The 56,039-nt window shown below is 67.6% G+C and carries 56 protein-coding genes (2 of these 56 running past the window's edge); 36 read left to right on the top strand and 20 right to left on the bottom strand.

Features of this window, described 5'->3' with window-relative positions:
- The 8 genes from trxB to DBV35_RS22385 form a co-directional block, all read left to right on the top strand.
- On the top strand, positions 1-247 hold the 3' end of the coding sequence (trxB, locus tag DBV35_RS22420; RefSeq protein ID WP_108662586.1) for a thioredoxin-disulfide reductase. Its footprint begins 728 nt before the window's first position; only the last 247 of its 975 coding nucleotides appear in the window; the start codon falls outside the window, past its left edge; the stop codon is at positions 245-247.
- 53 nt (positions 248-300) lie between these two features.
- Positions 301-1,191 (top strand): LysR family transcriptional regulator, encoded by an 891-nt coding sequence (locus DBV35_RS22415; RefSeq protein ID WP_108662585.1) that lies wholly within the window; start codon positions 301-303, stop codon positions 1,189-1,191.
- Positions 1,179-1,907, top strand: coding sequence for an acetyltransferase domain-containing protein (locus DBV35_RS22410; protein WP_157961905.1), 729 nt, complete (start codon positions 1,179-1,181; stop codon positions 1,905-1,907). The genes DBV35_RS22415 and DBV35_RS22410 overlap by 13 nt, the downstream gene beginning before the upstream one ends.
- 445 nt (positions 1,908-2,352) lie before the next feature.
- Positions 2,353-5,187 carry an excinuclease ABC subunit UvrB gene (uvrB, locus tag DBV35_RS22405; RefSeq protein WP_108662583.1) on the top strand — a complete coding sequence of 945 codons (2,835 nt, stop codon included), beginning with the start codon at positions 2,353-2,355 and terminating at the stop codon, positions 5,185-5,187.
- 14 nt (positions 5,188-5,201) lie between these two features.
- Entirely contained in the window at positions 5,202-5,504 is a 303-nt protein-coding gene (locus DBV35_RS22400; protein WP_108662582.1) for an ATP-dependent Clp protease adaptor ClpS, read from the top strand.
- A 219-nt stretch (positions 5,505-5,723) separates the two neighbouring features.
- Positions 5,724-6,701 carry a sialic acid TRAP transporter substrate-binding protein SiaP gene (locus DBV35_RS22395; RefSeq protein WP_108662581.1) on the top strand — a complete coding sequence of 326 codons (978 nt, stop codon included), beginning with the start codon at positions 5,724-5,726 and terminating at the stop codon, positions 6,699-6,701.
- A gap of 90 nt (positions 6,702-6,791) precedes the next feature.
- Complete coding sequence (locus tag DBV35_RS22390; RefSeq protein ID WP_108662580.1) at positions 6,792-7,355, top strand: TRAP transporter small permease; 564 nt, start codon at positions 6,792-6,794, stop codon at positions 7,353-7,355.
- Entirely contained in the window at positions 7,356-8,636 is a 1,281-nt protein-coding gene (locus tag DBV35_RS22385; protein ID WP_108662579.1) for a TRAP transporter large permease, read from the top strand.
- 28 nt (positions 8,637-8,664) lie between these two features.
- On the opposite strand, the gene DBV35_RS22380 is transcribed toward DBV35_RS22385, so the two are convergent.
- Together DBV35_RS22380 and DBV35_RS22375 are read right to left on the bottom strand one after the other, a co-directional pair.
- Positions 8,665-9,066, bottom strand: a complete 402-nt coding sequence (locus DBV35_RS22380; RefSeq protein ID WP_108662578.1) for a DUF1398 domain-containing protein — start codon at positions 9,064-9,066, stop codon at positions 8,665-8,667.
- 28 nt (positions 9,067-9,094) lie between these two features.
- On the bottom strand, positions 9,095-9,556 hold the full coding sequence (locus tag DBV35_RS22375) for a MarR family winged helix-turn-helix transcriptional regulator (protein WP_108662577.1): 462 nt from the start codon (positions 9,554-9,556) through the stop codon (positions 9,095-9,097).
- Positions 9,557-9,724: 168 nt separating this feature from the next.
- Here DBV35_RS22375 and DBV35_RS22370 point away from each other — a divergent pair, with 168 nt between their 5' ends.
- Positions 9,725-11,542, top strand: a complete 1,818-nt coding sequence (locus DBV35_RS22370) for a hypothetical protein (RefSeq protein ID WP_108662576.1) — start codon at positions 9,725-9,727, stop codon at positions 11,540-11,542.
- A 75-nt stretch (positions 11,543-11,617) separates the two neighbouring features.
- Here DBV35_RS22370 and irrA read toward each other — a convergent pair whose 3' ends face one another.
- Positions 11,618-12,001 (bottom strand): iron response transcriptional regulator IrrA, encoded by a 384-nt coding sequence (gene irrA, locus DBV35_RS22365; RefSeq protein ID WP_108662575.1) that lies wholly within the window; start codon positions 11,999-12,001, stop codon positions 11,618-11,620.
- Positions 12,002-12,318: 317 nt separating this feature from the next.
- On the opposite strand from irrA, the gene fabA reads away from it, so the two are divergent.
- The 11 genes from fabA to DBV35_RS22310 are packed head-to-tail and all read left to right on the top strand — an operon-like array spanning position 12,319 to position 21,780.
- On the top strand, positions 12,319-12,846 hold the full coding sequence (gene fabA / locus DBV35_RS22360) for a 3-hydroxyacyl-[acyl-carrier-protein] dehydratase FabA (RefSeq protein ID WP_108662574.1): 528 nt from the start codon (positions 12,319-12,321) through the stop codon (positions 12,844-12,846).
- A gap of 48 nt (positions 12,847-12,894) precedes the next feature.
- Positions 12,895-14,115, top strand: coding sequence for a beta-ketoacyl-ACP synthase I (gene fabB, locus DBV35_RS22355; protein ID WP_108662573.1), 1,221 nt, complete (start codon positions 12,895-12,897; stop codon positions 14,113-14,115).
- Positions 14,116-14,140: 25 nt separating this feature from the next.
- Positions 14,141-14,992 carry an enoyl-ACP reductase FabI gene (gene fabI, locus DBV35_RS22350; protein WP_108662572.1) on the top strand — a complete coding sequence of 284 codons (852 nt, stop codon included), beginning with the start codon at positions 14,141-14,143 and terminating at the stop codon, positions 14,990-14,992.
- A 17-nt stretch (positions 14,993-15,009) separates the two neighbouring features.
- On the top strand, positions 15,010-15,687 hold the full coding sequence (locus DBV35_RS22345; RefSeq protein ID WP_245944030.1) for a phosphoribosylanthranilate isomerase: 678 nt from the start codon (positions 15,010-15,012) through the stop codon (positions 15,685-15,687).
- The gene (gene trpB, locus DBV35_RS22340) at positions 15,684-16,910 is read left to right on the top strand and encodes a tryptophan synthase subunit beta (protein WP_108662571.1); all 1,227 of its coding nucleotides are present in this window, start codon (positions 15,684-15,686) and stop codon (positions 16,908-16,910) included. The genes DBV35_RS22345 and trpB overlap by 4 nt, the downstream gene beginning before the upstream one ends.
- Entirely contained in the window at positions 16,907-17,728 is an 822-nt protein-coding gene (gene trpA, locus DBV35_RS22335) for a tryptophan synthase subunit alpha (RefSeq protein WP_108662805.1), read from the top strand. Before trpB ends, trpA begins: the two co-directional genes overlap by 4 nt.
- Positions 17,725-18,708, top strand: coding sequence for an acetyl-CoA carboxylase, carboxyltransferase subunit beta (gene accD / locus DBV35_RS22330; protein WP_108662570.1), 984 nt, complete (start codon positions 17,725-17,727; stop codon positions 18,706-18,708). The genes trpA and accD overlap by 4 nt, the downstream gene beginning before the upstream one ends.
- A 2-nt stretch (positions 18,709-18,710) precedes the next feature.
- A complete protein-coding gene (locus DBV35_RS22325) occupies positions 18,711-20,030 on the top strand; it encodes a bifunctional folylpolyglutamate synthase/dihydrofolate synthase (protein WP_108662569.1) in 1,320 nt (439 codons plus the stop codon).
- Positions 20,031-20,081: 51 nt separating this feature from the next.
- Positions 20,082-21,050, top strand: a complete 969-nt coding sequence (gene sppA / locus DBV35_RS22320) for a signal peptide peptidase SppA (RefSeq protein ID WP_108662568.1) — start codon at positions 20,082-20,084, stop codon at positions 21,048-21,050.
- A complete protein-coding gene (locus tag DBV35_RS22315) occupies positions 21,043-21,420 on the top strand; it encodes an integration host factor subunit beta (RefSeq protein ID WP_108662567.1) in 378 nt (125 codons plus the stop codon). The genes sppA and DBV35_RS22315 overlap by 8 nt, the downstream gene beginning before the upstream one ends.
- Positions 21,421-21,471: 51 nt before the next feature.
- Positions 21,472-21,780, top strand: coding sequence for a lipopolysaccharide assembly protein LapA domain-containing protein (locus tag DBV35_RS22310; RefSeq protein WP_205648799.1), 309 nt, complete (start codon positions 21,472-21,474; stop codon positions 21,778-21,780).
- A 66-nt stretch (positions 21,781-21,846) separates the two neighbouring features.
- Here the strand turns inward: DBV35_RS22310 and lpdA are convergent, their stop codons facing one another.
- From lpdA to DBV35_RS22275, 7 genes are all read right to left on the bottom strand, one after another.
- Positions 21,847-23,247 (bottom strand): dihydrolipoyl dehydrogenase, encoded by a 1,401-nt coding sequence (lpdA, locus tag DBV35_RS22305; RefSeq protein WP_108662565.1) that lies wholly within the window; start codon positions 23,245-23,247, stop codon positions 21,847-21,849.
- 141 nt (positions 23,248-23,388) lie between these two features.
- Positions 23,389-23,799: an MAPEG family protein gene (locus tag DBV35_RS22300; protein ID WP_108662564.1), complete on the bottom strand. Its 411-nt coding sequence runs from the start codon at positions 23,797-23,799 to the stop codon at positions 23,389-23,391.
- A 90-nt stretch (positions 23,800-23,889) separates the two neighbouring features.
- Entirely contained in the window at positions 23,890-24,513 is a 624-nt protein-coding gene (locus tag DBV35_RS22295) for a hypothetical protein (protein ID WP_108662563.1), read from the bottom strand.
- A gap of 93 nt (positions 24,514-24,606) precedes the next feature.
- Complete coding sequence (locus DBV35_RS22290; RefSeq protein ID WP_108662562.1) at positions 24,607-25,377, bottom strand: sulfotransferase family 2 domain-containing protein; 771 nt, start codon at positions 25,375-25,377, stop codon at positions 24,607-24,609.
- Positions 25,378-25,401: 24 nt separating this feature from the next.
- Positions 25,402-26,958 carry a 2-oxoglutarate dehydrogenase complex dihydrolipoyllysine-residue succinyltransferase gene (gene odhB, locus DBV35_RS22285; protein ID WP_108662561.1) on the bottom strand — a complete coding sequence of 519 codons (1,557 nt, stop codon included), beginning with the start codon at positions 26,956-26,958 and terminating at the stop codon, positions 25,402-25,404.
- A gap of 151 nt (positions 26,959-27,109) precedes the next feature.
- Complete coding sequence (locus DBV35_RS22280; protein ID WP_108662560.1) at positions 27,110-30,058, bottom strand: 2-oxoglutarate dehydrogenase E1 component; 2,949 nt, start codon at positions 30,056-30,058, stop codon at positions 27,110-27,112.
- Between the two features lie 90 nt (positions 30,059-30,148).
- Entirely contained in the window at positions 30,149-30,592 is a 444-nt protein-coding gene (locus tag DBV35_RS22275) for a DUF1810 domain-containing protein (protein WP_108662804.1), read from the bottom strand.
- A gap of 189 nt (positions 30,593-30,781) precedes the next feature.
- On the opposite strand from DBV35_RS22275, the gene DBV35_RS22270 reads away from it, so the two are divergent.
- Positions 30,782-31,384, top strand: a complete 603-nt coding sequence (locus tag DBV35_RS22270; RefSeq protein WP_157961903.1) for an exopolysaccharide biosynthesis protein — start codon at positions 30,782-30,784, stop codon at positions 31,382-31,384.
- A 118-nt stretch (positions 31,385-31,502) separates the two neighbouring features.
- Here the strand turns inward: DBV35_RS22270 and sucD are convergent, their stop codons facing one another.
- From sucD to zapE, 6 genes are all read right to left on the bottom strand, one after another.
- Positions 31,503-32,411, bottom strand: coding sequence for a succinate--CoA ligase subunit alpha (gene sucD / locus DBV35_RS22265; RefSeq protein ID WP_108662558.1), 909 nt, complete (start codon positions 32,409-32,411; stop codon positions 31,503-31,505).
- A 73-nt stretch (positions 32,412-32,484) separates the two neighbouring features.
- Positions 32,485-33,336 carry a sulfotransferase family protein gene (locus tag DBV35_RS22260; RefSeq protein ID WP_157961902.1) on the bottom strand — a complete coding sequence of 284 codons (852 nt, stop codon included), beginning with the start codon at positions 33,334-33,336 and terminating at the stop codon, positions 32,485-32,487.
- Positions 33,337-33,453: 117 nt separating this feature from the next.
- Positions 33,454-34,650, bottom strand: a complete 1,197-nt coding sequence (sucC, locus tag DBV35_RS22255) for an ADP-forming succinate--CoA ligase subunit beta (protein ID WP_108662556.1) — start codon at positions 34,648-34,650, stop codon at positions 33,454-33,456.
- Positions 34,651-34,831: 181 nt separating this feature from the next.
- Positions 34,832-35,293, bottom strand: coding sequence for an invasion associated locus B family protein (locus tag DBV35_RS22250; protein ID WP_157961901.1), 462 nt, complete (start codon positions 35,291-35,293; stop codon positions 34,832-34,834).
- Positions 35,286-36,248, bottom strand: a complete 963-nt coding sequence (gene mdh / locus DBV35_RS22245) for a malate dehydrogenase (RefSeq protein WP_108662554.1) — start codon at positions 36,246-36,248, stop codon at positions 35,286-35,288. Before mdh ends, DBV35_RS22250 begins: the two co-directional genes overlap by 8 nt.
- Positions 36,249-36,332: 84 nt before the next feature.
- Positions 36,333-37,448, bottom strand: coding sequence for a cell division protein ZapE (gene zapE, locus DBV35_RS22240; RefSeq protein WP_108662553.1), 1,116 nt, complete (start codon positions 37,446-37,448; stop codon positions 36,333-36,335).
- A 170-nt stretch (positions 37,449-37,618) separates the two neighbouring features.
- Between zapE and DBV35_RS22235 the strand changes: the two genes are divergently transcribed.
- From DBV35_RS22235 to rplT, 9 genes are all read left to right on the top strand, one after another.
- Positions 37,619-38,395, top strand: a complete 777-nt coding sequence (locus DBV35_RS22235; RefSeq protein ID WP_108662552.1) for an enoyl-CoA hydratase — start codon at positions 37,619-37,621, stop codon at positions 38,393-38,395.
- 85 nt (positions 38,396-38,480) lie between these two features.
- Entirely contained in the window at positions 38,481-38,744 is a 264-nt protein-coding gene (rpsT, locus tag DBV35_RS22230) for a 30S ribosomal protein S20 (protein WP_108662551.1), read from the top strand.
- 900 nt (positions 38,745-39,644) lie between these two features.
- Positions 39,645-40,076 (top strand): rhodanese-like domain-containing protein, encoded by a 432-nt coding sequence (locus DBV35_RS22225; RefSeq protein WP_108662550.1) that lies wholly within the window; start codon positions 39,645-39,647, stop codon positions 40,074-40,076.
- A gap of 130 nt (positions 40,077-40,206) precedes the next feature.
- Complete coding sequence (dnaA, locus tag DBV35_RS22220; RefSeq protein WP_108662549.1) at positions 40,207-41,676, top strand: chromosomal replication initiator protein DnaA; 1,470 nt, start codon at positions 40,207-40,209, stop codon at positions 41,674-41,676.
- Between the two features lie 108 nt (positions 41,677-41,784).
- Entirely contained in the window at positions 41,785-42,903 is a 1,119-nt protein-coding gene (dnaN, locus tag DBV35_RS22215; protein ID WP_108662548.1) for a DNA polymerase III subunit beta, read from the top strand.
- A 10-nt stretch (positions 42,904-42,913) separates the two neighbouring features.
- Positions 42,914-44,044 carry a DNA replication/repair protein RecF gene (gene recF, locus DBV35_RS22210; protein ID WP_108662547.1) on the top strand — a complete coding sequence of 377 codons (1,131 nt, stop codon included), beginning with the start codon at positions 42,914-42,916 and terminating at the stop codon, positions 44,042-44,044.
- A 24-nt stretch (positions 44,045-44,068) separates the two neighbouring features.
- Positions 44,069-44,362, top strand: a complete 294-nt coding sequence (locus DBV35_RS22205; protein WP_108662546.1) for a hypothetical protein — start codon at positions 44,069-44,071, stop codon at positions 44,360-44,362.
- A gap of 151 nt (positions 44,363-44,513) precedes the next feature.
- On the top strand, positions 44,514-44,711 hold the full coding sequence (gene rpmI / locus DBV35_RS22200; protein WP_108662803.1) for a 50S ribosomal protein L35: 198 nt from the start codon (positions 44,514-44,516) through the stop codon (positions 44,709-44,711).
- Positions 44,712-44,730: 19 nt separating this feature from the next.
- The gene (gene rplT, locus DBV35_RS22195) at positions 44,731-45,111 is read left to right on the top strand and encodes a 50S ribosomal protein L20 (RefSeq protein ID WP_108662545.1); all 381 of its coding nucleotides are present in this window, start codon (positions 44,731-44,733) and stop codon (positions 45,109-45,111) included.
- Between the two features lie 131 nt (positions 45,112-45,242).
- On the opposite strand, the gene DBV35_RS22190 is transcribed toward rplT, so the two are convergent.
- The gene (locus DBV35_RS22190) at positions 45,243-45,893 is read right to left on the bottom strand and encodes a sterol desaturase family protein (protein ID WP_108662544.1); all 651 of its coding nucleotides are present in this window, start codon (positions 45,891-45,893) and stop codon (positions 45,243-45,245) included.
- Positions 45,894-46,156: 263 nt separating this feature from the next.
- On the opposite strand from DBV35_RS22190, the gene pheS reads away from it, so the two are divergent.
- The 3 genes from pheS to pheT are packed head-to-tail and all read left to right on the top strand — an operon-like array spanning position 46,157 to position 50,287.
- A complete protein-coding gene (gene pheS, locus DBV35_RS22185; RefSeq protein WP_108662543.1) occupies positions 46,157-47,263 on the top strand; it encodes a phenylalanine--tRNA ligase subunit alpha in 1,107 nt (368 codons plus the stop codon).
- Positions 47,260-47,847 carry a DUF922 domain-containing protein gene (locus DBV35_RS22180; protein WP_108662542.1) on the top strand — a complete coding sequence of 196 codons (588 nt, stop codon included), beginning with the start codon at positions 47,260-47,262 and terminating at the stop codon, positions 47,845-47,847. The genes pheS and DBV35_RS22180 overlap by 4 nt, the downstream gene beginning before the upstream one ends.
- A 28-nt stretch (positions 47,848-47,875) precedes the next feature.
- Positions 47,876-50,287: a phenylalanine--tRNA ligase subunit beta gene (gene pheT / locus DBV35_RS22175; RefSeq protein WP_108662541.1), complete on the top strand. Its 2,412-nt coding sequence runs from the start codon at positions 47,876-47,878 to the stop codon at positions 50,285-50,287.
- A gap of 266 nt (positions 50,288-50,553) precedes the next feature.
- Here the strand turns inward: pheT and DBV35_RS22170 are convergent, their stop codons facing one another.
- From DBV35_RS22170 to DBV35_RS22160, 3 genes are read right to left on the bottom strand one after another with little or no spacing between them, the layout of a single operon-like run.
- On the bottom strand, positions 50,554-51,576 hold the full coding sequence (locus DBV35_RS22170) for an L-idonate 5-dehydrogenase (protein WP_108662540.1): 1,023 nt from the start codon (positions 51,574-51,576) through the stop codon (positions 50,554-50,556).
- Between the two features lie 58 nt (positions 51,577-51,634).
- The gene (locus DBV35_RS22165; protein ID WP_108662539.1) at positions 51,635-52,399 is read right to left on the bottom strand and encodes an SDR family oxidoreductase; all 765 of its coding nucleotides are present in this window, start codon (positions 52,397-52,399) and stop codon (positions 51,635-51,637) included.
- A gap of 8 nt (positions 52,400-52,407) precedes the next feature.
- A complete protein-coding gene (locus DBV35_RS22160; protein WP_170135010.1) occupies positions 52,408-53,607 on the bottom strand; it encodes a mandelate racemase/muconate lactonizing enzyme family protein in 1,200 nt (399 codons plus the stop codon).
- Between the two features lie 141 nt (positions 53,608-53,748).
- Between DBV35_RS22160 and DBV35_RS22155 the strand changes: the two genes are divergently transcribed.
- The 3 genes from DBV35_RS22155 to DBV35_RS22145 all read left to right on the top strand — a co-directional run.
- On the top strand, positions 53,749-54,528 hold the full coding sequence (locus tag DBV35_RS22155) for a GntR family transcriptional regulator (RefSeq protein WP_108662537.1): 780 nt from the start codon (positions 53,749-53,751) through the stop codon (positions 54,526-54,528).
- Between the two features lie 39 nt (positions 54,529-54,567).
- Entirely contained in the window at positions 54,568-55,590 is a 1,023-nt protein-coding gene (locus DBV35_RS22150) for a TRAP transporter substrate-binding protein (RefSeq protein ID WP_108662536.1), read from the top strand.
- A 113-nt stretch (positions 55,591-55,703) separates the two neighbouring features.
- Positions 55,704-56,039 carry the 5' portion of a TRAP transporter small permease subunit gene (locus DBV35_RS22145; RefSeq protein WP_108662535.1) on the top strand. 252 nt of this gene lie beyond the right edge of the window, so the window shows 336 of its 588 coding nt (coding positions 1-336); its start codon is at positions 55,704-55,706; its stop codon lies off the right edge, out of view.

The following is a 56,039-nucleotide window of genomic DNA, read 5'->3' as shown; positions in this document are numbered from 1 at the left end:
CGGCCACCAGCCCTCGACCGAACTCGTGAAGGACCAGCTCCGGCTGCGCCCGTCCGGCTATGTCTGGACCGAGGCCGATTCGACGGCGACCAGCGTGCCGGGCGTCTTCGCCGCGGGCGATGTCAGCGACGAAGTGTTCCGCCAGGCCGTCACCGCGGCCGGCATGGGCTGCATGGCCGCGCTCGAAGCCGAGCGCTTCCTCGCCGCCAACCCCGTGTCCGCCAGCAAGGAGACGTTGGCGGCATGAGGCAGGACGATCCGAGATTTTCGCGACCCCCCATGGGTTGATGGAGGCGGCCCATGGATTGGGACAAGCTGAGAGTTTTCCACGCGGCGGCGCAGAAGGGCAGCTTCACCCATGCGGGTGAGGATCTGAACATCAGCCAGTCCGCGGTGAGCCGCCAGGTCCACGCGCTGGAGATGCAGATCGGCGTCCCGCTGTTCCATCGCCACGCGCGCGGCCTGCTCCTGACCGAGCAGGGCGAGCGGCTCTATCGCACGACGAGCGAGATCGCCCGCGAGCTTCAGCTCGTGGAAGGCGCGCTCCTCGATTCGCGCGACCACCCCCGCGGCATCCTGCGCGTGACGACGACGATCGCGCTCGGCTCCTCTTGGCTGTGCGCGCGCATCGGCGATTTCGTGGAGCTCTATCCCGACGTCCAGCTCTCGCTGATCTTCGACGACAACGAGCTCGATATCGGGATGCGCGAGGCGGACATCGCGATCCGCTGGCGTCAACCGGTCCAGCCGGACCTCGTCCAGCGCCGCCTCTTCACCGTGCACTTCCACGTCTACGCGTCGCAGAGCTATATCGACACGTACGGCACGCCGCGCACGCTGGAGGATCTCGACCAGCACCGCATCTGCGCCTTCGGCCCCAACCCGCCCGCCTATCTGCGCGAGTTGAACTGGCTGGAGACGGCGGGCCGCCCGACCGACAATCCGCGCAACGCGACGGTGCGGATCAACAACATCCTGGCGCTGCGCTACGCGGTCGCCGGCGGGGCCGGGCTCGGCGTCCTGCCGGATTTCGTGCTCGAGACCGAGGGCGATCTCGTGCAGATCGATCTCGGCGCCGAAGCGCCGTCCTACGAACTCTATTTCGTCTACGCGGAGGAGCTTCGGAATTCCGCCCGCGTCCAGGCGTTCCGCGACTTCCTGCTCGCGAAGGCGGAGGCGTGGCGATATTGACCCGGCGCGCGGGCCCCCGGCGCCCGCGCATCCTCTGGCTCGACGCGGCGCGCGGCCTCGCGATCATCGCCATGGTGATCTACCACGGCGCGTTCGACCTTCTCTTCTTCGGCTACGTCGACTGGCCGGTCTCCTACGGGACCGGCTGGCGCACGTTCGCCGCGAGCATCGCGAGCACCTTCCTGTTCCTCGTCGGGGTCAGCCTCGTCGTGGCGCACGGGGCGGGGATCCGCTGGCGTTCCTTCCTGATCCGCTTCCTCGTGATCGCGGGCGCGGCGGCGCTCGTGACCATCGGCACCGCCTTCGCGATGCCCGTGCCGATCTATTTCGGCATCCTCCACGCGATCGCGACCTTCAGCGTGCTCGCCCTCCCCTTCCTGCGCCTGCCGGCCTGGATCACGCTGGCGGTGGCGGCCTTTGTCCTCGTCCTGCCGAACCTCTATTCGAGCCCGATCTTCGACGGGCCGTTCTTCTACGCGCTCGGCCTCGCCGAGACGGGGCCCTTCGCCTTCGACTACGAGCCGATCTTCCCCTGGTTCTCCGCGACGCTGTTCGGCGTCGCCTTCGCAAGGCTCGTCCCGCAGACGGCCCGCATCGCCGATCCGGGGGCGTTCTGGAACGCGATAATGGCACTCGGCCGCAATAGTCTTTTGATTTATTTGATCCACCAGCCGATATTATTTGGCATCTTCATGCTCATCGCGCAGTTGAACTAATTTTCAATTTTAATTTCTGTAGCCGAGCGCATCATGATCGGCCACTCTCCCTCCGGTGATGGAGGGAATATTGATCGGTCGCCTGCTTTATCTATTCCTGTTCGTCGCCTGCATGGCGGCATGGGTCGCACCGGCGGAAGCCGGGTGCCGGGTCGGCGAGATCGTCTGCCGCGGGTCGACCTCGGCCGGCGGGTGGCGCGAGGCGTGCCGGGTGACCACCGTCTGCCGGCCGCGCGTGCCGCGATTCGAGTTCACGCGCGGCGAGGAGGTGCGCTATTGCCGGACGCAGCGGCGCACGTGCGGAACGCACTTTCCGCCAGGATCCCCGCCGTTCGCGCGCTGCCTGATCCGCAGAGGTTGCTAATTTGTTCGTTCCGGCTCACAAAGACCGTGAGCGCCCGAACCCACCGTTGTAGGGCGCACCCCAGCGCGCCATATCGAGACCATGACCGAACACGATGATCAGGACGGGTTCGCCGAGGCTCCGCGGCCAGATGTCAGTGAGAGCAAGCATCGATCGATAGAATCCTGGGCCGAAGAGATCGAAGGGGACGACGGGTCGGACGCCCGCGCGGCACATGAGCGTGCGCGCGCGGATGCGGACGGCGGCAAGCCTCCCGCCAAGCGCAAGCCGGCGAAGGCCGCGGCGGCCGAGAAGCCGAAGGCCAAGCGCGGCAAGAAAGAAGGCGCGGCGCGGACCGCGCGCGGCACCTCCATGGGCGGCAAGGCGAGCGCGCGCGAGCGCGCGGGCGCCGGCCTCAACCCCATCCCCGGCCTCGACATCACGCTGGAGGACGCCGAGGCGCTCCCGACCTCCGGCGCCACGGCGACCGTCGCCGCGCTCGAGGATCTCATCCAGAACGGCCGCCCGGAATTTCGCGCCGGCGAGTGGCAGCCGCACCGCCCGGCCCGGCCGGAGAAGAGCGAAGGCGGCATCACGATCGAGCTCGTCTCGGAGTATGAGCCGCGAGGCGACCAGCCGCAGGCGATCACCGAGCTCGTGGAAGGGCTCGGCTCCGAAGACAAGACGCAGGTCCTCCTCGGCGTCACCGGCTCGGGCAAGACCTACACCATGGCGCAGGTCATCCAACGCATGCAGCGCCCCGCGCTGATCCTCGCCCCGAACAAGACGCTGGCGGCCCAGCTCTACGGCGAGTTCAAGTCGTTCTTCCCGAACAACGCGGTCGAGTATTTCGTCTCCTACTACGACTACTACCAGCCGGAGGCGTACGTCCCGCGCACGGACACGTATATCGAGAAGGAATCGTCGATCAACGAGCAGATCGACCGGATGCGCCACGCCGCGACGCGTGCGCTTCTGGAGCGGGACGACGTGATCATCGTCGCGTCCGTGTCGTGCATCTACGGTATCGGCTCGGTCGAGACCTACACGGCGATGACCTTCTCGATCCAGGTCGGCGAGCAGCTCGACCAGCGCCAGCTCCTCGCCGACCTCGTCGCGCTCCAATACAAGCGGTCCGACGCCAACTTCGTGCGCGGCACCTTCCGCGTGCGCGGCGACACGGTCGAGATCTTCCCGGCCCACTATGAGGACCGGGCCTGGCGCGTCTCCCTCTTCGGCGACGAGGTGGAATCCATCACCGAGTTCGATCCCCTCACCGGCCACAAGCAGGAGGAGATGGAGCTCGTCAAAGTCTACGCGAACTCGCACTATGTGACGCCGCGCCCGACGCTCCAGCAGGCGATGAAGGCGATCAAGGAAGAGCTGCGCCACCGCCTCGTCGAACTGAACAATGCCGGCCGCCTCCTCGAGGCGCAGCGGCTGGAGCAGCGCACCCGCTACGATCTCGAGATGATGGAGGCGACCGGGGCCTGCAACGGCATCGAGAATTATTCGCGCTACCTCACCGGCCGCCAGCCCGGCGAGCCGCCGCCGACCCTCTTCGAATATCTGCCCGACAACGCGATCGTCTTCCTCGACGAGAGCCACGTGACCGTGCCGCAGGTCGGCGCGATGTATCGCGGCGACTTTCGACGCAAGGCGACGCTCGCCGAATACGGCTTCCGCCTCCCCTCCTGCATGGACAACCGCCCGCTCCGCTTCGAGGAGTGGGACATCATGCGCCCGCAGACGATCTGCGTGTCGGCGACGCCGGGCGGGTGGGAAATGGACGAGTCGGGCGGCGTCTTCGTCGAGCAGGTCATCCGGCCGACCGGCCTCATCGACCCCCCGGTGGAGATCCGTCCCGCCAAGCATCAGGTCGACGACGTGCTCGGCGAGATCCGCGCCGTCGCCGACAAGGGCTACCGCACGCTCATCACCACGCTGACGAAGCGGATGTCGGAGGACCTCACCGAGTATCTCCACGATAACGGCGTGCGCGTGCGCTACATGCACTCCGACATCGACACGATCGAGCGGATCGAGATCATCCGCGACCTGCGCCTCGGCACGTTCGACGTGCTCGTCGGCATCAACCTCCTGCGCGAGGGGCTCGACATTCCGGAGTGCGGCCTCGTCGCGATCCTCGACGCGGACAAGGAAGGGTTCCTGCGCTCGGAGACCTCGCTGGTGCAGACGATCGGCCGCGCGGCGCGAAACGTCGACGGGCGCGTGATCCTTTATGCCGACCACATCACCGGCTCGATGGAGCGCGCGATGGCCGAGACCTCGCGCCGCCGCGAGAAGCAGCTCGCCTACAACGAGGAGCACGGCATCACGCCGGAGTCGGTGAAGCGCTCCATCGGCGACATTCTCGATTCGATGTACGAGCGCGACCATGTCCGCGTCGACAAGGGGATGGCCGAGGCGGCGCCCGGCATCGGGCACAATTTCGCGGTCACCGTCGCCGACCTCGAGCAGCGGATGCGCGAAGCGGCGGCCAATCTCGAGTTCGAGGAGGCGGCGCGCCTGCGCGACGAGATCCAGCGCATGCAGAAGACCGAGCTCGCGATCTCCGACGATCCGATGTCGCGCCAGCGCGATGTGGAGCAGGCGGCCGGCCGCTATTCGGGCGAGCGCGGCTACAACAGCGCCGCCAACCTCAAGACGCGGGCCGCCAAGCCCTCGCTCGACGATATGGGCCCCGGCACCGACCGCCCGAAGGTGCGGCGCGACGAGGAGCCGGCGACGCGTGCGCGCAAGAACACGCTCGACGAGATGACCGTGAAGCGGACCGAAAAGCCGCTGCGCAAGGATGAGGATGCGGCCGGCCTCATCCTGCGCCACAAGGTCGGCGTCGGCAGCCACGAGGATCCGGCCGACGTGAAGCGCAAGAGCGGACGGCGCAAGCGCAAGACCGGGCGTCCGGGGAGCTGACGGAGCGGAACGCGATGACAACGGATGTCCAGCGCAAGACATCGGTCAAGCCTCAGCTCGACCGGCCGAAGCGCCACAAGGTGATCCTCCTGAACGACGACTACACCCCGCGCGACTTCGTCGTGCAGGTGCTGAAGGCCGTGTTCCGGATCGGCGGGGAGACCGCGTACAAGATCATGTACGTCGCGCACACGCGCGGCGCCTGCGTGGTGTCCGTCTACCCACGCGACGTCGCCGAGACCAAGGCGAGCGAGGCGAACGACCTCGCCAAGGACGCCGGTCACCCGCTCCAGTTCACCACCGAGCCGGAAGAATAGCGACATCCCCGTGTCGCGGGCCGCGCGCGGTACGGCGTTCCGCGTTGGTAGCGCTACCAACTACGGCGTGTGCGTCGGTTTTCGGCGCAATAGTGTGCACACCGAACAAATCGCGGAATTTCTAGGCCATCCTCACGCTTGAGCCGCAATGCAGGTTCCACTACGGTCGCGCCAACGACGACCTTAAGTGTCGCGACCAAAACGGGAGGATATCGCCACATGAAAGCCTGCACCCTCATTGCGTTCGCGGCGGCCGCCGCGACGGCCCTGTCGCCCATGGCTGCCTCGGCCGCGCCGAAGATGCTGAAGTTCGCGCACGTCTATGAGTCGAGCGAGCCCTATCACACGTGCGCCGTCGCATCCGATCCGAAGGTGCAGGCGGCGACCGAGGGCCGCTTCGGCATCGAGGTCTTCCCGGCGTCCTCGCTCGGCAAGGAAGTCGACATCAACGAAGGCCTCGGCCTCGGCACGGTCGACATCATCTATACTGGCCAGCTCTTCGCCGGCCGCGCCTACGGGCCGATCGCGATCGGCGGCTCGCCCTTCATGTTCCGCGACTACGATCACTGGGACAAGTATCGCAACTCCGACCTCTTGAAGGAGCTTGCGGAGGGCTACACGAAGGCGACCGGCAACCACATCGTCGCGATGACCTATTATGGCAACCGCCACGCGACCTCGAACAAGCCGCTGATGAAGCCCGAGGACATGAAGGGCCTCAAGATCCGCGTGCCGAACGCGCCGCTCTACATGATGTTCCCGATCGCCGTCGGCGCGAACCCGACCCCGATCGCGTTCGCCGAGGTCTATCTCGCGCTCCAGCAGGGCACGGTCGACGCGCAGGAGAACCCGCTGCCGACGATCATGGCGAAGAAGTTCTACGAGGTGCAGTCGGACATCAACCTGACCGGCCACATCACCGACGCGCTTCTGACCATCATCGGCGGGCCGACCTGGGGCCAGATGTCCGAGGCCGACCAGCAGGCGATCAGCCAGATCATGAAAGAGACGGCCGACTGCGCGACCGAGCAGATCATCAAGCAGGAGCAGGAGCTCGTGCAGTGGTTCCGTGACCAGGGCGTCAACGTGAACGAGGTCGATCGCGGCCCGTTCCGCGAGGCGACCATGAAGCTCCACAATGGCGACATGGCGACCTGGGACCAGGACGTCTACGACCGCCTCCAGGCGCTCCAATAAGCGCCAGCCTCGTTTGAGGCGACAGGACCCGGCCTGCGCCCCGCGCGCGGCCGGGTCTCCCATATCCACCCGAGCGAGTGTGACCGCCGCATGACCCCCGAGCCGGCCGAGACCGTTTCGCCAACGACCATCACCATCCCGGACGACGAGATCGACCTGTCCGATCTCCAGTGGGACGACGCGCCCGTCCTCATCGTCTTCTGGGGCCTCGCCTTCGTCGTCTTCCTCCAATTCTTCACCCGCTACGTGCTGAACAATTCGCTCGGGTGGACGGAGGAGATCGCCCGCTTCCTCTTGATCGCGGTCACCTTCATCGGCTCGATCATGGCGGTGCGGAAGGGCAGCCACATCGCGGTCGAGATTCTCTATCGGTGGATGCCGCGCTTCCTGCGCCGCTTCATGCAGACCATCGTCGACCTGACGGCGGTCGCCTTCTACGGCGCCCTCACCTGGTTCACGGTCCAGCTCGCCGGGAAGACCTACCAGATGATGGTGTCGATCGACGTGCCGAAATCCTGGGTCTACTGGGGCGTCGCAGTCTGCTTCGCGGCGATGACGGTCTACGCGATCATCAACACCGTGCGCCACCTCGTCACTGGCACCAGCCAGCTTATCGACCCCGAGCGGCATGCCGCGTCAGCCTCGATAGATTGAATGGAACTCCTCGTCCTGTTCGCGCTCCTCTTCGGAGCCATCGCCCTCGGCTTCCCCGTCGCGATCGCGCTCGCCGGATCGTCGGCCGTCTTCATCCTCATCACCGGGCAGGTGCCCGAGATGGTCGTCGCCCACCGCATGATCAACGGGGTCGACTCCTTCCCCCTCCTCGCCGTCCCTTTCTTCATCCTCGCCGGCAACCTCATGAACACGGCCGGCATCACGGAGCGGATCTTCGAGTTCGCGAAGGCGCTCGTCGGCTGGATGCGGGGCGGGCTCGGCCACGTGAATGTCGGCGCCTCGGTGATCTTCGCAGGCATGTCGGGCGCGGCGGTGGCCGACGCCGGCGGCCTCGGTGCGATCGAGATCAAGGCGATGCGCGACGCGGGCTACGACCCCGGCTTCTCCGTCGGCGTCACCGCCGCCTCATCGACCATCGGGCCGATCATCCCGCCCTCGCTGCCGATGGTGATCTACGGCGTCGTCGCCGGCGCCTCGATCGGCCAGCTCTTCGCGGCGGGTTTCATCCCCGGCCTCATCATGGCCGTCGCGCTGATGATCATGGTCGCCTACTACTCGCGCGTGCGCGGCTATCCGCGCGACCAGTCCTTCTCCATCGTGCGCCTCGGCGCCTCCTTCCGCCGCGCCTTCCTGTCGCTGATGACGCCGGTCATCATCGTCGGCGGCATCCTCACCGGCGCGTTCACGCCGACAGAGGCCGCGATCGCGGCGTGCGCCTGGGCGCTGATCCTCGGCCTCGTCGTCTACCGCACGCTGACCTGGCGGCGCTTCCTGCGCGTCTCCTTCGACACGATCGAGACGACCGCCGTCGTGCTCTTCATCGTGGCGGCGGCCTCGATCTTCGCCTGGATCCTGACCTCGAACCGCGTGCCGGAGCATTTCGCGGCGCTGCTGCTGTCGGCGTCCGACAACCCGATCGTGATCCTCCTCCTCATCAACCTGATCCTCCTGATCGTCGGCTGCTTCATGGAGACGGTGGCGGCGATCACGATCCTCGTGCCGGTGCTCCTGCCGATCGCGGTGGGGGTCGGCGTCGATCCGGTCCATTTCGGGGTGATCATGGTGCTGAACCTCATGATCGGCCTCCTCACCCCGCCGATCGGGATGGTGCTCTACGTCCTGTCGCGCGTCGCGAACGTGCCGTTCGAGCGGTGCGTGGTGGCAACGGCGCCCTTCCTCATCCCGCTCGGGCTGGTGCTCCTGCTGATCACCTTCATCCCGGCCCTCACGCTGTGGCTGCCGACGCTCATCTATCGCTGAGCCCGGCCCCCGGCCGGAGCATCTCGCCTCATTGCGGGAAGTGCTCCACATGGGTCTCGGCGGTGCGGCCGAAATAGAGCGCGCGGCGGCCCGCAAACGAGACCATGTAGCCGGCGCACCCGGCCGCCACGACCGTCTTGCAGAAGCCGCGATAGGTGTAGCCCGGCGCAAGCGCCTGCGCCTCGCGGATCGCGGCCGCGATGGCGCCGGCGTCGAAGGCGGCGGCCACCGGCGCGCCGACCGCGTGCGTCGCGAGGACCACGCTGTCCCCGTCCGGCAGGTAGTAGGTCGCGGCGGCGCGGCGGAAGTCGATGGCGTAGGCCTCGAATCCCGCCGCCATCAGCGCGCCGACGATCTGCGGAAAGTTCATCGTGCCGCCCTCCGCCCCATCGAGGCATGTCCGGGCGATCTCGGTCTTTCGTGCGTCCATGGCGGTCATCCAGGTTGGTCGGACGGGGTCACTCGACAGGCACGTTCCGCATCCCGTGCCGCGCGACGAGATCGGAGAGGATCCGCTCCAGATGCGCGCGGTCGGCCGGCGGGAGCGGGTCGAAGAAGGCGGTGTCGTTCTCGTCTGCAAGCGTCGCGAGGACCGGCACCAGCCGCGCCCCCGCCTCGGTGAGGGCGAGGGTTTGCGCGCGACCGTCATCGGGGCTCGCCGCGCGGACGACCAGCGACTTCGCGACGAGGCGGTTCGCGAGCTTGGTGATCGCCCCGCGCGTCATCCCCATCGCGTCGGCAAGGCGGCTCGGCGCCATCGGCTCCTGCCCGTAGAGCGCGCGCAGCATCACCCATTCGGCGACCGTCACCCCCCTCTCCTCCACCTTGGCGGCGAAGGCGTGGGAGACGTGGTTCGACACGAAGCGCAGCCAGAAACCCAGATGATCGGAGAGCGCCGAGACCGGCGGCGGGCGGGTCATCGCGGAAACCCCATTGATTGACTAGGAAACTAACACATTTGGTTTCCTAGTCAACCACCGACAAATGATGGACCCGGACTCGTCCCGCCGCAAAAGGGTGCTAGGTTCACCATTGTTGCAATTGGCGCGCCTCGCCGCCGCAGTGGGCCGCCCAAGCGCGAGGACGCCATGCCCCTCTTCGGACCGAGGCCCCCCTACAGCGTCCTCTACGCCGCCGGTGACAGCCTCACCGACTACAACAACTACATCCCCCTCATCACCCCACCCGGCATGGACGAGACGCTGCGCGAGCAGCTCCTCTATTCGCTCTCGATCACCAACCTCCAGGGCGACCTCGACGGCGACGGGGAGGATGACGGCGTCTCCTACCCGCAGACCGCGGTGTGGAATCTGGGCCTCGCGGACGAGATCGTGAACGTCGCCGTCGCGACCTCCCGCGCGATCGGCTCGCGCACGGTCGAGCAGTCGCTGAAGGGCGGCACCGACCCCGACGGCAATCTCAGCCTCTTCGACTTCGCCGGATCGAGCCTCACGCCCGAGCAGCTCAATTTCGACATCAACCTCACGGCCCAGGTCGACCGCATCATCGCCGATTTCGAGGAGAAGGGCGCGCCGGAGAACGCCGCCGTCACCCTCCTCGTCGGCGCGAACGACCTCGCCAATGTCGTCGCCTACAACGCCGACCTTCTCGACGGGACGCCGTCGCTGGAGGCGATCCTCCAGCTGATCCCGGACCTCGCGAGCACCATGGCGGGGATCGCGCGCGCGGCGCGGGACGCCGCGATCCGCCTCGAGGAGGCGGGGGTGGACACGATCGTCTTCCTCACGAGCCCGATCGCGAACGTCCCCCTCGTGACGGGCGAGAGCGAGACGATCCAGCAGGTCGCCGACATTCTCGTCGCGGTGGAGAACGCCCTCGTCGGCGCGGCGCTCAACTCGCTCGCGCTGCGGCCCGGCTTCGACGCCACGATCGAGACGGTGGACCTTGCCGGCCTCGTCGAGGCGGTGAGCAACGACCCGGGGAACTTCAACGTCCAGTCCTTCCTCGAACCCTATTATGACGCGACGAACCCCTATCCCGTCGACAATGGCGGCACGCTGGAGCTGTTCGAGCCGGTCAATCCGGACTTCCCGTTTCCGGCGCCGGACGACCGGACCTTCTTCTTCGACCTCCTCCACCCGAACGCCAATTCGCACGACCTGATCGCCGCCTTCCTCAACGCCTCGCTGCGCGGCGAGGCGACGATCCTCGGCGACACGGCGGACATTGTGACCTCAGGGATCCTGCCGCGCCTCGACGTCGTCCTCTCCAATGGCGGCGACGACACGATCGAGACCGGGCGCGGCAACGATGTCGTCTTCGCCGGGCTCGGCAATGACACCGTGGAGGGCGGCGCGGGCCGGGACATCCTCTCCGGCGGCAGTGGCGACGACAGCCTTCACGGCGACCAGCAGTCCGGCGGTCTCTTCGGCCGCGCCCTCTTCGGCAGCAGCGACGTCCTCAACGGCAATGACGGCGACGACGTGCTCGACGGCGGGGCGGGACCCGACGCGCTCTTCGACGGGCTCGGCAGCGACCAGGTCATCGGCGGCGCCGGCGCGGACCTCCTCGTCCATGTGGACGAGGTGCTTCTCGGCGACGGACCGGGCGATCTCGATCATTTCGACGGCGGCGGCGGGGAGGATCTCCTCCTCCTCATCCTGCCCGACGCGGACGAGCGGGCGCTCGTGATCGCGGCGGTGGAGGGATCGCGCGGGTTCGGCGGCGCGATCGGTGACTTCGCGGTCCCGGAAATCGGCCTCACCGTCACCGACATCGAGCACGTCATGATCTTCGAGACGCGGGGGATGCCCTCGGGCTTGCCGATCGCACCGGTCCTCGCCGATCAGCTCGCTCTGGCGGACCTGTGGTCGGCCGCGCTGCCCGCACTGGAGGGCTACAGCGTCGCCGACGTCATATACGATTCAGGGCTGCCGATGGTCTGAACGCGAAAAAGCCGCCCCGGTCGGGAGGCGGCTTGTTGTCGCGTCTATAAAAAAAATTATTTGCGTGAGGCCGGATCAGGCCTTCGGACGGATCCGGACGACCACGTCCACGCGGGAGATTTCCATGCCTTCCGGCGGCTCCGGCACGCGGGTGAGCGACAGGCTGCGCGAGGGAATGTCCGTCACCGCGCCGGTCGATTCGTCGAAGAAATGGTGGTGATCGTCGGTGTTCGTGTCGAAATAGGTCTTCGTGCCGTCGACCGCGATTTCGCGCAGGAGGCCGACCTCGGTGAACTGGTGGAGCGTGTTGTAGACGGTCGCGAGGGAGACCGGAACGCGGGCGGAAACCGCCTCTTCGTGCAGGCCTTCCGCCGAAACGTGACGGTGGCCGCGGCCGAACAGGATGTTGCCGAGTGCGACACGCTGTCTGGTCGGGCGCAGGCCAGACCCTTTCAGCATTTCCCGCACGTGAACGCCAACCGGCTGCACGTCCTTCGCGCCGTCCGTCGTTTCGCGTGAGAAAAAGACTGCCATGATCTGCCCTAAACTGCTTAAAAAGCGCGGCAATTGCCACGCACACTCTCAGGGATATAACCGGCCGTCCCTGGGAGATCAATGACAAGTGCAACACCTGCGCTTGCCACGGGTCACCATTCGGCCATAACGAACGACAAGCACAACCGCGCAAGTGACAATCGCGTCGCTTGCGCCAGAGGAACCGTGAACCCACTCTCGTAGGGATGCTCGGGGATGAGAGCTGAACTTTACCGATGGCAATGACGAACACCACACAGCGGTCGCAGTACGAGTACGAAGATCTTTTGGCGTGCGGACGCGGAGAGCTGTTCGGCCCGGGCAACGCGCAACTCCCGCTCCCGCCGATGCTCATGTTTGACCGCATCACCCACATCTCGGAAACCGGCGGGCTGCACGGCAAGGGCCAGATCCGCGCCGAACTCGACGTGCGCGAGGACCTCTGGTTCTTCGCCTGTCACTTCAAGGGCGACCCGGTGATGCCGGGCTGCCTCGGCCTCGACGCCATGTGGCAGATGCTCGGCTTCTTCCTGGGCTGGCTCGGCGGCGAAGGTCGCGGGCGCGCCCTCTCGGTCGGCGCGATCAAGTTCACCGGCCAGGTGCTCCCCAAGGTCAAGCTCGTGGAGTACGGCATCGACCTGAAGCGCGTCATGCGCTCGAAGTTGACGCTGGGCATCGCCGACGGCTGGTTGAAGGCCGATGGGGAAGCCATCTACAAGGCCGAAGACCTTCGGGTGGGACTGTTCAAGGACGCGGCTCAGCCGTCCTAGGCGCGACGACGCTCTGGACGGGCTGACCGGTCGGAATTTGGAGTTTTCATGAAACGGGTGGTTGTCACCGGCATGGGCATCGTCTCGCCGCTCGGCGGGTCGACGCAAGAGGTGACCGCGTCGCTCCAGGAGGGGCGCTCCGGCATCGTCCGTGCGGATTCGTACGTCGAGCACGGCTTCCGAAGCCAGGTGCACGGTGCCCCGACGCTCGACGCCTCGGAAAGCGTCGACCGGCGCGCGATGCGCTTCCACGGCGGCGGCACGGCGTGGAACCACGTCGCGATGGAGCAGGCGATCCGCGACTCGGGTCTCGAGCAGAACGAGATCTCGAACGTGCGCACCGGCATCATCATGGGGTCCGGCGGACCGTCGACGCGCACGATCGTCGAGGCCGCGGACATCGCGCGCGAGAAGGGCCCGAAGCGCATCGGCCCGTTCGCCGTGCCGAAGGCGATGAGCTCCACCGCCTCGGCAACGCTCGCGACGCACTTCAAGATCAAGGGCCTCAACTATTCGATGTCCGCCGCCTGCGCGACGACGAACATCTGCATCGGCCACGCGACCGAGCAGATCATGCTCGGCAAGCAGGACATCGTCTTCGCCGGCGGCTGCGAGGAGCTCGACTGGACCCTCTCCGTCCTCTTCGACGCGATGGGCGCGATGTCGAGCCGCTTCAACGACACCCCGGCCGTCGCCTCCCGCCCGTTCGACAAGAACCGCGACGGCTTCGTGATCGCCGGCGGCGCGGGCGTCCTCGTCCTCGAGGAGCTGGAGCACGCCAAGGCGCGCGGCGCGAACATCATTGCCGAGATCGTCGGCTACGCGGCGACCTCGGACGGCAACGACATGGTGGCCCCGTCGGGCGAAGGCAGCGTGCGGTGCATGCGCGATGCCATCGCCCATGCGGGCAACCGGCGGATCGACTACATCAATCCGCACGCCACCTCGACGCCGATTGGTGACCTCAAGGAAATGGAGGCCGTGCGCGAGGTGTTCGGCAAAAACATCCCCCCGATCTCCGCGACGAAGTCGCTCTCCGGCCATGCCCAGGGCGCGGCCGGCGTCCATGAGGCGATCTATTCGCTCCTCATGATGCGCTCCGGCTTCATCGCCGCATCGGCGCATATCGACGAACTCGACCCCGCGTTCGACGGCATGCCTATCGTCCGCGAACGGCAGGACAACGTGCCGATCGAAACCGTGCTGTCGAATGGCTTCGGCTTCGGCGGCACCAACGCTTCTATTGTCTTGGCGCGCTATGATGGCTGATGGAGAACTGAAAGCCGGTGGTCTGATGGCCGGCAAACGCGGTGTGGTGATGGGCGTGGCGAACAACCACTCCATCGCCTGGGGCATTGCGCGGCAGCTGCACGCGGAAGGGGCCGAGATCGGCCTCACCTTCCAGAACGACCAGTTCGGTCGTCGCGTGCGCCCGCTCGCCGACCAGCTCGATGCCGCATTCCTGGAGCGCTGCGATGTCGAGGACCTCGACAGCGTGAACAATCTGTTCGACGTCGCCGCCAAGCACTGGGGCTCGATCGACTTCTTCGTCCACGCCGTGGCGTTCTCGGACAAGAACGAGCTGAAGGGTCGCTTCGCCGACACGACGCGCGAGAACTTCACGCGCACCATGCTGATCTCGTGCTTCTCGTTCACGGAATCGGCGCGGCGCGCGGCGGAGCTGATGACGAATGGCGGCTCCATGCTGACGCTGACCTATGGCGGCTCGGTCAAGGTCATGCCGAACTACAACGTCATGGGCGTCGCGAAGGCGGCTCTGGAATCCTCCGTGCGTTATCTCGCGGCGGACTTCGGCGCCGCCGGCGTGCGCGTCAACGCGATCTCGGCCGGCCCGGTGCGCACCCTCGCGGGCGCCGGCGTCACCGATGCGCGGCTGATGTTCAACTATCAGCGCAAGCACTCCCCGCTGGAGCGCACTGTGGCGATCGAGGAGATCGGCCGGTCGGCCGCCTACCTCCTGTCCGACTATTCGTCGGGCGTCACCGGCGAGGTCCACTACGTGGATTCGGGCTTCAACGTGATGTCCATGCCGAAGCTCGACGAGCTGCGTGCCGAAGAGCGGCGCGAGATCATCGAGGAGCGCGTGGAGGCCCAGCGGCCGGACATCCTGGCCGAAGGGTCGTGAACGCGATGGCGGGTCCTGTGAAACGCTGGCCCGTCGCCGGCGAGGGCCCGCTGATCAAGATCTGCGGGATCACGACGCCGGCGCTGGCGGAAGCGGCCGTCGCGGCCGGCGCCGACATGATCGGCGTCGTCCACTTCAAGCCGAGCCCGCGCCACCTGACGGTCGACGCCGCGGCCGAGATCGCGCAAACGGTCCGCGGCCGCGCCTTCGTCGTCGCCCTCACCGTCGACGCCGACGACGCGACCATCGACGCCCTCCTCGCGCACGTGCGCCCCGACGCGCTGCAGCTCCACGGCAAGGAGACGCCGGAGCGCGTCGCAGCGCTCGCCGCCCGCTCCGGCCTCCCCGTCGCGAAGGCGATCGGCGTCGCGGCCGCGGGCGATCTCGCCCTTGCCGACCGCTATGATGCGCTTCTCGTCATCGACGCGAAGCCGCCGAAGGGGGCGGACCGGCCGGGCGGGCACGGACAGCCCTTCGACTGGACGCTTCTCGACGCGCTTGACCCCTCGCGACCCTTCATGCTTTCAGGCGGTCTCGACCCTGCGAGCGTGGGTCGCGCGGTGCGCCTCGTGCGCCCCTATGCGGTGGACGTCTCGTCCGGCGTCGAAAGCGGCGGCGTGAAGGATCCGGCGAAGATGGCGGCCTTCGTCAGCGCCGTGCATTCCGCAGCTGCTGCCGAGGGGATCACAGCGTGAGCGAACGGCCGAATTCCTATCGCACGGGGCCCGACGAGCGCGGCCGGTTCGGCATTTTTGGCGGCCGCTTCGTCGCCGAGACGCTGATGCCGCTCATCCTCGAGCTCGAGAAGGCATATGACGCGGCGGTGGCCGATCCGGCCTACGCGGCCGAGATCACCTCGCTCGGCACCCACTATGTCGGGCGTCCCTCCCCGCTCTATTTCGCGGAGCGGCTGACCGAGGAGCTCGGCGGCGCCAAGATCTACCTGAAGCGCGACGAGCTGAACCACACCGGCAGCCACAAGATCAACAACTGCATCGGGCAGATCCTGCTCGCCCAGCGCATGGGCAAGACGCGGATCATCGCCGAGACGGGCGCGGGCCAGCACGGCGTCGCGACCGCCACGGTGTGCGCGCGCTTCGGCCTGCCCTGCGTCGTCTACATGGGCGCAAAGGACGTGGAGCGGCAGGCGCCGAACGTCTTCCGGATGAAGCTCCTGGGCGCCGAAGTCATCCCCGTCGAGGCGGGCGCCGGCACGCTGAAGGACGCCATGAACGAGGCGCTGCGCGACTGGGTCGCCAACGTCGCCGACACCTACTACCTCATCGGCACCGCCGCCGGCCCCCACCCCTATCCGCGCATGGTGCGCGACTTCCAGGCCATCATCGGCCGCGAGGCGCGCGAGCAGATCCTCGCCGCCGAGGGCAAGCTGCCCGACCTCGTGGTCGCGGCGGTCGGGGGCGGGTCGAACGCGATCGGCCTCTTCCACCCCTTCCTCGACGACCAGGACGTCGCGATCACCGGCGTCGAGGCCGGTGGCGAGGGGCTCGACGGGGACAAGCACTGCGCCTCGCTCACCGCCGGCGCGCCGGGCGTCCTCCACGGCAACCGCACCTATCTCCTGCAGGACGATGACGGCCAGATCCTCGAAGGCCACTCGATCTCGGCCGGGCTCGACTATCCGGGCATCGGGCCGGAGCATTCGTGGCTGAAGGAGACCGGCCGCGTCTCGTACGTGCCGATCGGCGACCAGGAGGCCCTCTCGGCCTTCCAGCTTCTCGCGCGCACCGAGGGGATCCTCCCCGCGCTGGAGCCGGCCCACGCGCTCGCGCACGTCGCGAAGGTCGCGCCGGGCATGTCGAAGGATTCGATCATCGTCATGAATCTGTGCGGCCGTGGCGACAAGGACGTCCACACGGTCGCCGCCGCGCTCGATGCGCTGCAGCCGAGGGCCAACTGATGAGCCGCATCGAGACCCGCTTCAAGGCGCTCGCCGCCGAGGGCCGCGCCGGGCTCGTCACCTTCGTGACCGCCGGCGACCCGGATCTTGCGACCTCCGCCGCCATCCTGGAGGCTCTGCCCGCCGCCGGGGCCGACGTGATCGAGATCGGCATGCCCTTCACCGATCCGATGGCGGACGGGCCGGCGATCCAGGCCTCCTCCCGCCGCGCGCTGGAATCCGGCACCACCCTCGCGGCGACCCTGGCGCTGGTGCGCAATTTCCGCCGCAAGGACGACACCACGCCGATCGTCCTCATGGGCTACTACAACCCGATCTACCATCGCGGGGTCGCCGACTTCCTGAAGGCGGCCGTCGATGCTGGCGTCGACGGGCTCATCGTCGTCGACCTGCCGCCGGAGGAGGACGACGAGCTGTGCCTCCCCGCGCGCGAGGCCGGTCTCGACTTCATCCGCCTCGCGACGCCGACGACGGACGCTGCCCGCCTTCCGGCGGTGCTCGCCAACACGTCCGGCTTCCTCTATTACGTGGCGATCGCCGGAATCACCGGGACGAGGAGCGCGGCCGCGGCGGACGTCGGCCAAGCCGTCGCCCGGTTGAAGGCGGCGACGCCGCTGCCGGTCGCGGTCGGCTTCGGCGTGAGGACGCCCGAGCAGGCGGCCGACATCGCGCGCGTCGCGGACGCGGTGGTGGTCGGCTCGGCGATCGTCGATATCATCGCCAAGTCGGACGCCGCTGCGGCGCCGGCGGCGACAAGTGATTTTGTAAAGTCCCTCGCGAGCGGTGTCCGCCAAGCCCGCGCTGAGGTTGCCGTATGAACTGGATCAGCTCCGTCGTCCGTCCGAAGATCTCCTCCTTCTGGACCAAGCGCGACACGCCGAAGAATCTCTGGATCAAGTGCCCGGAAACGGGCGAGATGGTCTTCCATCGCGATCTGGAACAGAACCAATGGGTGGTCCCCGGATCCGGCTTCCACATGCGGATGCCGGTGCCGAACCGCCTCGCGACGCTGTTCGACGGCGGCACCTATGACACGCTCGCCTCGCCGACCGTCCCGCTCGACCCGCTGAAATTCCGCGACGAGCGCCGCTACCAGGACCGCCTGCGCGACGCGCGCGCGAAGACCGGGCGCGACGACGCGGTGACGATCGCCAAGGGCACCATCGAGACGCTGCCCGTCACCGTCGCCATCCAGGACTTCGCCTTCATGGGTGGCTCGCTCGGCATGGCCGCCGGCGAGGCGATCGTGCTCGGCGCCCAGGCGGCCGTGCGCGACCGCACCCCCTACGTCCTCTTCGCCGCGTCCGGCGGCGCGCGCATGCAGGAGGGCATCCTCTCCCTCATGCAGATGCCGCGCACCACGGCGGCCGTGATCGCGCTGCGCGAGGCGGGGCTTCCCTACATCGTTGTCCTCACCAACCCGACCACGGGCGGCGTGACGGCCTCCTACGCGATGCTGGGCGACGTCCACATCGCCGAGCCCGGCGCCCTCATCGGCTTCGCCGGCCCGCGCGTCATCGAGCAGACGATCCGCCAGAAGCTCCCCGAGGGCTTCCAGCGCGCCGAATATCTCCACGAGCACGGCATGGTGGACCTCGTCGTCCACCGTCACGAGATGCGCGCGACGCTCGCCCGCCTGCTGCGCGTCATGATGCACCAGCTCCCACCGCCGCCCGAGGCGATCGCCCTCCCCGCCCCCGCATCGATCGACGACGCGGCCCAGTCCGCGCAGTCGGCGAACGAGGGACCGGACGGAGCCCCCAAGGCCGAGCAGGAGCCGGCGTCGGTCTCGAGCTGACGATGGACGCCACAAGCCCGATCCTGGAACGGATCTCGGCGCTGCACCCGAAGCGGATCGACCTGTCGCTCGGCCGCCTCGAGCGCCTCCTCGCGGCGCTCGACCATCCCGAGCGCCGCCTCCCGCCCGTCCTCCACGTCGCCGGCACCAACGGCAAGGGCAGCGTCGTCGCCATGCTGCGCGCGATGCTGGAGGCCGACGGCAAGCGCACCCACGTCTACACCTCGCCCCACCTCGTCCGTTTCAACGAGCGGATCCGGCTCGGCGCGGAGGGCGGCGGCCAGCTCGTCACCGACGAGGTGCTGACCGAGGCCCTGTCGCGCGCCGAGGAGGCCAACGCCGGCGAGCCGATCACCTTCTTCGAGATCACGACCGCCGCCGCCTTCCTGCTCTTCGCCGAGCATCCGGCCGACGCGCTCGTCCTCGAGACGGGCCTCGGCGGGCGACTCGATGCGACGAATGTCGTGGAGCGTCCCCTCGTCTCCATCATCACCTCGATCGGCATCGACCATGTCGGCTTCCTCGGCCCGACGATCGGCGAGATCGCGGCGGAGAAGGCCGGGATCATCAAGCGGGGCGTGCCCGTGGTCTCCGCCCCGCAGCGGCCCGAGGCGAGCGCCGTGATCGAGCGCGCGGCCGCCCGCGCCTCCGCCCCCCTCCACCTCGGCAACGCGGACTGGACCGTCGTGCAGGAGCACGGACGCCTCGTCTTCCAGGACAATGACGGCCTCGTCGATCTCCCCGTCCCGCGCCTCGCCGGCCGGCACCAGACGCTGAACGCGGGCGTCGCGATCGCCGCGGCCCGCGCCGCGAAGATCCTCGACGATCCGGCGAGCCTCGAGGCGGGCATGACCCGCGTCGAGTGGCCGGGCCGCCTCCAGCGCCTCACCAAGGGCCGCATCGTCGATTCCGGGCCTCGCGACGCGGAGATCTGGCTCGATGGCGGGCACAATGCCGACGCGGGCGAGGTCGTCGCCGCGGCGATGGCCGATCTCGAGGATCGCGTCTCGCGCCCGCTCTTCCTGATTGCCGGGATGCTCTCCACGAAGGACCCGACCGCCTACTTCCAGCCCTTCGCCGGTCTGGTGCGTCACGTCTTCACGGTGCGCGTGCCGGGGAGCGAGGCGGCGATCGAGGCGGGCCCCCTCGCGGACGCCGCCGAGGCGGCGCAACTCTCCGCCGAGCCTGCCGGTTCGGTCCGCACCGCGCTGCGCCTCCTGTCGGAGAATTGGCGCTTCGAGCCACCGCCGCGAATCCTCATCGCGGGGTCGCTCTATCTCGTCGGCGACGTGCTGGCGCAAAACGGCACCCCACCGACCTAAGCCTCTGTGCTACAAGAGGGTCGCAACGGGAAATCACCCGGAGATTGACCCATGTCGCTCGACGTCGACGCCCTCATCGACCGGCGCCGCCTGACCCGCCGCCTCGCCTTCTGGCGCGGCCTCGTCATCCTTCTCGTGGTGGCCGCGATCGGTGCCGGCGTCTATCTGACCGTCGACTTCCGGCCGATGCACATCGCCCGGATCCCGATCCAGGGCGCCATCGTGTCGAGCCGTCCGCTCATCCAGATGATCGAGGACATGAAGGACAATGACCGGATCGCCGGTGTCGTCCTTTCGATCGACTCCCCCGGCGGCACTTCCGTCGGCGGCGAGCGGCTCTACGAGGCGCTGCGCGCGCTTGACGCGAAGAAGCCGGTCGTCGCCCACATCAACACGATCGGCGCCTCGGCCGCCTACATGACCGCGCTCGCGAGCGACCACATCGTCGCCCATCGCTCCAGCCTCACCGGCTCGATCGGCGTCCTCATCCAGTACGGCCAGATCAACGAGCTCCTGAAGAATTGGGGCGTCGAGATCGCGAAGGTGGAGTCCGGCCCGCTGAAGGCCGAGCCGAACCCGTTCGAGCCGGCCCAGCCGGAAGCCGTCGCCGTCCTCCAGTCCGTCGTCGACGACACCTTCGCCTGGTTCGTCGGCCTCGTGGAGGAGCGCCGCGCCCTCACCCGCGCCGACGCGCTCCGCCTCGCCGACGGGCGCATCTACACCGGTCACCAGGCGCTGGAAGAAGGTTTGATCGACGAAATCGGCGGCGAGGATGTCGCGGTCGCCTGGCTCGAATCCGAACGTGATGTGCCCACGGATTTGCCATTGCGCACGTACAAACCCAGCGATGAGCGGGACTTTTCCTTGCGCACGCACATGGCGGAGTACGCCGTCGACCGCTTTTTCAGCGCCGTCGGCGTCAACCTGCCGACATTTCGACCAGCTGCATCGGTTGACGGTCTCTGGTCCGTTTGGCACGGTTCAGCACCTTCGGACGCAAAGGTGGCTAACAATGATTAAGTCCGAGTTGGTAACCCGCTTAGCTCTTCGGAACCCGCATCTCTACCAGCGCGACGTGGAAGCAGTCGTGAACACGTTGCTCGGAGAGATCACGGAGGCCTTGCGTGAGCGTAACCGTGTCGAACTACGGGGTTTCGGCGCGTTTTCGGTCCGCTTGCGAGGGCCTCGCACAGGTCGCAACCCACGCACCGGCGCGCCGGTCGAGGTTGCCGAGAAGGCCGCTCCCTTCTTTCGCACCGGAAAGGAGATGCGCGACCGCATCAACGATTCCGGCCGCAAGGAGCGTCCTTCAAAGACGGCGCGCAACGCCCGCGCGTCCCGCCGCGGCAGCGACGAGGACGACGACATGCTGAGGGACGCCGCCGAATAAAGGCCCCCCACGTTCCGCAGCACCATGTGGCGCGCAACGAGTACAGCGTTGATGGTATTGGCGGCGGCCGCGATCGTGATCCTGGCCGCCGCCAACCGCCAGCCTGTCTCACTCTCCTTCGACCCGTTCGGGGCGACGGGAGGCGTCAGCCTCTCGCTGCCGCTCTATGCCGTGGTATTCGCCGCGGTCGCGGCCGGTGTGCTGATCGGCGGGATCGGAGGCTGGCTCGGCGGCCGGCGCAAGCGCGCCGCGGCGCGGATGGACCGTCGTGAGCTGACGCGCCTGCGCGCCGAGCTCGACGGGCTGAGAGGACACGCCATCACATCGCACGTCCCGCTTCCGCCGCCCTCGCGGCGCTGAACGCGGCTGATTTTTCCTCCCCGACGAGGGGAGAGCGCCGCCCCGCACGCAGGGCGGCGCCGTCGATCACATGTGGATCGCGCGGCCGTCGACGGCGAGCGCCGCTTCCTTGATCGCCTCGGACAGGGTCGGGTGCGCGTGGCAGGTGCGGGCGATGTCCTCCGCCGCCGCGCCGAACTCCACGCCGAGCGTCACTTCGCCGATCATGGTGCCGACGTCCGGACCGATCATGTGGACGCCGAGGACACGGTCGGTCTTGGCGTCGGCGAGGATCTTCACGAAGCCGTCCGTGGTCCGGTTCACCTTCGCGCGGCCGTTCGCGGTGAAGGGGAACTTGCCGACCTTGTAGGCGATGCCGTCCGCCTTCAGCGCCTCTTCCGTGCGGCCGACGGAGGCGACCTCGGGATAGGTGTAGACGACGCTCGGGATCGCCCCGTAATTCACGTGGCCAGACTGGCCCGCGATGATCTCGGCCGCGGCGACGCCCTCGTCCTCCGCCTTGTGGGCGAGCATCGGCCCGGCGATCACGTCGCCGATCGCGTAGATGCCTTCCACGCTGGTGCGGAAATGGTCGTCGGTCTTGATGCGGCCGCGCTCGTCCATCGCGACGCCCGCTTCCTCGAGTCCGAGCCCCTCGGTGTAGGGGCGGCGGCCGATCGCGACGAGTACCACGTCCGCATCGAGCACCTCGGAGGCACCGCCGGCGGCCGGCTCGATCGTGACCTTCAGCGTGTCGCCGGAGGTGTCGACGCCCGTGACCTTGGACTTCAGCTTGAAGCTCATCCCCTGCTTCTTGAGGATGCGCTCGAACTGGCGGGAGACTTCGCCATCCTCGGGCGGGAGGATGCGGTCGAGGAACTCGACCACCGTGACCTCGGCACCGAGGCGGCGCCACACCGAGCCGAGTTCCAGGCCGATGACCCCACCGCCGACGACGATGAGCCGCTTCGGCACCTCCGGCAGCGTCAGCGCGCCGGTGGAGGAGATCACGCGCTTCTCGTCGATCTCGATGTTGGGCAGGCGCACGATGTCGGAGCCGGTCGCGATGATGATCGACTTCGCCTCGATCTCCTGCGCCTCGCCCTCGTCCGGCGTGACCTTCACCTTGCCCTTGCCGGCAATCGAGCCGACGCCGCGATAGGTGTCGATCTTGTTCTTCTTGAAGAGGAAGTCGACGCCCTTCACGTTGCCGGAGACGCCGTCGTCCTTGAAGGCGAGCATCTTGCCGAGGTCGAGCTTCGGCTCGACGGCGATGCCCATGTCGGCGAAGCCGTGGTTCGCTTCCTCATAAAGCTCGGAGGCGTGCAGGAGGGCCTTCGACGGGATGCAGCCGATATTGAGGCAAGTGCCGCCGAAGGTCGGCCACTTCTCGACCACCGCCGTCTTGAGGCCGAGCTGCGCGGCACGGATCGCGGCCACGTATCCGCCAGGTCCGGTGCCGATCACCACCACATCATAGGCCGCCATAGTCTTCGTCCCCAATTGCGCTTTGTCACCCGTCACGTGACGGCTGGCACCTTCGCGGTCAAGCCTTGCCTGTGAGTGGGTGCGCTGCGCGAGGCGCAGAGGCGCCCGATTCGGGCGCGCTTGGCATCCCGATCACACCGCTCAGAGCACGCCCGCGACGAGGGGGGCGGCGAGGATGAAGATGCCGAGGAGCGCCATCCCCCAGAGGCCCGACCGCACGAACTGGATATGGAAGACATAGGCCGGCACGTAGGCAATCCGGGCGACGAGGTAGAGGATCGCGCCGGTGCGCGTCCAGTCGGAGGAGACGCCCGCGACGACCACCGCGATCGCGAAGCCGACGAAGACCGGGAAGGTCTCGAGCATGTTGCGCAGCGCCCGTTCGGCGCGCGCGGCGGCGGGCGGCAGCGGGGCCGGCACCGTGTCGCGCGGCCCGGCGGCCCAGGTGAGACCATTCGCCATCATCCGCGCGCCCGAGGGCAGCAGGATCTGCACGATCACCAGAAGGCCTGCGAGGCCCACACAGACGAGCTCGGTCGGCACGGCAGTCATTCTTGGCCCTCCCCTTCATCGGCGCCCACGGCGCGCGGAGCGACGTCCTCGGCCGCATCGGAGGAGATTTGCAGGAGAAAGGGGCGGTGCCTACCCCCCGCTCACCGTGTCGAGTGTGCCGCCGGCGGTCTCGATCGCGTCGACGAGCCTGCGGTCCTCGGCCGAGATCGCGTCGATCAGCGCGCGCAGGTCCGGATGCTCGTGCCGCGCGACGTAGCCGGCCTCGCCGCTGTTGATGGTCGGCAGGCGCGGCGCCGGGCGGTCGAGCACGTCCGACACCTTGGCGAGGAAGTCGTCGCAGCGCGACAGGGTCCCGACGATGGCGGGCCGGGTGCGCAGGGTGTGGAGCGCCGCCCGCGCGACAGGCCGCCCGCCCAGCATGCGGCACTGCATGTTGGTCGAGAATTTGGTGAACTTGCCGCTGGCGGTGAGTTCGTCGAACAGCGAACCCTCGGTGAAGAGCACGTTCTGCGGCCGCTGCGACACGTACTCGAAATGGGAGACGATCTGGTCGTAGGGGTCGCGCGTCATCGCGAGGATGATGCGCGGCGTCGCGAGCTTGTGCATCACCCCGAAGGGGAGATGGCCGCCGATGAGCGTGTAGCGCTCGAACGCCGCCGGCCCCTGCGTCTCCAGAACCGAGATGAAGTTACCGTCTATGCCGTGCCAGAAAACGTTTTCCCGGCCGAACAGGTCAAAGAGGACCGTCCGCATGGACGTCCCCCCGGTTTTTTGGATGTGATGGTAGGCAAAACGGGGCTCGACCACGCCCGTGGCTCACTTTCTGTCCGACTTTAGTTATCGGCTCTAGTTGGGATAAGGGCACCTAAGCGAATGCCTTAGCACAAGCGCCCTGTCGTAGAAAGGCCGGTCGAGATACGTCGCACGGTTGAGGAGATCCCACACCTCGTCGGTGTGCTCCTCGCGCTCGATGACTTCGCGATGGTCGGTGTTCTCGATCTCGCCGAAGCGGTTCAGCACCGGAACATCCTCAACGGGCTTGAGGCCGAGCATCGACAGGAGAAGCGGCACGTCCTCCTTCAGCGTGTGCGCGAAGGAGACGAAGTTGAAGCGCTTGAGGTTCAGGAGCGCGGTGTCGACCGCGAAGTCGCGATCGCTGAGCCGGTAGCCGAGGCTGTGCCCGATGCGCAGCGGCCCGAGCAGCGAGCGCACGAGGTGGTTGTTGATGTTGGACAGCACTTCGGGCCGGTCGCTCTTCAGGAACTCCACGAGGGAGAGCTCCCGCGCCGTGCGCGGGCCGGCGAGATTGTGCTTCTCGATAAAGTCCGGCCGGTGGGAGCGCCAGAAATAGTAGAGCGAGAGGACGCGCTCGCGCGGGTCGCGCAGCACCGTGATCACCCGCTTCGGCCCCGGCACCGCGTCGACCCCGGCCTTGCTGAAATGGCCGGAGAAGAAGCGGTAGGGCCGCAGCGTCTCCGCGTCGACGCTCGGCAGCGTGTCGCCCCGGTGGGGGCAGATCAGCTTCGGCTTGAACTGGGCGGCGAGGATCCGGTGCAACGATGTTCCCGCACATTTGGGAATGTGCAGGAACACCAGCCGTTCGTCAGGGGCGAGCATCCGCGAGCGCGACGGGACGGATGATCAGAGATCCAGGAGCAGACGCTGCGGATCCTCGATCGCCTCCTTGACGCGCACGAGGAAGGTCACCGCCTCTTTGCCGTCCACGATGCGGTGATCGTAGGAGAGGGCGAGGTACATCATCGGGCGGATCACCACCTGGCCGTTGATGGCGACCGGACGCTGCTCGATGCGGTGCATCCCGAGGATGCCCGACTGCGGAGCGTTGAGGATCGGCGTCGACATCAGCGAGCCGTAGATGCCGCCATTGGTGATGGTGAACGTGCCGCCCTGCATCTCTTCGAGCTTGAGCTGACCGTCACGCGCGCGCTTGCCGAAGCCCGCGATGGTCTTCTCGATGTCGGCGAAGGAGAGCTGGTCGGCGTCGCGCACCACCGGGACGACGAGGCCCTTGTCGGTGCCGACGGCGATGCCGAGGTGGTAGTAGTTCTTGTAGACGAGGTCGTCGCCGTCGATCTCGGCGTTGACGGCCGGGATCTCCTTCAGCGCCTGGACACAGGCCTTGGAGAAGAAGGCCATGAAGCCGAGCTTCACACCGTGCTTCTTCTCGAAGACGTCCTTGTATTCCTTCCGCAGATCCATCACGGCCGACATGTCGACGTCGTTGAACGTCGTGAGCATGGCGGCGGTGTTCTGCGCGTCCTTCAGGCGGCGCGCGATCGTGCGGCGCAGGCGCGTCATCGTCACGCGCTCTTCGCGCGAGGCGTCGTCGCCGGAGGACGGCGCGCGCGGCGGGGCCTTCGGAGCCTCGGCCTTCGCGGCAACGCCCGCTTCCAGCGCCTGGATCACGTCGCCCTTCAGCACCTGGCCGCGGCGGCCCGTGCCCTCGACCTGATCGGCGGAGAGGCCGGCCTCGGCCATCGCCTTGCGGGCGGACGGGGCGGGCGGCATGTCGCCGGACGCGGCCGGGGCGGACGCGGCGGCGGCTTTCGGGGCCTCGGCCTTCGGCGCGGCGGCGGCACCACCGGCACCGGCGGAGACGGTCGCGAGGAGCGCGCCGACCTCGACCGTGTCGCCGACCTTCACGGCAAGGCTCGCGAGCGTGCCACCCACCGGGGACGGGACCTCGACGCTCACCTTGTCGGTTTCGAGTTCGATGAAGGCTTCGTCGGCGCCGATCGCGTCGCCTTCCTTCTTCAGGATCTGCGAGACGGTCGCCTCGGTCACCGATTCGCCGAGGGTCGGGACGTGGACCTCGGTCGCGGCGCCGTTGCCGGCGGGGGCCGGCGCGGCGGCGGCGGCCGGGGCGGCGCTCGCGGCGGGGGCGGCCTCGGCCTTGGCGGCGGCGGGCTTCGCTTCGGCCGGCTTCGCCGCGGCAGCGCCCGCGCCATCGGCGATCTGGCCGAGGAGCGCGCCGACCTCGACGGTCTCGCCGCTCTTCGCCGTGATTTCGCTCAGGGTGCCCGAGGCGGGCGCCGGCACTTCGACGGTGACCTTGTCGGTCTCCAGCTCGAGCAGCGGTTCATCTGCGGCCACCGCGTCGCCCTGTGCCTTGTACCACTGGGAGATGGTGGCTTCCGTCACGGACTCGCCGAGGTTGGGGACTCGAATGTCGGTCATGGCGCTCTATCGGACATGGGTTTTTTGGCGGCTCAAATGAAAAGACCGGTGCGGTGGCCGCCATCTCGACCGCGCCGGTCGCCTTGTGCACCCGATGCCTTGCCCCTGGCAAGTCGCCAGGGGCAAGGATCGGACGCTTGTCGGCGTGCGACTAACCCAAAGCCTGCTCGAGGAAGGCTTCCATCTGCTGCACGTGGCGCGCCCCGAGACCGGTCGCGGGCGAGGCCGCCGCCGGACGGCCCGCATAGCGCGGCCGGGTGTTGGCCATCTTCGTCTGCTGGAGGCTCCAGTCGAGATAGGGCTGCACGAACGTCCAGGACCCCATGTTCGCCGGCTCTTCCTGGCACCAGACGAGCTCGGCGTTCGGGAAGCGCTTCAGCTCGTGGGTCAGCGCCTTCGCCGGGAACGGGTAGAGCTGCTCGACGCGCAGGAGATAGACATCGTCGACCCCCTTCTGCTCGCGCGCCTCGAGGAGGTCGTAATAGACCTTGCCCGAGCACGCGACGACGCGGCGGATATTCTCGTCCTTCTGGAGCTTGAAGTCGCCCGTGAGGCCGAGGTCCGCGTCGTCCCACAGGATGCGGTGGAAGGTCGAATCCGGCCCCATCTCCTCCAGCGTCGACACGCAGCGCTTATGCCGCAGCAGCGACTTCGGCGTCATGAGAATCAACGGCTTGCGCAGGTCGCGCTTCAGCTGGCGCCGCAGGATGTGGAAGTAGTTCGCCGGGGTCGAGCAGTTGGCGACCTGCATGTTGTCCTCGGCGCAGAGCTGGAGGAAGCGCTCCAGACGCGCGGAGGAGTGCTCCGGCCCCTGCCCCTCATAGCCGTGCGGCAGGAGGCAGACGAGGCCGGTCATGCGCAGCCACTTGCGCTCGCCCGACGAGATGAACTGGTCGAACACCACCTGCGCGCCGTTCGCGAAGTCGCCGAACTGGGCTTCCCAGGCGACGAGCGCGTTCGGCTCGGCGAGGGAGTAGCCGTACTCGAAGCCGAGCACCGCCTCTTCCGAGAGCATCGAGTTGATGACCTCGTAGCGCTTCTGGTTCTCGTCGATGTTGTTGAGCGGGATGTAGCGCTCCTCGGACTCCTGGTCGTAGAGCACCGAGTGGCGCTGCGAGAAGGTGCCGCGCTCCACGTCCTGGCCGGAGAGGCGGACCGGGTAGCCTTCACGCAGGAGTGATCCGAAGGCGAGCGCCTCGGCCATCGCCCAGTCGAAGCCCTTGCCCGTCTCCATCATCTTGCGGCGGTTGTCGAGGAAGCGCTGGATCGTGCGGTGGACGTGGAAGCCCTCCGGCACCTCGGTCAGCTTCGCGCCGATCGTCTCGAGCTCGTCGAACGCAACACCGGTCGAACCGCGGCGCGGCTCGTCCACGTCGTCGGACGGCTTGATCGCCTTCCAGCGGCCGTCGAGCCAGTCGGCCTTGTTCGGCAGGTACGACTGGCCGGCCTCGAACTCGTCCTCGAGATGCTGGCGCCACTCGGACTTGCGCGTCTCGATGTCCTCGGCCGTCATCGCGCCCTCGTCGATCAGGCGCTGGGAGTAGATCTCCAGCGTCGTCGGGTGCGAGCGGATGATGTTGTACATCTTGGGCTGCGTGAACGCCGGCTCGTCGCCCTCGTTGTGGCCGAAGCGGCGGTAGCAGAACATGTCGATGACCACGGGCTTGTGGAACATCTGGCGGAACTCGGTCGCGATCTTCGCGGCGTAGACCACCGCTTCCGGATCGTCGCCGTTCACGTGGAAGATCGGCGCCTCGATCATCTTGGCGACGTCGGACGGGTACGGCGAGGAGCGGGAGAAGCCCGGGTTCGTCGTGAAGCCGATCTGGTTGTTGATGATGACGTGGATCGAGCCGCCGGTGCGGTGCCCCTTGAGGCCCGACAGGCCGAAGCATTCCGCCACCACGCCCTGCCCCGCGAACGCGGCATCGCCGTGGAGGAGGAGCGCCATCACCTGCGAACGTTCCGTGTCGTGCAGCTGGTCCTGCTTGGCGCGCACCTTCCCGAGCACGACGGGATCGACGATCTCGAGGTGGGAGGGGTTTGCGGTCAGCGACAGGTGGACCTGGTTGCCGTCAAACTCACGGTCGGAGGAGGCGCCGAGGTGATACTTCACGTCGCCGGAGCCTTCGACCTCGTCCGGCTTGAAGGAGCCGCCTTTGAACTCGTGGAAGATCGCGCGCAGCGGCTTGCCCATGACCTGGGCGAGCACGTTGAGGCGGCCGCGGTGGGCCATGCCGACCGCGATGTCCTTCACGCCGAGATTGCCGCCGCGCTTGATGATCTGCTCGAGCGCGGGGATCACCGCCTCGCCGCCATCGAGGCCGAAGCGCTTCGTGCCGGTGTACTTGACGCCGAGGAACTTCTCGAAGCCTTCCGACTCGACGAGCTTGTTGAGGATCGCCCGGCGGCCCTCCGGCGTGAACGCCACGCCCTTGTCCGGCCCCTCGATGCGCTCCTGGATCCAGGCCTTCTCGTGCCCGTCGGAGATGTGCATGAACTCGACGCCCATCGTCGAGCAGTAGGTCCGCGTCAGGATCTCGACCATCTGCCGCACGGTCGCGAATTCGAGGCCGAGCACGTTGTCGATGAAGATCGGGCGGTCGAGGTCGGCGCCGGTGAAGCCGTAGGAGGCCGGCGACAGCTCCTCGTCGTTCATCCCGGAGATGCCGAGCGGGTCGAGCTTGGCGTGGTAGTGGCCGCGCATGCGGTAGGCGCGGATCATCATGATCGCGCGGACCGAATCACGGGCGGCGCGCTGCAATTCGGCCTCGGAGAGCGGGGCGCTCGTCTTCTGGGCCTTCTCGGCGACCTTCTCGGTCACGCGCTTCTCGATCGGGCGCCAGTCGGAGTCCATCGCGGACACGAGTTCGCCGTTCAGCGGGACCGGCCAGTCCGTGCGTTGCCAGCGCGGGCCGCGCGCCTCGGCCATCACCGAGGCCCGATCGTCCTTCAATTGGGCAAAGAAAGCCTGCCAGCCGGCGTCAACGCTCGTTGGGTCGACCTGATACTGGGCATACAGCTGCTCCAGATACTCGGCGTTGCCGCCGTACAGGAATGAGGAGTTGAGAAACGCGGCGTTCGCGTCCTGGCGGGCCATGGCAGGTGTCCGTTACGTTGGGCGTTCCCCTACAGTGTAGGGGTTTCGCGCGGATTTCTGAACCGCATACGTTGAGCAGGGCTGCCACGGTCAAGCATTTTCATTGCGTGGCTGCCCCAACATATCGAGGGTGGCTGCATCATTCATGCCGGCATAGAAGCGGTCGATTGCCTCGCGGAAGATCCCGATCTCGGGATCGGCCACCGAAAAGAGCGTCATCGACGAGCGGAACTTCATGTCGTCGGGGCTGCCGAATAGGCGGTTTGGGTCGGTTTCGCCACTCCCCAGTGCCGCCTTTGTTGCGACCTCCAGCCGCGGTCCGAGGGTTGGATGGTCGAGATAGGCGCGCGCTTCGGCGAGAGACGCGATCCCGTACCGCTCCGCCATGCTGCTGCGACCGAGGCCACGCAGCTGCGGAAATATGTACCAGATCCAGTGGGTCTCCTTCCGCCCCTCGGAAAGCTCCGCGCAAGCACGCTCGAAATCATGTGCCTGGGCGTCGACGAAACGTTGAAGATCGTACGGATCCTTCATCATCGTCCTCCCAAAATTCGGACCACTTTCTGGCGAGCGGTTCCAGCGGGTGTCGCGCAACCACGCGCCCCTCTCATGCGTTCCATATGGGTGCACACGAACGATGCTGCGAGCGTCAGTCCGACGCGCCGCGACGGGCAGCATTGCACACCGCACATAGGTGCAACGGCGCACGGGAGAACCATCGACATGAGCGAGATCCGGACTTCGCTGAGCGAGGACACATCCCTCGGCGACGTGATGGATCGGCTGCGACAGGCGGGGAGCGGCGAGAAGGTCACCCTCAACGACATCCTCAAGACGTTTCAGGACCGCTCGCTCGGGGTGATGATCACGGTCCTCGGCCTCATCGCGGCGCTGCCGGCGATCGGCGCCGTCCCCGGCATGTCGATGCTGGTGGCGGTCATGATCCTCTTCGTCATGGCCAACGGGATCATCTCGTCGCGACCGCTGCGCGTGCCGGGCCGGCTCGGTCGCGTCGGCGTCGCGCGCGACCGGTTCGAGGACGGGCTGAAACGCGCGAAGCGGTTCACGAGCCCGGTCGACCGCCTCCTGTCCCGCCGGCTGACCTTCATGACAGAGGGCCGCATCCAGCGCGCCCTCCTCTTCGCGATGACGGGCGTGCTCGCCCTCATCATGTTCCCGCTGGAGCTCGTGCCGTGGGGCTCGACCTTCCCCTCGATCGGGATCGTCTCCTTCGGCCTCGCGATCATCGCGAAGGACGGCGTGTTCGCGATCGTCGGTTACATCATGATGGCGCTGACCTTCGGGCTCGTCCTCGCCATCATCTGACGGCCAATCCCCGCGCGCCGGGCACGAAAAAAGGGCGCCGGCCTCAGGCCGCGCGCCCCTTCATCGCGTGATCGCCGGGTGCCCGCGCCGGCCGAGCCGGCGCCGGGCGCGTTCCGGATCAGCCCTTCAGCACCTTCGAGAGCGTCTTGCCGAGCTGCGCGGGGGACGGGGAGACGGTGATGCCCGCCGCTTCCATCGCCGCGATCTTGTCCTCGGCGCCGCCCTTGCCCCCGGAGATGACCGCGCCCGCGTGGCCCATCGTGCGGCCCGGAGGCGCCGTGCGGCCGGCGATGAAGCCGACCATCGGCTTCTTGCGGCCCTTCTTCGCCTCGTCGGCGATGAACTGGGCGGCGTCCTCTTCGGCCGAGCCGCCGATCTCGCCGATCATGATGATCGACTGCGTCTCGTCGTCGGCGAGGAACATCTCCAGCATGTCGATGAACTCGGTGCCCTTCACCGGGTCGCCGCCGATGCCGACCGCGGTCGACTGGCCGAGGCCCTCGGCGGAGGTCTGGAACACCGCCTCATAGGTCAGCGTGCCGGAGCGCGACACGATGCCGACCGAGCCGTCGCGGAAGATCGAGCCCGGCATGATGCCGATCTTGCACTCGTTCGGGGTGAGCACGCCCGGGCAGTTCGGGCCGAGGAGCCGGCTGGACGACTTTTCGAGACGCGCCTTCACGTCGACCATGTCCATCACCGGGATGCCCTCGGTGATGCAGACGATCAGCGGGATCTCCGCCTCGATCGCCTCGATGATCGCGGCGGCCGCGCCCGCGGGCGGCACGTAGACGACGCTGGCGTTCGCGCCGGTGGCGTCCTTCGCCTCGCCGACGGTCTTGTAGATCGGCAGCGGCTTGGCGTTGCCGTTCGCGCCGGTCCACGTCTCGCCGCCCTTCTTCGGGTGGACGCCGGCGACCATCTGCGTGCCGTGATAGGCGAGCGCCTGCTCGGTGTGGAAGGTGCCGGTGCGGCCCGTCAGCCCCTGCACAATGACTTTGGTGTTGCGGTCGACGAGGATGGACATGGAAGGCTCCAGTTGGCGGCGGCGGCCGGTCAGCGAGACGGGCCGGTCGGACGGAACAGGGGACCGACCTCACTCATGCGAGGGCCCGTCTGGCGTAGGGCCAGAGGTCGGCGGTTTCAGGAAAGCGGTCGGCGCAGAATGCGTAGACAGGGCGATAGACGCGCATCGCCGCCTCGACCATCGCCTCGGTCAAGGGCGAGCCGTCGCGACTGACATTGACCCTCTTGCCGTAGTGCATCGGCAGGTGCTTCAGGCCAAGGAAGTCGCGCAGGCGGCGCGTGAAGGCGTCGTTGAAGAGGTCCTCGTAGAACCCGTAGAGGATCTCCTCGGGCGCGAAGACCTGCTCCAGGCGCCCGATGATCTCGTCATAGGCGCCATTGGCGCGGTGGAAGGGCCGCTCCAGCGAAGGCTCGAACCGGTCGAACGCCTTGTCGGTCGCCTCGGTGGTGTCGAGCATGCGGAGCGCGGAATAGTAGCGGCTGATCGGGTCGCGCATCAGGAAGATGACGCGGCAGTCGAACCCGTCCTCCTCCACGATCGCGCGCATCCGGGCCATCCCCTCGACCGGCAGGAGGCCGTAGAGCGTCGAGAAGTCGCCGGTGAAGGCGTACTTGCCGAGCCGCTTCGGGGAGAAGATCCGCAGATAATCCTCGTCATAGACGAAGGCGCGGATGATGAGGGCGATCTCCTCGTCCACCTCTTCGAGGCGCCGCGCTCCGGGGGCCCTGTCGACCATGTCCGGCTTCAGGAGGGCGAGGACCCGCCTGTCGAGGAACTGGCCGCAAAGCTCCCGGCAATAGCGCACGTTGAAGACGTGCAACTCCTTGTGCGCGGGGAAGGCGAAGCGCGGATGGCGGCGAAGCTGGTCGTGCAGCCAGGTCGTCCCGGCCTTCTGCGCACCGACGCAATAGATGAAGGTCTTCATCGCGCCGCCCCCGCCGGACGTGCCACGGTCACCGGCGCGCACGCGCACGCGAACGCACCGCGCCCGAAGGCGCGGCCCGTCATCGCGTCGATGGCGCCGGTGAGCCGCACGCGGGTCCTACTTGCCGGAGACCGCGGCGACGATCTTCTGCGCCGCGTCGTCGAGATCGTCGGCGGAGGTGATGTCGAGGCCCGACTGGTTCAGCAGCGCCTTGCCCTGCTCCACGTTCGTGCCCTCGAGGCGCACCACCAGCGGCACCTGGAGGCCGACTTCCTTCACCGCGGCGATCACGCCCTCGGCGATGACGTCGCAGCGCATGATGCCGCCGAAGATGTTGACGAGGATGCCCTTCACGTTCGGGTCGGCGGTGATGATCTTGAACGCCGCCGTCACCTTCTCCTTGGACGCGCCGCCGCCGACATCGAGGAAGTTGGCGGGCTCGGCGCCGTAGAGCTTGATGATGTCCATCGTCGCCATGGCGAGGCCGGCGCCGTTGACCATGCAGCCAATATTGCCGTCGAGGGCGACATAGGCGAGGTCGTATTTGGACGCCTCGATCTCCTTCGCGTCCTCTTCGGTGAGGTCACGCAGGGCGACGATGTCCTCGTGGCGGAAGAGTGCGTTGCCGTCGAACGAGACCTTCGCGTCGAGCACGCGCAGGTGGCCGTTCTCCATCACGATCAGCGGGTTCACCTCGAGGAGGCTCATGTCCTTCTCGGTGAAGGCCTTGTAGAGCTGGCGGGCGAGCGGGCCCATCTCGCCCTTGGCCGGCTCGTCGAGCGCGAGCGCCTCGACGAGCTTGGCGACGTCCGCATCGGTCACGCCGGCGATCGGGTCGATGGCGACCGTCACGATCTTCTCCGGCGTCTCCTCGGCGACGGCCTCGATGTCCATGCCGCCCTCGGTGGAGACGACAAAGGCCACCTCACCGACGGTGCGGTCGATCAGCAGCGAGAGGTAGAGCTCGCGCGCGATGTCGGCGCCGTCCTCGATATAGAGCTGGTTCACGACCTTGCCGACCGGGCCCGTCTGCTTGGTGACGAGCGTGTTGCCGAGCATCTCCTTGGCGAAGGCCGCGGCCTCCTCGGGGCTCTTGGCAAGGCGCACGCCGCCCTTCGCGTCCGGGCCGAGCTCCTTGAACTTGCCCTTGCCGCGGCCGCCGGCGTGGATCTGGCTCTTCACCACGTAGAGCGGGCCGGGAAGCGACTTCGCCGCCGCGGCCGCGTCGTCCGCGGACGTGATCGCGACCCCATCGGCGACGGGCGCACCAAAGCTCTTCAGGATCGCCTTGGCTTGGTACTCGTGGATGTTCATCTTTGCCCCTTCAGAGTGTCGTCGCTGTATCCGCCTGAAACCAGAGAGATAGACCGCGAACGCTGTGCAATAGCGATGCCGGCGGCACCGCCGCGCGGCCGCGAAATGTGGGTGCCCGCGCGGACCGGCCGGCGCCCCGAGACCGGCGCCCGATGGGTGAGCGATGCCGGCCCCGTCATGATCAGCAATCCTCGAGCGCCTGGTCGATCACCTCGGCCGAGCCGGAAAGGCTCACCGTGAAGGCGTCACCGTCGCGCTGGCGGGGATCGAAATCGTAGGTCACCTCGGTGCCGCGCCGCAGCGCGTCGACGAGCGGATCGTCGCGCGAGACGACGGCGTAGGCCTGCCACGCCGCGTCCGCCTTGGAGAAGGCGAACTCGGCCTCGCGCTCATACGCGGCCTCGTCGACCGTGAAGCGGATCTTCGGCGCAGGCTCCACGGCTTCCATCGCGTAAAGCGCGGGCCGCATCGCGACGCGGCCCGGACCGTTGCAAGACACCACGAACCCGACGGCGTCGGAGTTCGGAATTCCCCATTTTGCCCCGGATGCGGGGTCTTTCTCGTCGGCGAACCAGAGCGGTGAGGCGGCGAACGAAGCCGTCGCCATCATCGCGAGCACGCCGACGAACGCAGCCTTAAGCAAGGCTCGGGTCGATGTTGCGGCAGGCCTCGAGCAGGCCACGCACCGCATTCACCGACGTGTCGAAATTGTCCTTCTCGGTGCCCTGGAGCTCGACCTCGACGATCCGCTCCACGCCACCCGCACCGATCACCACCGGCACGCCGACATAAAGGTCGTCGATGCCGAACTGGCCGGAGAGGTGGACGGCGGCCGGGAGGACGCGCTTCTTGTCGCGCAGATAGGCTTCGGCCATCTGGATCGCGGCCGCGGCCGGCGCGTAGAAGGCGGAGCCGGTCTTCAGAAGGCCGACGATCTCGGCGCCGCCATCGCGGGTGCGCTGGACGATGCTGTCGAGACGCTCCTGCGTGGTCCAGCCCATCTTCACGAGGTCGGGCAGCGGGATGCCGGCGACCGTGGAGTAGCGGGTGAGCGGCACCATCGTGTCGCCGTGGCCGCCGAGCACGAAGGCGGTCACGTCCTCGACCGAGACGTTGAATTCGGTCGCGAGGAAGGTGCGGAAGCGGGCCGAGTCGAGCACGCCGGCCATGCCGACGACCATGTTCTCCGGCAGGCCGGAGAATTTCTGCAGGGCCCAGACCATCGCGTCGAGCGGGTTGGTGATGCAGATGACGAACGCGTTCGGCGCGTGCGTCTTGAGGCCCTCGCCGACCTGGCTCATCACCTTGAGGTTAATGCCGAGCAGGTCATCGCGGCTCATGCCGGGCTTGCGCGGCACGCCGGCGGTCACGATGACCACGTCGGCCCCGGCGATCCCCTCATAGGAGTTCGTGCCGGAGAGGGCGGAGTCGAACCCGTCGATCGGGGACGACTGCATGATGTCGAGCGCCTTGCCTTGCGGCGTACCCTCGGCAATGTCGAACAGCACCACATCGCCCAGTTCCTTGAGGCCAGCGAGATGGGCAAGCGTGCCCCCGATCTGGCCCGATCCGATAAGGGCGATCTTTGAGCGTGACATGAGCATTCCAAAAGCAAGTTGTGTGCGGCGAATGCGGCCTAGCGCGTTCGAACCCGCCGTTCAAGCCGCATTCGCAAGGCAGGCTCAAGTCAGCGGGGTCGTCTCCGCGTCGTGGAGATAGCTCGCCGAGCGCATTTCATAGAGACGGGACGCCGTGCGCGCGAAGGCGAAGGCCTCCTCCCGCGCGCCGCCCTCCCCCGCATCGAACAGCGCGTCCGGCTCGGCCCCGGCGGTCACGACGAGGCGGACCTTCTGATCATAAAGCACGTCGATGAGGACGATGAAGCGCCGCGCCGTCTCGCGCCGGGCGGGGGTGAGGACGGGGCAGCCCTCCAGGAAGATCGTATGGAAGCGCTTGGCGAGCGCGATGAAGTCGATCGCGGCGAGCGGCGCCTCGCACAGCTCCGCGAAGGTGAAGCGCGCCATGCCGCCGGCCGCCCGCTTCACCTCGATCCTGCGCGAGCCGACCGGCACCTCTGTGCGCGCCGCCTCGCGATCACCGAGAAGCCCGCGCCACAGCCGCTCGAAGCCGACATCGCCAGGCTGGAACCAGACCCGGTGGTCTTCCAGCCGGTCGAGCCGGTAGTCGAGCGGGGTGTCGAGGCGCACGACCTCCACATGCTGGTCGAGGAGGCGGATGAAGGGAATGAAGAGCTGGCGGTTCAGCCCCTCGCGATAGAGGTCGTTCGGCGCGACGTTCGAGGTCGCGACCAGCGTCACGCCGCGCTCGAAGATGCGGGTGAAGAGGCGCGACAGGATCATCGCGTCGGCGATGTCGGTCACCGCGAACTCGTCGAAGCAGAGGACGCGCGCGGCGTCGGCGATCTCGTCGGCCGCGGAGGCGACCGCATCGTCCGCCTTCTCATTGCGCAGGCGCGCGATGCGGGCGTGGACGTCGCCCATGAAGTCATTGAAGTGAACGCGACGCTTTGCCTCGACGGGCGCAGACTCGAAGAAGAGGTCCATCAGCATCGTCTTGCCGCGCCCGACCGATCCCCAGAGATAGAGACCGCGGACCGCCTTCGCCTTGCGCCGCCGCAGGAAGCGGGAGAGGCGGCCGGAGGCCTCCTCGCGCAGGTCGTCGACGACGGAGTCGAGCCGGTGGGCGACGGCGACCTGCGCCGCGTCGCGCTTCACCTCGTCGTGGCGGACGAGCTGCTCGTAGCGCGCGATGACGCTGATGGGCGCCGGATCAGCCATTCAGTCCACCCGTTCGCGTCGGCCGGCCCGAGCGGAGCGGGGGCAGGTTGCAGATTTCATCGCTTCTCTTCACGGCCCGACGCGATAGCGTCCGGGGATGGTGTTGTCACGTCGGCTTGTCAGCATGACGCCCTCGCACTACCAGATCGTTCGCACATCCGGAGAAGGCCATGGCCGACTACGAGACCATCCTGATCGAGCGCGACGGCGCGGTGGGCATCGTCACGCTGAACCGCCCCAAGGCGCTGAACGCGCTGAATGGCCAGCTCGTCGACGAGACGGTGGAGGCGCTGCGCGCGTTCGACGCCGACCCGGCGATCGGCTGCATGATCCTCACCGGCTCCGAGCGGGCCTTCGCCGCGGGCGCGGATATTAAGGAGATGGCGTCCCTCTCCTTCACCGAGGCCTATCTCGGCGACTTCATCTCGAGCTGGGACCGCATCGGCACGATGCGCAAGCCGGTGATCGCGGCGGTGGCGGGCTTCGCGCTCGGCGGCGGCTGCGAGGTGGCGATGATGTGCGACTTCATCATCGCGGCCGACTCCGCGAAGTTCGGCCAGCCCGAGATCAATCTCGGCGTCATGCCGGGCGCCGGGGGGACGCAGCGCCTCACCCGCGCCGTCGGCAAGGCGAAGGCGATGGACCTCATCCTCACCGGCCGCATGATGGACGCGGATGAGGCGGAGCGCTCCGGCCTCGTCGCCCGCGTCGTCCCGGCCGCCGATCTCCTCGCCGAGGCGAAAAAGGCGGCCGCCGCGATCGCCTCGAAGTCACTCCCCTCTTTGATGGCGGCGAAGGAGAGCGTAAACCACGCCTTCGAAGGGTCCCTCTCCGACGGGGTGCGTTTCGAGCGGCGTCTGTTCCACGCCCTCTTCGCCACCGAGGACCAGAAAGAGGGCATGTCGGCGTTCGCAGAAAAGCGGAAACCGGACTTTAAGAACCGCTAAGGCTTGACCATCTGTCCGAGACAAGCTAGGCGCGCGGGTCAATCAATTGGTCGGATCGAAAGCCGGCCGCCCAATGGAAGAGTAAATGGCTAATACAAAGTCCGCCCAGAAGATGGTTCGCAAGCTGAAGAAGCGGACCGAGATCAACGGCGCCCGCCGTTCGCGCATGCGCACCTTCGTCCGCAAGGTCGAGGAAGCGATCGCGTCCGGCGACAAGGACGCCGCGCAGGCCGCGCTGCAGGCTGCTCAGCCGGAAATCATGCGCGCCGCGACCAAGGGCATCGTTCACAAGAACACCGCGTCGCGGAAGGTGTCCCGCCTCGCGAGCCGCGTGAAGGCGATCGCCTGACGCCTCGCCGTCGGCCGGGCGCCGGCGGCATCGAGTGACGCGCGGGGCGGGATGCGGTCATGATCGCAACCCCCGCGCGACGGCGAGACTGGATCCGCCGCACTCAACCGGGTCTCAACCATCGACATTGTTGGAAGAGCGCGACGGATGACGTCGGACCCTTGCCGCGCCGGCCAGGCGGGCGAGGACCGATGTCCGTCCATCGGGTTTTCCGAACTGTCACAAAGGCCGTTTCGGACGGCTGCACCAACCGAATTGGGATTGAAACCCACTGATTCGGTTTTCCACGATCTCCTTAGGTTAGGCGATTCTGTGGAATACAACCCTAACGGGAAGATCCGAATAGTCGATTTTTCCTGCCGAATCGCAGGAAAAAAGCAAACATTATCAATGCCTTACCTAAGGTTGAATTAATTAGCCGGGTATTCTAAACTTCCGACGGAAGTCAAGTGAATTATTTCTTTCACCCCGCCGCAGATTCTTTGAACCTTACCGGAACCTAAACGAAGCTCCTGCGTTGCAAGGGGTTTTCAACGGCGCTTACCACAAAAACCCGCAGAAACGGCCGCCTTTTTATTGATCTCTCGTTAATGTCAAGCCGTTTCAGGCCCTCTTTGGGACTTGCTCCCAACCGGTCTCGTGTGTTTCATACAGTCCATCGAGGGGGACACGAACCTCCCTTGGGAATATATGGCCCGCCCCCGATGCAGGTGCGGGTGTGGATGTTGAAGAGGTTTTACCATGGCGACGAATGCACGCGCTGATTGCACATTTCAGACATGCATCTCGACCATGACCTCGTCATAGCGTTCTCGAGCCAAGCAGCTTAAGACCCCAGTCACTTCTCCGCCCAGGGTTTATGACGGACAATGAATTTGTCCGAACGAGGAAGCTTTGTCGATGTCCCAGTCAGTGGACTCCCCAGTTGCCGATATCAGCCCTGAAGAGGCGTACGAGACCCTGACGTCCGACCCGAATGCCCGGCTCGTCGATGTCAGGACCCGTGCCGAATGGAATTATGTGGGCCTGCCCGATCTCGCCGACGCCGACGTCGAGCCGATCCTGATCGAATGGCAGACCTTTCCGACGATGCAGGTTCAAACGAATTTTGGTGACGCGTTGGAGCAGGCCTGCCCAAACAGGTCCGCTCCCCTCTACTTCCTTTGTCGCAGCGGCGTGCGCAGTCTTGCCGCAGCAAGGCTTGCAAAATCATTGGGTTATACGAACAGCTTCAACATCAAGGACGGCTTCGAAGGGCCGCCCGACGAGATGGGGCACCGTGGACTGAGGGCGGGATGGAAGGCCTCTGGCCTCCCATGGCGCCAATCCTAACGGACTAACCGTGACAGACAGAATGGCGATCTCCAGCGGCGCGCCCGGGCGCCGCACGGGAGAGGTGTATTCGCGTGGCCGGGGCGTAATTGAGCTCTACCCTCAGAACATAGAAAGGAGAATGCGAGGAATGACCGCCTTTGAGCCTTCGACCATCAGCGAAGACGAGGCCGATACCGGTTCTGCCATCTGGCAGCGTATCAAGGCCGACCTGCGTGCTGCCCACGGCGAAGACATCTACACGTCGTGGTTTGAGCGGATCGAGTTCGAGGGCATCGCGGGCACCGTCGTGGTGCTGTCGACCCCCACGCCGTTCATCCGCCATTGGACGCAAAACAATTACGGCCCGGAGATCCTGCAGCGCTACCGGATCCTCGACCCGAGCATGACCGAGGTCCGTTTCAAGGTCCGCGGCGCGCTTCGGCCGAAGACCACCACGCAGCCCGGCGCCGCGGCCCCCAACCGCGCCGGCCCGGTCGCCCAGGCGACTCCGGCCCCGCACCGGCAGATCGACGCGCCTGCCGCCGCGCCCGCCAAGCTCGCCGGCGGCCTCGAGGGCTCGCCCCTCGAAACGCGCTACACCTTCGCGAGCCTCGTGGAGGGCCCGTCCAACGCGCTCGCCGTGGCGGCGGCGAAGAAGGTCGCGACCGCGAATCCCGGCGATCGCATTCCCTATAATCCGCTCTTCATCTCGGCGGCCGTCGGCCTCGGCAAGACGCACCTCCTGCAGGCGATCGCGAACGAGGTCCGCATCGCGAACCCGCAGCGGCGCGTCCTCTACCTCACCGCCGAATATTTCATGTACCGGTTCGTGCACGCGATCCGGAGCAAGAACACCCTCTCCTTCAAGGACATCCTGCGCGACATCGACGTCCTCATCATCGACGACCTCCAGTTCCTCAACGGGACGAAGGTGCATGAGGAGTTCGGCCACACCCTCACGACGCTGGTCGACTCGCAGCGCCAGGTGGTGATCGCGGCCGATCGCGCGCCGAACGATCTCGACGGCCTCGAGCCGCGCGTTCGCTCGCGCCTCGGCGGCGGCCTCCTCGTCGAGCTCGACGTGCCGGACTACGGGATGCGCCGCGCGATCCTCGAGCACCGCATCGCGGCGCAGCGGGAGATCTTCGACCAGCTCGTCTTCCCCGAGGACGTGGTCGATTTCGTCGCCCGCTCGGTGACCACCAACGGTCGTGACCTCGACGGCGCGGTGAACCGCCTCGTCGCCCACAACCAGCTCACCTCGACGCCGATCGACCTGAAGATGGCGGAGACGGCGCTGCGTGATCTCCTCAAGGCGCGCGAGACCCGCCGCCCCAAGATCGAGGACATCCAGCGCGTCACCTCGCAGCATTTCGGCGTGTCGCGTCAGGACCTGATCTCGGCCCGCCGGACCCGCGTGATCGTCCGTCCGCGTCAGATCGCGATGTATCTGTCGAAGACGCTGACGCCGCGCTCGCTGCCCGAAATCGGCCGCCGTTTCGGCAACAGAGACCACACCACCGTGCTCCATGCGGTGCGTAAGGTCGAAGAAATGATCGACCGCGATCCCCAGGTTGCGGAGGATATCGAGACGCTGAAGCGCCTGCTCGACCAATAGGCCGATAAAGCGTCCCAAGGATAAGGGCCGGGCTTGCAACCCCGGCCCTTTCTTGTTCAACGTAAGCGCCCTGCGGAGAGTCTCCGCGCCTTTTCCGACGGAATTGTCATGCGTGCGACCCTTGAACGGGCTCATCTGTTGAAGCCGCTTAGCCACGTCCAGCGTGTCGTCGAGCGGCGCAACACGATCCCGATCCTCTCCAACGTGCTGATCGATGCCGATGGCGCGAAACTGACGCTGAAGGCGACCGATCTCGACCTCGAAATCGTGGAGACGGTCGAGGCCGCCGTGGACCAGCCGGGCACGGTGACGGTGCCCGCGCACATCCTGCACGACATCGTCCGCAAGATTCCCGAAGGCGCGCGCATCGCGCTCGACACCAATGCGGATGGCTCGACCCTCACCCTGTCGGCCGGCCGCTCGCGCTTCGCGCTCCAGATGCTGCCGGAATCCGACTATCCAGACATCACCGCCGGCGAGTTCTCGCACAGCTTCAAGCTGCCCGCGGGTGACCTCAAGTGGCTGATCGATCGCACGCAGTTCGCGATCTCCACCGAGGAGACGCGCTATTATCTGAACGGCATCTACTTCCACACGATCGTCGTCGACGGGACGACCATGCTGCGCGCGGTCGCGACCGACGGGCACCGCCTCGCCCAGGCCCAGCTCCCCGCCCCGAACGGCGCGGCCGGGATGCCGGGCATCATCGTCCCGCGCAAGACCGTCGGCGAGCTGCAGCGCCTGCTCGATGATCCGGACGGCGAGCTCACGCTCGAGCTGTCGGACACCAAGATCCGCGTCACCTTCGGCGGCCTGATCCTCACCTCGAAGCTGATCGACGGCACCTTCCCGGACTACGACCGGGTGATCCCGAAGAACAACACCAAGATCATGATGGTGGACCGGGTGGATTTCGCCTCCGCGGTCGACCGCGTCTCCACCGTCTCGTCCGAGCGCGGGCGCGCGGTGAAGCTCTCCCTCGTCGACGGGACGCTCACCCTCTCCGTGGTGAACCCAGACTCGGGCTCCGCGACCGACGAGCTCGTCGTCGACTTCGACGCCGAGCCGATCGATATCGGCTTCAACTCCAAATATCTCCTCGACATCACCGGTCAGCTCACCGCCGAGAACGCGACCTTCGCGCTCGCCGATCCCGGCTCCCCGACGCTGATCCACGACGGCGACGCCACCAAGACGCTCTACGTCCTGATGCCGATGCGCGTGTGATGCCGCGCCCGTGGCCGATGCGGCACCCCGCGTCGTCCGCCTCACGCGGCTGGCGCTGACGAACTTTCGCAACTACTCGGCCGCCCGGTTCGACGCGGAGGCGAGTCACATCGTGTTCGCCGGCCCCAACGGCGCCGGCAAGACCAACCTCCTCGAGGCGATCTCCCTCCTCTCCCCCGGCCGGGGCCTGCGCCGCGCGACCTACGCGCAGATGGCCCGGCAGGATGCCGGCCCCGAGACCGGCTGGACGATCCACGCCCGCGTCACGAAGGACGGCGAGGAGAGCGCGATCGGCACCGGCTTCACCCCCTTCACCACGAGCCGCACCGTGCGCATCGACGGCGAGGACGCGCGGCCGGACGACCTGTCCGAACGCATGCGCATCCTGTGGCTGACGCCGGCGATGGACGGCCTCTTCACCGGCGCGGCGGCGGACCGGCGGCGCTTCATCGACCGCCTCGCCCTCGCCCTCTTCCCCGCCCACGGGCGGCGCGCGAACGCCTATGACCGCGCGATGCGCCAGCGCAACCGCATGTTCGAGGACGGCGTCTTCGACGCCAAATGGTTCGCCGCCGTGGAGCGCGAGATGGCCGAGCACGCCGCCGCCATCAGCCAGGCCCGGTTCGAGCTGATCGCCAAGCTGAACGCCGCCCAGGCCGTGCGCGCGGCCGCGAGCCGGGACTTCCCCCAGGCGGTCGTCTCGGTCGTCGGCGATGTCGGCGAGGCGCACGAGCGGCGCTTCGCCGACTTCCTCGAGAAGGTGCGCGAGCGCGACCGCGCCGCCGGCCGCGCCATCACCGGCCCCCACCGCGCCGACCTCGAGGTGATCCACGTCGAGAAGAACATGCCCGCCGCCCTCGCCTCGACCGGCGAGCAGAAGGCGCTCCTCATCGGCATCATCCTCGGCCACGCCGCGCTCGTGACGCGCATGGTGGGCGAGACCCCGGTCCTCCTCCTCGACGAGGTCGCCGCCCATCTCGACCCCGGCCGCCGCGCCGCCCTCTACGACACGCTCGACGCCCTCGGCGCGCAGACCTTCATGACCGGCACCGACCAGAGCCTTTTCACCGCGCTCGGCGACCGGGCCGACCGCTTCCACGTCGAAGGCGGCAAGGTCGCGCCGGTCACGGGGCTCGGCTAGGATCGGGGCCGATCGGAGGGCGAGATGTCGGCGGTGAAATGGCTTCTCCTGCCCCACCTCGTCGCGCTCGCCGCCTTCGCGGGCGCGTTCGCGGTGATGACGGCGACGCGCACCAACCGCACCGATCCCGACTTCTGGCTCGGCCTCACCGGCTTCGTCACCGGTCTCGGCGCGCTGGTCGCGAGCTTCGCCGCCGTCATCCTCGTGACCATCGCGCGGCAAAGGCGGGGCGAGTGGCCCTGGCTCCTCGTCCATCTCGTGATGGCGGCGCTGGTGTCGGCCGCGGCCTCCTCCTGGCTCGGCGCCCATATCGCGTGAGCGCGGGCCGGGATGCACCGCCTGCGGTTGCCAAGCGGCGCTTTAACGTCTATATCGCGCGCTCTCACTGAAAGGTCGCCCGGCCAATTCCGGCTCTATGCCGGATCGCACGGGCATGCCGCGGCGGCCGCATGACGAACCGGAGATCAAAATGCCCAAGTTGAAGACGAAATCGGGCGCCAAAAAGCGCTTCAAGATCACCGCCAAGGGCAAGGTGAAGGTCGCTCAGGCCGGCAAGCGGCATGGGATGATCAAGCGGTCCACGAAGTTTATCCGCAACGCGCGGGGTACGACGACCTTGTCCGATCAGGACGCACGGATCGTCAAGTCCTTCATGCCGTACGCCTGAGCCTGAGGAGATCTGAAGCATGTCACGCGTGAAACGGGGCGTTACCGCCCACGCCAAGCACAAGAAGGTCTTGAAGGCAGCCAAGGGTTATTATGGCCGCCGCAAGAGCACCATCCGCGTCGCCAAGCAGGCGGTCGAGCGTGCGAACCAGTACGCCTACCGCGACCGCAAGGTTCGCAAGCGGAACTTCCGTGCCCTCTGGATCCAGCGCATCAACGCCGGCGTCCGTCCGCTCGGCCTCACCTATGCCCGCCTCATCGACGGTCTGAACAAGGCCGGCATCGAGGTTGACCGCAAGGTGCTCGCCGACCTCGCCATCCACGAGCCTGCGGCCTTCGCCGCGATCGTGGAGCAGGCCCGCGCCGCCCTCCCGGCGGAGCTGCAGGGCACCCCGGCCTGACGATCGACGAGGCGGGTGCGCGTCACCCGCCCTCTCATTTCGCTAAAAACGCAAAAGGCGGGCTCCGGGCCCGCCTTTTTCATGTCCGGTCCACCGCCGGCCGCCGTCCCGCGTGACGCGCGGCGCGGCCCTCAGGCCGCCTTCGCCGCCCGCTCGGGCTTCCAGGTGGTGCGGAAGACGCTGTCCCAGATCGTGGTCGTGACGCCGAAATTCACCGTCTCGTCGCGGTGGTGGTGGATCGCGTGGTGGCGCTTCAGCGTCGCCGCCCAGGCGTTGCGCATCGGCAGATGGTGGCAGGCGACGTGGACATATTCATACGCCTGGTAGCCGAGAAGCACGCCCGCGTTCAGCGCCAGCGTCACCGGCAGCGGCACGCCGATCAGCCACATGAAGACCGTGTAGACGAGCGACAGGTACACCGTGATCTTCAGCTGGAGCATGATGTTCATGCGCTCCTTCATCGGATCGTTGTGGTGCGAGCGATGCGAGGGGAAGCACTTGCGGATCATCTTGTGGTGCTTCTTCTCCGGCTCCCAGTGCAGCATCCAGCGATGGAGGATGTACTCCAGGAACGTCCAGTAGAAGAGGCCGAGGAGGACGACCCCGCCGACCATCAGCGGGTTGCCGCTCCACACGACCGCGACCAGCGCATAGAGAACCGCCAGGGAGGTCGACACGATGATGATCGAGCGCAGACCAGACATGCCGATGATGGTGATCGGGTTCGGACGTCGGGCGGGCGTGGCCGCGACGTCGGGGGTGGCGCCAACATCGATCGTCATCAAGCACTCCGTCGACGGAACTCAGTCCTCGCTGGGAGGTCATCATAGAGGCCCGGCGGTCGCACGAGAGGGCCTTCGGCGCGTGCATCCGGGCAAGCAGTTATTGTAGAAACCGCACAAAAACTCAACATACCCCTTTCGCCCCTGTAGCGCGCCGGCCACGCCGCCGCGACAAACATCGCCACAAGCCGGTGGCGAACGCACCGTATCTTCTCTAGGAAGCACGGTTTGATAGAGTCTCACCGAAGTTAGGACCGAGTGACATGGACGTGGCGCCGACGGAGCTGCCGAGCGATTTGGCTCAACTCGAGGCGGAAATCTCCGCCGCTGTCGAGAGCGCGGCCGACGAGGCGGCGCTGGAGAGCGTGCGCATCGCGGCGCTCGGCAAGAAGGGGTCCGTCTCGGAGCGGATGAAGACGCTCGGCGCGATGAGCCCGGACGAGCGGCGCACCATGGGTCCGGCGCTGAACGGGCTGAAGACCCGCGTCACCGACGCGATCGCCGCCCGCCGCGAGACGCTCTCGGCCGAGGCCCTCACCCGCCAGCTCGCCCGCGAGAGCGTCGACGTCACGCTCGAGCCGCAGCCGGCCGACATCGTCGCCGGCCGCGTCCACCCGATCAGCCAGGTGATGGACGAGCTCGTCGCGATCTTCGCCGATCTCGGCTTCACGATCGCCGAAGGGCCGGACATCGAGACCGACGATCTCAACTTCACCAAGCTGAACTTCCCTGAGGGGCACCCCGCGCGGGACATGCACGACACGTTCTTCCTGCCCGAGCGGGCGGACGGGACGCGTCGCCTCCTGCGCACGCACACCTCGCCGGTGCAGATCCGCACCATGCTGAAGCAGAAGCCGCCGATCCGCATCATCGCGCCCGGCCGCACCTATCGCTGCGATTCCGACCAGACGCACACCCCGATGTTCCACCAGGTGGAGGGCCTCGTCATCGACGAGAGCGCGCACATCGGCCACCTCAAGTGGGTGCTGACGGAGTTCTGCAAGGCCTTCTTCGAGGTGGAGGACGCGTCGATGCGCTTCCGCCCCTCCTACTTCCCGTTCACCGAGCCCTCCTACGAGGTCGACATCCGCTGCAAACGGTCCGCCGACGGGATCGAGCTCGGCACCGGGGACGACTGGCTGGAAATCCTCGGCTCGGGGATGGTCCACCCGAACGTCCTGCGCAATTGCGGCATCGACCCGGACAAGTATCAGGGCTTTGCCTGGGGCATGGGCATCGATCGCATCGCCATGCTGAAATACGGAATGCCCGATCTCCGGGCCTTCTTCGAAGCGGACGTGCGCTGGCTGACGCACTACGGCTTTCAGCCGCTCGACCGACCATCGCTCGCAGGGGGTCTCAGTAGGTGATCACACGCCTCGTCGCGGCTATCCTTCTTCTCGCCCTCTCGGGCTGCATGTCGACGCCGCCGACGGATGTCAGCGTGCGCACCTACAAGGTCAGCGGCACGTCGCTGTCCACGCTGGAGCGCTCGCTGTCGATCCACGGGCCGGCGGTGCCTGGCCTCCACGGCCGGGCCTTTGCCGCGGTGGAGACCACCTTCCTGCACAATTTCGAGCCCACCAAGTACGGCACGCAGTGCCGCTACTCACGCAACGGCCGCGTTGGCCTCCGTTCCGAGGTGATCCTGCCCGAGTGGCGCCAGCGCGACGCGGCCTCGCCCGAGCTGAAGGCGAAGTGGGACATCATCAGCCAGTACGCCGTGATCCACGAGGCCGGTCACATCAAGATCAGCCAGAAATATGCGCGCCAGCTCGAGGCCGCTTACAAACGGGCTTCCGCTCCCACATGTGAGGAGCTGGATGCTCAAATGACCAAACTCATCGAGCCGATCGCCGCGGCCCATGTGGCCGAGCAGACGGAATTTGACGCGACGGACGCGCCGCGCTTTCAACGCTATCTGCGCCAGTACGGCTACTCGATCGGCAGCTGAAGAACATTCGGAAGTCTAAAGTCTCGTCATGAAGTTCACACTGTCCTGGCTGAAGGACCACCTCGCGACCGACGCGTCGCTCGAGGCGATCGTCGATCGCCTCACCGCCATCGGCCTCGAGGTCGAAGGGGTGGAGAACCCCGCGGCCGCGCTCGCGCCGTTCCGCATCGCCCGCGTCACGTCGGCCGTGCAGCACCCGAACGCCGACCGGCTGCGGGTCCTGACGGTCGATCCCGGCGACGGCTCGGCCCTCCAGGTCGTCTGCGGCGCGCCGAACGCGCGCGAGGGGCTCGTCGGCGTCTTCGCGGCCCCCGGCAGCCACATCCCCGGCACCGGCATCGACCTCGCGGTCGGCTCGATCCGCGGCGTCGAGAGCCACGGCATGATGCTGTCGGAGCGCGAGATGGGCCTCTCCGAGGACCATGACGGCATCGTCGACCTGCCCGCCGACGCCCCCGTCGGCACGCCCTACGTCGAGTGGGCCGAAATCAACGATCCGGTGATCGAGATCGGCCTCACCCCGAACCGGGCCGACTGTCTCGGCGTGCGCGGCATCGCGCGCGACCTCGCCGCGGCCGGGCTCGGCACGCTGAAGCCGGCCCCCGCGATCGCGATCGCCGCGGCGCCCGAGGTCGCGACCCCCGAAGTCACGCTCGACCTTCCCGACCCGGCGCTCTGCCCCGCCTTCGCCCTCTGCCTCATCGAGGGGGTCGAGAACGGCCCCTCGCCGGAGTGGCTGAAGAAGCGGCTGAACGCGATCGGGCTCCGCCCCATCAACCGCCTCGTCGACGTCACCAACTACCTCACCTACGACGTCGACCGCCCGCTCCACGTCTTCGACGCCGACAGCGTGAAGGGCCGCCTCACCGTGCGCGCCGCAAAGGCGGGCGAGACCGTCGAGGCGCTCGACGGGCGCACCTACACGCTCGACCCGTCTGTGGTGGTCATCGCCGACGATAACGGCGTCGAGTCGCTCGCCGGCGTGATGGGCGGCGAGGCCTCCGGCTCCAGCGAGACGACGACGCGCGTCCTCGTGGAATCGGCGCTCTGGGACCCCTACAACATCGCGCGCACCGGCCGCGCGCTCGGCCTCAATTCCGACGCCCGCCACCGCTTCGAGCGCGGTGTCGACCCGGCCTTCACCGTGCCGGGCCTGGAAGCGGCGGTCGCGATGATCCTCGAATTGTGCGGCGGCAAGGCCGGGCCGATCACCCTCGCCGGGGCGATCCCGGACGGCACGCGCACGATCGAATTCCCCCCGTCCGAGATCAAGCGCCTCTCCGGCCTCGACGTCGCGCCGGATAAGGCCGCGGAAGTGCTCGAGACGCTCGGCTTCACCGTCGATGCCGGCACCGCCCCCTGGTCGGTGACGACGCCGACCTGGCGCGCCGATGTCGAGGGCAAGGCCGACCTCGTGGAAGAGGTCGTGCGCATCGTCGGCATCGACGATGTCGCGCCGACGCCGATGCCCCGCCTCGAGGCGGTCGCCCCGCGCGTTCTCACGACCCTCCAGAGCCGCGTGTCGACGACGCGCCGGGCCCTTGCCTCTCGCGGTATGGTGGAGGCCGTCACCTGGTCCTTTGTCGGCCATGACGACGCCACGGCCTTCGGCGGCGGCGGCGAGGCGCTGCGTCTTGCGAACCCCATCGCCGAGGCGCTGTCCGACATGCGGCCGAGCCTCCTGCCGGGCCTCGTGCGCGCCGTCACGCGCAACGTCAATCGCGGCCACCCGGACCTCGCCCTCTTCGAGGTCGGCCAGGTCTTCGCCGGCGACGAGCCCGGCGACCAGACGACGTCGGCCGCGGGTGTGCGCCAGGGCCGCGCCCGTCCGGGCGAGACCGGTCGCCACTGGTCGCACGGCGGCGAGGCGGCTGGCGTGTTCGACGCCAAGGCCGACATCCTCGCGGCGCTGGCCGCGATCGGCGGCCCCGCCGACAAGGCCGACATCACCCGCGACGCCCCGGCCCACTATCACCCCGGCCGCTCCGGCACGCTGCGGCTCGGCCCGAAGGTGCTCGGCCATTTCGGCGAGCTCCACCCGGCCCTCCTCGCCGCGATGGACGCGCCCGAGCGCCTCGTCGCCTTCGAGCTGACGCTGGAGGCCGTGCCCGAGCCGCGCCGCAAGGCGACGAAGAAGCCCGCCTTCACCGCGTCCGACCTGATGCCGGTGCGCCGCGACTTCGCCTTCCTCGTCGCCGACGAGATTGACGCGCGCGCGATCACCCGCGCCGCCAAGGGCGCGCGCAAGGACCTCGTGACCGACGCCACCGTCTTCGACGTCTATCGCGGCCAGGGCGTGCCTGAGGGTCAGAAGTCAGTCGCGGTCGAGATCACGCTCCAGCCGATGGAGCGCACGCTGACCGACGAGGAGATCGACGCCGTCTCCGCCGCCGTCGTCGCCGCCGTCACGAAAGCGACCGGCGCCACCCTGCGCGGCTGACAAAAAAGCGGCCCGCGCCCAACGCGCGAGCCGCCGAACCTCCCAGCCCCGCCGCCGGCACCCTCTTCCTTCCCCCCTTCCTTTGGAGAGACGAAGGCCCGACCTTCCTCCGGAGCCGACTGTTTCCGCGCGCGCCCGGCAAGGTTCGAGGGTCAACCCCGAAGAGCGAAGCGTGGGTTGAGGCTCGAACCTTGCCGGGCGATGCTGGTGCGTCGGCGGGAGCGGCCCGGCACGGCCCCATCGGGCCGCGCCGCCCGCACACCCCGTCAGGCCGCGAGGTCGAGCTGCACCTTCATCGACCGTGCCTTGTCGCTCGCGAGGTCGAAGGCGGCGACCGCGTCGGCGAGCGGCCGCGTCGCGGTGACGAGCGGGGTGAGGTCCACGCGCTTGCCGGAGAGGAGCCCGGCCGCGAGGGCGAACTCGCCGTCGAAGCGGAAGGAGCCCCGCACCTCGATCTCGCGCGCGACGACGCGGCTCGTCGGCATCGACGGGTTGCCGCCATTGCCGACCACGATGATGATCCCGCCCGGGCCCACGAGGTCGAAGGCGGTCTCCATCGCCGGGGCCGCGCCCGAGCAGTCGAACGCGATGTCGAAGGAATCGCGCAGCGCCGCGATCGCGTCCGCGTCCTTGGCGTCGACCGTGATGTCGGCGCCGATGGTGCGCGCGATGGCGAGCGGCGGCTCCGCGATGTCGGTCATCGTGATCTCGCGCGCCCCGGCGAGCTTCGCCGCGATCGCGACGAGGCAGCCGATCGGCCCCGCCCCCGAGATCAGCACCTTCGCGCCGAGAAGCGAGGGCGCGCGGTTCACCGCGTGGAGGGCGACGGAGAAGGGCTCGATCATCGCCGCCTGGGCGAGGTCGCACGCGACGGGCACGGCGAGCGCGGCCGGCACGACGACCTCTTCGCGGAAGAGGCCCTGGACGTGGGGGAAGCGCATCGCGCTGCCGTTGAAGATCACCTCCGGGCAGAGGTTGGCACGCCCGCTCGTGCAATAGCGGCAGCGCCGGCAGGGGCGCGAGGGGTTCACCGCGACCGGCTGCCCGATCTCGAGCCCCTTGACCCCGTCCCCGAGGGCGGCGATCTCGCCGGAGACCTCATGGCCGAGGATCATCGGCTCCTTGATCCGCACGGTGCCGAAGCCGCCATGAAGGTAGTAGTGGAGGTCGGAGCCGCAGATGCCGCCGACCTTCAGGCGGACGGCGACCTCGCCGGGGCCGGGCGCGGCGGGCGCGTCGATATCGGCGATCCGGAGATCCTTTGCGGCGTGGGCGATGATGGCACGCATGGTTCGTTTCCTTTCGGCGCCGGCCGAGAGCGGCCGGCGCGACGCGACGGGTGCCCGCTCAGAGCACCGAGATCATACCGCCGTCGACGTAGATGATCTGACCGTTCACATAATCCGATGCGGGGGCGGCGAGGAAGACGGCCGCGCCCACGAGCTCTTCCGGGCGGCCCCAGCGGCGCTGCGGCGTGCGGCCCTTCACCCAGGCGTCGAAGGTGGGGTTGGCGATCAGCGCCTCGTTCATGTCGGTGATCATGTAGCCCGGCCCGATGGCATTCGCCTGGATGCCGAGCTCGCCCCACTCGGCGGCCATGCCCTTCGTCAGCATCTTGATGCCGCCCTTGGCGACCGTATAGGGCGTCACCGTCGCGCGGGCGAGCTCGGAGGTGAGCGAGCCGATATTGATCACCTTGCCCGACCCGCGCGCGATCATGCGCCTGGCCGCCTCGCGCCCGATCACGAACGCGCTCGTGAGGTTGGTCTCGATCACGCGGCGCCAGTTCTCGGTCGAAAGCTCGACCATCGGCTGGCGGTGCTGGATGCCGGCATTGTTGACGAGGATGTCGACGTCGACCCCGGTCGCGTCGAGCGTCTCGAAGGCCGCGACCACCGCCGCCTCGTCGCACACGTCGAAGGGCGCGGTGTGGACGGTGAAGCCGCGCGCCTTGAGATCGGCCGCCGCATCCGCGAGGCGCGCCTCGTTGACCCCGTTCAGCACCAGCGCGGCCCCCGCCTCGGCAAGGCCGACGGCGATCGCATGGCCGAGCCCGCGCGAGGAGCCGGTGACGAGGGCGGTCTTGCCCGTCAGGTCGAAAAGCTTGCTCATTCTCTCCCTCAAGCTTCTGATTTTCGCACGATGAGATCCGAGCGCTCGAACACGGCGGGCAGCAGCTCGACGCCGAGGCCCGGTCCCTCCATCGGATAGACGTAGCCGCCCTCGATCTTCGGGACCACCGTCACGAGCTCTGTGTACCAGCCGCGATAGAAGGCGCGGACGGATTCCTGGATCAGCGTGTTCGGCTGGCTGAAGGAGGCGTGGATCGCGGCGGCAAAGCCGACCGGGCCGATGCAGTCGTGCGGCGCGAAGGGACGGTGCCAAGTTTCGGCGAGCGAGGCGATCTTGCGCGCCTCGGTGAGGCCGCCCGACCAGCAGATATCGACCATCGCGACCGAAAGGGCGTCGTGGTCGAGCATGTCCTTGTAGGGCCAGCGGCTGCCGAGCGTCTCGGAGGCGCACACCCACACGTCGGTGGAGCGGGCATACTCGCCGAGCGCCTGGGGCGAGTTCATCTTGATGGGGTCCTCGTACCACATCGGCTTGTACTGCTCGAGCTCGCGGGCGATCACCTTGGCGGCCGGCAGGTTCCAGAGCGAGTGGAACTCGACCATGATGTCGATCTTGTCGCCGACGGCCTTGCGGATCTTCTCGAACGGCTCGACGCCCTTCTTCATCTGGGCGGCGGTGATGAAGAGGCCCTGGTTCTCGTGGGCGATCGGGTCGAACGGCCAGATCTTCATCGCCGTGATGCCGTTCGCGAGGAGATCCTCGGCGAGGGCGTCGGCCCGGTTCATGAAGCCGTCGAGGTCCTCGTAGCGGCCCTCGGGCTTGTCGAGGCTCCAATTCTCGACCGGCTTGATGTTGTTGGAGCGCACATAGCCGGTGCCGGCGCACGTGTTGTAGACGCGCAGCTTGTCGCGGCAGAGGCCGCCCATCATCTGGTGCACCGGCTGGTCGCACACCTTGCCGAACACGTCCCACAGCGCGATGTCGATCGCGGAGGCGGCGCGATATTCGACGCCGGTGGAGGACTGCGCCATCGGCAGCGCCACCATCTCGCGCGAGTGCGCCTCGATGTGGAGCGGGTTCTTGCCGAGGAGGCGCTGGGCGAGCGTGTCGTGGATGTGCGCCTCGACGGCGCCCGCTCCGTAGAAGGTCTCGCCGAGCCCGACGATCCCGGCGTCGGTGTGAACGCGCACCCACAGGACGTTCGCGAACTCCTTGGTGCGCAGCGTCTCGATGGCGGTAATCTTCACGGTTCCTGCCTTCTTTTCTGGTTCTGCCATGCCGCTCAACCTGGGGAGCGGCCATCTCGCTACTGTGAAATATCACGGTATGTCTTGACGCGCAGCTGATATTTTGATGAGTGCTCCGGTCAAAATTAAAAGGGACATCGGGTGGATCCAAACGTCTTCGATCTCGACTGGCGGCTCGGCGGGCGAAAGCCCAGCCTTTCTGAGCTCGCCTATGAGCGGATCGAGGAGCTGTTCATCTCTACCCAGCTCGCCCCCGGTTCCTTCGTGCGCATGGCCGACCTCCAGTCGATGGTCGGCGTCGGCCGCACCCCCGTCCATCAGGCCGTCCGGCGCCTCGCCACCGAGACGCTGCTCGAGATCCGCCCGCGCGACGGGCTGACGGTCACGCCGATCGACCTCACGCGCGAGCGCCGCCTCACGGACCTGCGCCAGGCGCTCGAAGGGTTCGTGATGGAGGAGGCGGCGCGCAACCTCTCCTCCAACCACCGGGCCGGGCTCCTGCACCTGCGCCGTTCGCTCGTCTCGCTGGGGGACGACGCGACGCTCGCCACATTCAACCTCTTCGACCGCTCCTTCGACCGGCTGATGATCGCCGCCGCGCGCGAGCCGTTCCTGGAGCAGAGCCTGCGCCCGCTGCACGCCTTCGCGCGCCGGGTCGGCCACGTTCACCTCACCCATTTCTCCGGCGCCGGCGGTCTCGCGACCACGATCGAGCGCCATCTGAGGATCCTCGACGCGGTCGTCGCCGGCGACGCCGAAAAGGCGAAGGCGGCCACCGACGAGGTCATCCAGCTGTCCCGCATGTTCATCGACGATCTGTCCGCCTCGGTCGATCCGACGATGCTCGACTCACGGCTGTCGCGTCTGCCCACGGGCGGAACGGCGCAACCTGACCAGTTTGGGCCCGGTCTGCGCAGCTAGGCGCGCCGCCCACAATTTCCGCAACCCGGGAGGAATAGAATGTCTCTCAAATGGACCATTCGCGCGGCGGGCATCGCCCTCGCCGGCGTCATCGCCACCGGCGCCTCGGCGCAGGAATACAGCTTCCGCTTCCAGTCCTCGGATCCGGCCGGCAACCCGAACTTCGAGTACCAGAAGGGCTGGACCGACCTCGTCGCCGAGCGTTCCGGCGGCAAGGTGAAGATCGAGCTCCTGCCGGTCGGCTCCGTCGTCGAGTACAACGAGACGCTCGACGCCGTCGCCGCCGGCATCCTCGACGGCCAGATCTGCGACTCGTCCTACTGGGCGGGCAAGGACCCGGCCTTCGGCCTCATCGCCAACCCGGTCGGCGCCTGGTCGGACCCCGCCCAGATGATCGACTTCGTCGAGAATGGCGGCGGCAAGGAGCTCATGAACGAGCTTCTCGGCTCCTACGGCCTCCACTTCATCGGCGTGTCGACGCCGGGCCTCGAGGCGTTCGTCTCGCGCGTCCCGCTCGACGGCGTCGATGACCTCAAGGGCGTGAAGGTGCGCTCGCCGGAAGGCCCGATCGCCAACGTGTTCGCCGCCGCCGGCGCCGCGCCGGTGAACCTGCCGGCCTCGGAAGTCTACACCTCGATCGACAAGGGCGTCGTCGACGCGGCCGACTATTCGGTGTTCTCGGTCAACCAGCAGCAGGGCCTCAACAAGGTCGCCCCGCACCCGGTCTATCCGGGCTTCCACTCGCTCCCCCTCGTCGAGGTCTCGATGAACAAGGCGAAGTGGGACGCGCTGCCGGACGACGTCAAGACGATGCTCGAAGAGACGGTGAAGGAGTTCCAGCAGACCCAGACCAACGGCCTGCACGAGCGTGACCTCGCCGCCGTCGCCGAGGCCGAGGCCGATCCCGACATCACCGTCCACAACTGGTCCGACGAGGAGCGCGCCAAGTTCCGCGCCATCGCCGTCGCCGAGTGGGAGCGCATCGCGCAGGGCTCGCCGATGGCCCAGAAGGTGTTCGACACCCTCACGGCCTACCTCAAGGAAAAGGGCCTGATGCAGTAAGTCTGCACCGAAGGCGGCCGCTCACACGGCCGCCTTTTTTCCCGGCCAAGATGCGGGATCGCTGCCCGCGGCCGGCGCGCCATCCCTCCCACTGGTCGGCAAGTTGAGATGATATGACCCAACCCACGGATTCGCGTGAATCGATTGACCTGGCGGCCACGAGCGAAGGGACGGGCACGACGATCCCCGAGGCCGGCATCATGGGCCGGATCGTCGAGAATTGCGGCTACCTCTTCGCCGCCGGCATCGTCATCGCCGCGGGCATCCTCCTCACCGAGGTGTTCCTGCGCTACGTGCTGAACAGCCCGACCATCTGGGCGCACGAGACGACCGTCTTCCTCTGCGGCATCTCGTTCATCTTCGGCGGCCTCTACTGCACCTGCCGCAACAGCCACATCCGCGTCGTGATCCTCTATGACCACTATCCGCCCGCGCTGCGGCGCGTGATG

This window comes from Acuticoccus kandeliae (assembly GCF_003073115.1).
Note: the sequence above shows the minus strand (reverse complement) of the source record. Positions and strands in the feature narration are given on the sequence as shown.

What these genes read in the sequence shown, in the direction of transcription:
- DBV35_RS22415 (WP_108662585.1), top strand. Translation starts at nt 301, where the DNA reads ATGGATTGGGACAAGCTGAGAGTTTTCCACGCGGCGGCGCAGAAGGGC.
- uvrB (WP_108662583.1), top strand. Translation starts at nt 2,353, where the DNA reads ATGACCGAACACGATGATCAGGACGGGTTCGCCGAGGCTCCGCGGCCA.
- DBV35_RS22400 (WP_108662582.1), top strand. Translation starts at nt 5,202, where the DNA reads ATGACAACGGATGTCCAGCGCAAGACATCGGTCAAGCCTCAGCTCGAC.
- DBV35_RS22395 (WP_108662581.1), top strand. Translation starts at nt 5,724, where the DNA reads ATGAAAGCCTGCACCCTCATTGCGTTCGCGGCGGCCGCCGCGACGGCC.
- DBV35_RS22390 (WP_108662580.1), top strand. Translation starts at nt 6,792, where the DNA reads ATGACCCCCGAGCCGGCCGAGACCGTTTCGCCAACGACCATCACCATC.
- DBV35_RS22385 (WP_108662579.1), top strand. Translation starts at nt 7,356, where the DNA reads ATGGAACTCCTCGTCCTGTTCGCGCTCCTCTTCGGAGCCATCGCCCTC.
- DBV35_RS22380 (WP_108662578.1), bottom strand. Translation starts at nt 9,066, where the DNA reads ATGGACGCACGAAAGACCGAGATCGCCCGGACATGCCTCGATGGGGCG.
- DBV35_RS22375 (WP_108662577.1), bottom strand. Translation starts at nt 9,556, where the DNA reads ATGACCCGCCCGCCGCCGGTCTCGGCGCTCTCCGATCATCTGGGTTTC.
- DBV35_RS22370 (WP_108662576.1), top strand. Translation starts at nt 9,725, where the DNA reads ATGCCCCTCTTCGGACCGAGGCCCCCCTACAGCGTCCTCTACGCCGCC.
- irrA (WP_108662575.1), bottom strand. Translation starts at nt 12,001, where the DNA reads ATGCTGAAAGGGTCTGGCCTGCGCCCGACCAGACAGCGTGTCGCACTC.
- fabA (WP_108662574.1), top strand. Translation starts at nt 12,319, where the DNA reads ATGACGAACACCACACAGCGGTCGCAGTACGAGTACGAAGATCTTTTG.
- fabB (WP_108662573.1), top strand. Translation starts at nt 12,895, where the DNA reads ATGAAACGGGTGGTTGTCACCGGCATGGGCATCGTCTCGCCGCTCGGC.
- fabI (WP_108662572.1), top strand. Translation starts at nt 14,141, where the DNA reads ATGGCCGGCAAACGCGGTGTGGTGATGGGCGTGGCGAACAACCACTCC.
- accD (WP_108662570.1), top strand. Translation starts at nt 17,725, where the DNA reads ATGAACTGGATCAGCTCCGTCGTCCGTCCGAAGATCTCCTCCTTCTGG.
- DBV35_RS22325 (WP_108662569.1), top strand. Translation starts at nt 18,711, where the DNA reads ATGGACGCCACAAGCCCGATCCTGGAACGGATCTCGGCGCTGCACCCG.
- sppA (WP_108662568.1), top strand. Translation starts at nt 20,082, where the DNA reads ATGTCGCTCGACGTCGACGCCCTCATCGACCGGCGCCGCCTGACCCGC.
- DBV35_RS22315 (WP_108662567.1), top strand. Translation starts at nt 21,043, where the DNA reads ATGATTAAGTCCGAGTTGGTAACCCGCTTAGCTCTTCGGAACCCGCAT.
- DBV35_RS22310 (WP_205648799.1), top strand. Translation starts at nt 21,472, where the DNA reads ATGGTATTGGCGGCGGCCGCGATCGTGATCCTGGCCGCCGCCAACCGC.
- lpdA (WP_108662565.1), bottom strand. Translation starts at nt 23,247, where the DNA reads ATGGCGGCCTATGATGTGGTGGTGATCGGCACCGGACCTGGCGGATAC.
- DBV35_RS22300 (WP_108662564.1), bottom strand. Translation starts at nt 23,799, where the DNA reads ATGACTGCCGTGCCGACCGAGCTCGTCTGTGTGGGCCTCGCAGGCCTT.
- DBV35_RS22295 (WP_108662563.1), bottom strand. Translation starts at nt 24,513, where the DNA reads ATGCGGACGGTCCTCTTTGACCTGTTCGGCCGGGAAAACGTTTTCTGG.
- DBV35_RS22290 (WP_108662562.1), bottom strand. Translation starts at nt 25,377, where the DNA reads ATGCTCGCCCCTGACGAACGGCTGGTGTTCCTGCACATTCCCAAATGT.
- odhB (WP_108662561.1), bottom strand. Translation starts at nt 26,958, where the DNA reads ATGACCGACATTCGAGTCCCCAACCTCGGCGAGTCCGTGACGGAAGCC.
- DBV35_RS22280 (WP_108662560.1), bottom strand. Translation starts at nt 30,058, where the DNA reads ATGGCCCGCCAGGACGCGAACGCCGCGTTTCTCAACTCCTCATTCCTG.
- DBV35_RS22275 (WP_108662804.1), bottom strand. Translation starts at nt 30,592, where the DNA reads ATGAAGGATCCGTACGATCTTCAACGTTTCGTCGACGCCCAGGCACAT.
- DBV35_RS22270 (WP_157961903.1), top strand. Translation starts at nt 30,782, where the DNA reads ATGAGCGAGATCCGGACTTCGCTGAGCGAGGACACATCCCTCGGCGAC.
- sucD (WP_108662558.1), bottom strand. Translation starts at nt 32,411, where the DNA reads ATGTCCATCCTCGTCGACCGCAACACCAAAGTCATTGTGCAGGGGCTG.
- DBV35_RS22260 (WP_157961902.1), bottom strand. Translation starts at nt 33,336, where the DNA reads ATGAAGACCTTCATCTATTGCGTCGGTGCGCAGAAGGCCGGGACGACC.
- sucC (WP_108662556.1), bottom strand. Translation starts at nt 34,650, where the DNA reads ATGAACATCCACGAGTACCAAGCCAAGGCGATCCTGAAGAGCTTTGGT.
- mdh (WP_108662554.1), bottom strand. Translation starts at nt 36,248, where the DNA reads ATGTCACGCTCAAAGATCGCCCTTATCGGATCGGGCCAGATCGGGGGC.
- zapE (WP_108662553.1), bottom strand. Translation starts at nt 37,448, where the DNA reads ATGGCTGATCCGGCGCCCATCAGCGTCATCGCGCGCTACGAGCAGCTC.
- DBV35_RS22235 (WP_108662552.1), top strand. Translation starts at nt 37,619, where the DNA reads ATGGCCGACTACGAGACCATCCTGATCGAGCGCGACGGCGCGGTGGGC.
- rpsT (WP_108662551.1), top strand. Translation starts at nt 38,481, where the DNA reads ATGGCTAATACAAAGTCCGCCCAGAAGATGGTTCGCAAGCTGAAGAAG.
- DBV35_RS22225 (WP_108662550.1), top strand. Translation starts at nt 39,645, where the DNA reads ATGTCCCAGTCAGTGGACTCCCCAGTTGCCGATATCAGCCCTGAAGAG.
- dnaA (WP_108662549.1), top strand. Translation starts at nt 40,207, where the DNA reads ATGACCGCCTTTGAGCCTTCGACCATCAGCGAAGACGAGGCCGATACC.
- dnaN (WP_108662548.1), top strand. Translation starts at nt 41,785, where the DNA reads ATGCGTGCGACCCTTGAACGGGCTCATCTGTTGAAGCCGCTTAGCCAC.
- DBV35_RS22205 (WP_108662546.1), top strand. Translation starts at nt 44,069, where the DNA reads ATGTCGGCGGTGAAATGGCTTCTCCTGCCCCACCTCGTCGCGCTCGCC.
- rpmI (WP_108662803.1), top strand. Translation starts at nt 44,514, where the DNA reads ATGCCCAAGTTGAAGACGAAATCGGGCGCCAAAAAGCGCTTCAAGATC.
- rplT (WP_108662545.1), top strand. Translation starts at nt 44,731, where the DNA reads ATGTCACGCGTGAAACGGGGCGTTACCGCCCACGCCAAGCACAAGAAG.
- DBV35_RS22190 (WP_108662544.1), bottom strand. Translation starts at nt 45,893, where the DNA reads ATGACGATCGATGTTGGCGCCACCCCCGACGTCGCGGCCACGCCCGCC.
- pheS (WP_108662543.1), top strand. Translation starts at nt 46,157, where the DNA reads ATGGACGTGGCGCCGACGGAGCTGCCGAGCGATTTGGCTCAACTCGAG.
- pheT (WP_108662541.1), top strand. Translation starts at nt 47,876, where the DNA reads ATGAAGTTCACACTGTCCTGGCTGAAGGACCACCTCGCGACCGACGCG.
- DBV35_RS22170 (WP_108662540.1), bottom strand. Translation starts at nt 51,576, where the DNA reads ATGCGTGCCATCATCGCCCACGCCGCAAAGGATCTCCGGATCGCCGAT.
- DBV35_RS22165 (WP_108662539.1), bottom strand. Translation starts at nt 52,399, where the DNA reads ATGAGCAAGCTTTTCGACCTGACGGGCAAGACCGCCCTCGTCACCGGC.
- DBV35_RS22150 (WP_108662536.1), top strand. Translation starts at nt 54,568, where the DNA reads ATGTCTCTCAAATGGACCATTCGCGCGGCGGGCATCGCCCTCGCCGGC.